The organism is Pseudocitrobacter vendiensis, from assembly GCF_943590815.1.
GTDB lineage: Bacteria > Pseudomonadota > Gammaproteobacteria > Enterobacterales > Enterobacteriaceae > Pseudocitrobacter > Pseudocitrobacter vendiensis.
In genome coordinates, this window is sequence record NZ_CALSBS010000012.1 from 56,638 (window position 1) to 112,716 (window position 56,079).

The 56,079-nt window shown below is 55.3% G+C and carries 58 protein-coding genes (1 of these 58 only partly in view); 37 read left to right on the plus strand and 21 right to left on the minus strand.

What is annotated here, in order from left to right; genetic code table 11:
* Positions 1–18: 18 nt before the first annotated feature.
* A complete protein-coding gene (yjfY, locus tag NMC31_RS13910) occupies positions 19–294 on the minus strand; it encodes a DUF1471 family protein YjfY (protein WP_253898296.1) in 276 nt (91 codons plus the stop codon).
* A 340-nt stretch (positions 295–634) separates the two neighbouring features.
* Here yjfY and rpsF point away from each other — a divergent pair, with 340 nt between their 5' ends.
* The 5 genes from rpsF to NMC31_RS13935 all read left to right on the plus strand — a co-directional run bounded on the left by rpsF (position 635) and on the right by NMC31_RS13935 (position 3,150).
* Entirely contained in the window at positions 635–1,030 is a 396-nt protein-coding gene (gene rpsF, locus NMC31_RS13915; protein ID WP_015966190.1) for a 30S ribosomal protein S6, read from the plus strand.
* Positions 1,031–1,036: 6 nt separating this feature from the next.
* Positions 1,037–1,351, plus strand: a complete 315-nt coding sequence (gene priB / locus NMC31_RS13920) for a primosomal replication protein N (RefSeq protein WP_088220569.1) — start codon at positions 1,037–1,039, stop codon at positions 1,349–1,351.
* 4 nt (positions 1,352–1,355) lie between these two features.
* Positions 1,356–1,583, plus strand: coding sequence for a 30S ribosomal protein S18 (rpsR, locus tag NMC31_RS13925; protein WP_000135199.1), 228 nt, complete (start codon positions 1,356–1,358; stop codon positions 1,581–1,583).
* A 41-nt stretch (positions 1,584–1,624) separates the two neighbouring features.
* Positions 1,625–2,074 carry a 50S ribosomal protein L9 gene (gene rplI / locus NMC31_RS13930; protein ID WP_015368607.1) on the plus strand — a complete coding sequence of 150 codons (450 nt, stop codon included), beginning with the start codon at positions 1,625–1,627 and terminating at the stop codon, positions 2,072–2,074.
* A gap of 143 nt (positions 2,075–2,217) precedes the next feature.
* Entirely contained in the window at positions 2,218–3,150 is a 933-nt protein-coding gene (locus NMC31_RS13935) for a DMT family transporter (protein WP_253898297.1), read from the plus strand.
* Between the two features lie 35 nt (positions 3,151–3,185).
* On the opposite strand, the gene NMC31_RS13940 is transcribed toward NMC31_RS13935, so the two are convergent.
* Entirely contained in the window at positions 3,186–3,833 is a 648-nt protein-coding gene (locus NMC31_RS13940; protein ID WP_149464960.1) for a LysM-like peptidoglycan-binding domain-containing protein, read from the minus strand.
* The gene (locus NMC31_RS13945) at positions 3,812–4,072 is read right to left on the minus strand and encodes a hypothetical protein (protein WP_188016909.1); all 261 of its coding nucleotides are present in this window, start codon (positions 4,070–4,072) and stop codon (positions 3,812–3,814) included. The genes NMC31_RS13940 and NMC31_RS13945 overlap by 22 nt, the downstream gene beginning before the upstream one ends.
* On the opposite strand from NMC31_RS13945, the gene bamJ reads away from it, so the two are divergent.
* The 3 genes from bamJ (at position 4,065) to NMC31_RS13960 (ending at position 6,826) form a co-directional block, all read left to right on the plus strand.
* Entirely contained in the window at positions 4,065–4,685 is a 621-nt protein-coding gene (gene bamJ / locus NMC31_RS13950) for a BamJ family beta-barrel-assembly machinery protein (RefSeq protein WP_015966186.1), read from the plus strand. The genes NMC31_RS13945 and bamJ overlap by 8 nt on opposite strands.
* A 311-nt stretch (positions 4,686–4,996) precedes the next feature.
* Positions 4,997–6,403, plus strand: coding sequence for a D-serine/D-alanine/glycine transporter (gene cycA, locus NMC31_RS13955; RefSeq protein ID WP_253898298.1), 1,407 nt, complete (start codon positions 4,997–4,999; stop codon positions 6,401–6,403).
* 270 nt (positions 6,404–6,673) lie between these two features.
* Positions 6,674–6,826, plus strand: a complete 153-nt coding sequence (locus NMC31_RS13960; protein ID WP_188016907.1) for a Hok/Gef family protein — start codon at positions 6,674–6,676, stop codon at positions 6,824–6,826.
* A 69-nt stretch (positions 6,827–6,895) separates the two neighbouring features.
* On the opposite strand, the gene ytfE is transcribed toward NMC31_RS13960, so the two are convergent.
* The 4 genes from ytfE to NMC31_RS13980 form a co-directional block, all read right to left on the minus strand.
* Entirely contained in the window at positions 6,896–7,558 is a 663-nt protein-coding gene (ytfE, locus tag NMC31_RS13965) for an iron-sulfur cluster repair protein YtfE (RefSeq protein ID WP_253898299.1), read from the minus strand.
* 218 nt (positions 7,559–7,776) lie between these two features.
* A complete protein-coding gene (locus NMC31_RS13970; protein WP_253898341.1) occupies positions 7,777–8,754 on the minus strand; it encodes a DMT family transporter in 978 nt (325 codons plus the stop codon).
* A 75-nt stretch (positions 8,755–8,829) separates the two neighbouring features.
* Positions 8,830–9,654, minus strand: a complete 825-nt coding sequence (locus tag NMC31_RS13975) for an AraC family transcriptional regulator (RefSeq protein WP_253898300.1) — start codon at positions 9,652–9,654, stop codon at positions 8,830–8,832.
* 81 nt (positions 9,655–9,735) lie between these two features.
* Entirely contained in the window at positions 9,736–10,584 is an 849-nt protein-coding gene (locus NMC31_RS13980; protein WP_253898301.1) for an SDR family oxidoreductase, read from the minus strand.
* A gap of 88 nt (positions 10,585–10,672) precedes the next feature.
* Between NMC31_RS13980 and NMC31_RS13985 the strand changes: the two genes are divergently transcribed.
* Positions 10,673–11,053 carry a winged helix-turn-helix transcriptional regulator gene (locus NMC31_RS13985; RefSeq protein WP_149462879.1) on the plus strand — a complete coding sequence of 127 codons (381 nt, stop codon included), beginning with the start codon at positions 10,673–10,675 and terminating at the stop codon, positions 11,051–11,053.
* A gap of 111 nt (positions 11,054–11,164) precedes the next feature.
* On the opposite strand, the gene NMC31_RS13990 is transcribed toward NMC31_RS13985, so the two are convergent.
* Complete coding sequence (locus NMC31_RS13990) at positions 11,165–13,108, minus strand: bifunctional 2',3'-cyclic-nucleotide 2'-phosphodiesterase/3'-nucleotidase (protein WP_253898302.1); 1,944 nt, start codon at positions 13,106–13,108, stop codon at positions 11,165–11,167.
* A gap of 218 nt (positions 13,109–13,326) precedes the next feature.
* Here NMC31_RS13990 and cysQ point away from each other — a divergent pair, with 218 nt between their 5' ends.
* Entirely contained in the window at positions 13,327–14,070 is a 744-nt protein-coding gene (gene cysQ, locus NMC31_RS13995) for a 3'(2'),5'-bisphosphate nucleotidase CysQ (protein ID WP_253898303.1), read from the plus strand.
* Here cysQ and NMC31_RS14000 read toward each other — a convergent pair.
* Positions 14,060–14,617: a YtfJ family protein gene (locus tag NMC31_RS14000; protein WP_253898304.1), complete on the minus strand. Its 558-nt coding sequence runs from the start codon at positions 14,615–14,617 to the stop codon at positions 14,060–14,062. The genes cysQ and NMC31_RS14000 overlap by 11 nt on opposite strands.
* A gap of 324 nt (positions 14,618–14,941) precedes the next feature.
* On the opposite strand from NMC31_RS14000, the gene NMC31_RS14005 reads away from it, so the two are divergent.
* Positions 14,942–15,148, plus strand: a complete 207-nt coding sequence (locus NMC31_RS14005; protein WP_015966176.1) for a DUF1107 domain-containing protein — start codon at positions 14,942–14,944, stop codon at positions 15,146–15,148.
* A gap of 66 nt (positions 15,149–15,214) precedes the next feature.
* On the opposite strand, the gene paeA is transcribed toward NMC31_RS14005, so the two are convergent.
* The 4 genes from paeA to NMC31_RS14025 all read right to left on the minus strand — a co-directional run bounded on the left by paeA (position 15,215) and on the right by NMC31_RS14025 (position 20,077).
* Entirely contained in the window at positions 15,215–16,555 is a 1,341-nt protein-coding gene (gene paeA / locus NMC31_RS14010; protein ID WP_149462883.1) for a polyamine export protein PaeA, read from the minus strand.
* A 149-nt stretch (positions 16,556–16,704) separates the two neighbouring features.
* A complete protein-coding gene (locus tag NMC31_RS14015) occupies positions 16,705–17,727 on the minus strand; it encodes a Gfo/Idh/MocA family protein (RefSeq protein WP_253898305.1) in 1,023 nt (340 codons plus the stop codon).
* Positions 17,728–17,737: 10 nt separating this feature from the next.
* Positions 17,738–18,805 carry a Gfo/Idh/MocA family protein gene (locus NMC31_RS14020; protein ID WP_253898306.1) on the minus strand — a complete coding sequence of 356 codons (1,068 nt, stop codon included), beginning with the start codon at positions 18,803–18,805 and terminating at the stop codon, positions 17,738–17,740.
* Between the two features lie 117 nt (positions 18,806–18,922).
* Positions 18,923–20,077, minus strand: a complete 1,155-nt coding sequence (locus tag NMC31_RS14025; RefSeq protein WP_149462886.1) for a Gfo/Idh/MocA family protein — start codon at positions 20,075–20,077, stop codon at positions 18,923–18,925.
* 190 nt (positions 20,078–20,267) lie between these two features.
* Here NMC31_RS14025 and NMC31_RS14030 point away from each other — a divergent pair, with 190 nt between their 5' ends.
* On the plus strand, positions 20,268–21,317 hold the full coding sequence (locus NMC31_RS14030) for a LacI family DNA-binding transcriptional regulator (RefSeq protein WP_253898342.1): 1,050 nt from the start codon (positions 20,268–20,270) through the stop codon (positions 21,315–21,317).
* A 2-nt stretch (positions 21,318–21,319) separates the two neighbouring features.
* Here NMC31_RS14030 and msrA read toward each other — a convergent pair whose 3' ends face one another.
* Positions 21,320–21,961, minus strand: a complete 642-nt coding sequence (msrA, locus tag NMC31_RS14035) for a peptide-methionine (S)-S-oxide reductase MsrA (protein ID WP_015966170.1) — start codon at positions 21,959–21,961, stop codon at positions 21,320–21,322.
* A gap of 267 nt (positions 21,962–22,228) precedes the next feature.
* On the opposite strand from msrA, the gene tamA reads away from it, so the two are divergent.
* The 5 genes from tamA to NMC31_RS14060 all read left to right on the plus strand — a co-directional run bounded on the left by tamA (position 22,229) and on the right by NMC31_RS14060 (position 28,887).
* On the plus strand, positions 22,229–23,962 hold the full coding sequence (tamA, locus tag NMC31_RS14040) for an autotransporter assembly complex protein TamA (protein WP_253898307.1): 1,734 nt from the start codon (positions 22,229–22,231) through the stop codon (positions 23,960–23,962).
* Positions 23,959–27,738, plus strand: coding sequence for an autotransporter assembly complex protein TamB (gene tamB, locus NMC31_RS14045; RefSeq protein ID WP_253898308.1), 3,780 nt, complete (start codon positions 23,959–23,961; stop codon positions 27,736–27,738). The genes tamA and tamB overlap by 4 nt, the downstream gene beginning before the upstream one ends.
* 2 nt (positions 27,739–27,740) lie before the next feature.
* Complete coding sequence (locus tag NMC31_RS14050) at positions 27,741–28,085, plus strand: gamma-glutamylcyclotransferase family protein (protein WP_015966166.1); 345 nt, start codon at positions 27,741–27,743, stop codon at positions 28,083–28,085.
* 206 nt (positions 28,086–28,291) lie between these two features.
* Positions 28,292–28,543 carry an AbrB/MazE/SpoVT family DNA-binding domain-containing protein gene (locus tag NMC31_RS14055; RefSeq protein WP_149462890.1) on the plus strand — a complete coding sequence of 84 codons (252 nt, stop codon included), beginning with the start codon at positions 28,292–28,294 and terminating at the stop codon, positions 28,541–28,543.
* Positions 28,537–28,887, plus strand: a complete 351-nt coding sequence (locus NMC31_RS14060; protein WP_253898309.1) for a type II toxin-antitoxin system ChpB family toxin — start codon at positions 28,537–28,539, stop codon at positions 28,885–28,887. The genes NMC31_RS14055 and NMC31_RS14060 overlap by 7 nt, the downstream gene beginning before the upstream one ends.
* A gap of 261 nt (positions 28,888–29,148) precedes the next feature.
* Here the strand turns inward: NMC31_RS14060 and ppa are convergent, their stop codons facing one another.
* Positions 29,149–29,676, minus strand: coding sequence for an inorganic diphosphatase (gene ppa / locus NMC31_RS14065; RefSeq protein ID WP_004857176.1), 528 nt, complete (start codon positions 29,674–29,676; stop codon positions 29,149–29,151).
* 392 nt (positions 29,677–30,068) lie between these two features.
* On the opposite strand from ppa, the gene ytfQ reads away from it, so the two are divergent.
* The 4 genes from ytfQ (at position 30,069) to yjfF (ending at position 34,664) form a co-directional block, all read left to right on the plus strand.
* The gene (gene ytfQ / locus NMC31_RS14070) at positions 30,069–31,025 is read left to right on the plus strand and encodes a galactofuranose ABC transporter, galactofuranose-binding protein YtfQ (protein WP_253898310.1); all 957 of its coding nucleotides are present in this window, start codon (positions 30,069–30,071) and stop codon (positions 31,023–31,025) included.
* A 121-nt stretch (positions 31,026–31,146) separates the two neighbouring features.
* The gene (gene ytfR / locus NMC31_RS14075) at positions 31,147–32,649 is read left to right on the plus strand and encodes a galactofuranose ABC transporter, ATP-binding protein YtfR (protein WP_253898311.1); all 1,503 of its coding nucleotides are present in this window, start codon (positions 31,147–31,149) and stop codon (positions 32,647–32,649) included.
* Positions 32,650–32,659: 10 nt separating this feature from the next.
* Positions 32,660–33,685, plus strand: coding sequence for a galactofuranose ABC transporter, ATP-binding protein YtfT (gene ytfT / locus NMC31_RS14080; RefSeq protein ID WP_253898312.1), 1,026 nt, complete (start codon positions 32,660–32,662; stop codon positions 33,683–33,685).
* A complete protein-coding gene (gene yjfF / locus NMC31_RS14085) occupies positions 33,672–34,664 on the plus strand; it encodes a galactofuranose ABC transporter, permease protein YjfF (protein ID WP_253898313.1) in 993 nt (330 codons plus the stop codon). The genes ytfT and yjfF overlap by 14 nt, the downstream gene beginning before the upstream one ends.
* Positions 34,665–34,702: 38 nt before the next feature.
* On the opposite strand, the gene fbp is transcribed toward yjfF, so the two are convergent.
* Complete coding sequence (gene fbp, locus NMC31_RS14090) at positions 34,703–35,701, minus strand: class 1 fructose-bisphosphatase (protein ID WP_149462895.1); 999 nt, start codon at positions 35,699–35,701, stop codon at positions 34,703–34,705.
* 175 nt (positions 35,702–35,876) lie between these two features.
* On the opposite strand from fbp, the gene mpl reads away from it, so the two are divergent.
* Together mpl and NMC31_RS14100 are read left to right on the plus strand one after the other, a co-directional pair.
* Positions 35,877–37,253, plus strand: coding sequence for a UDP-N-acetylmuramate:L-alanyl-gamma-D-glutamyl-meso-diaminopimelate ligase (gene mpl, locus NMC31_RS14095; protein WP_253898314.1), 1,377 nt, complete (start codon positions 35,877–35,879; stop codon positions 37,251–37,253).
* A gap of 81 nt (positions 37,254–37,334) precedes the next feature.
* Positions 37,335–37,874: a GNAT family N-acetyltransferase gene (locus tag NMC31_RS14100; RefSeq protein WP_253898315.1), complete on the plus strand. Its 540-nt coding sequence runs from the start codon at positions 37,335–37,337 to the stop codon at positions 37,872–37,874.
* A 95-nt stretch (positions 37,875–37,969) separates the two neighbouring features.
* On the opposite strand, the gene yjgA is transcribed toward NMC31_RS14100, so the two are convergent.
* Positions 37,970–38,521: a ribosome biogenesis factor YjgA gene (yjgA, locus tag NMC31_RS14105; protein ID WP_253898316.1), complete on the minus strand. Its 552-nt coding sequence runs from the start codon at positions 38,519–38,521 to the stop codon at positions 37,970–37,972.
* 94 nt (positions 38,522–38,615) lie between these two features.
* Between yjgA and pmbA the strand changes: the two genes are divergently transcribed.
* The 14 genes from pmbA (at position 38,616) to NMC31_RS14175 (ending at position 50,154) form a co-directional block, all read left to right on the plus strand.
* A complete protein-coding gene (gene pmbA, locus NMC31_RS14110; protein WP_149462899.1) occupies positions 38,616–39,968 on the plus strand; it encodes a metalloprotease PmbA in 1,353 nt (450 codons plus the stop codon).
* Positions 39,969–40,033: 65 nt separating this feature from the next.
* Positions 40,034–40,423 (plus strand): cytochrome b562, encoded by a 390-nt coding sequence (gene cybC / locus NMC31_RS14115; RefSeq protein WP_253898317.1) that lies wholly within the window; start codon positions 40,034–40,036, stop codon positions 40,421–40,423.
* Positions 40,424–40,758: 335 nt separating this feature from the next.
* Complete coding sequence (locus tag NMC31_RS14120; protein WP_149462901.1) at positions 40,759–41,097, plus strand: PRD domain-containing protein; 339 nt, start codon at positions 40,759–40,761, stop codon at positions 41,095–41,097.
* A 10-nt stretch (positions 41,098–41,107) separates the two neighbouring features.
* Positions 41,108–41,470, plus strand: coding sequence for an SFCGS family glycine-rich protein (locus NMC31_RS14125; protein ID WP_008786042.1), 363 nt, complete (start codon positions 41,108–41,110; stop codon positions 41,468–41,470).
* A gap of 2 nt (positions 41,471–41,472) precedes the next feature.
* A complete protein-coding gene (locus tag NMC31_RS14130; RefSeq protein ID WP_015966150.1) occupies positions 41,473–41,772 on the plus strand; it encodes a DUF4312 family protein in 300 nt (99 codons plus the stop codon).
* Between the two features lie 21 nt (positions 41,773–41,793).
* Positions 41,794–42,570: a DUF4311 domain-containing protein gene (locus NMC31_RS14135; RefSeq protein ID WP_015966149.1), complete on the plus strand. Its 777-nt coding sequence runs from the start codon at positions 41,794–41,796 to the stop codon at positions 42,568–42,570.
* A gap of 13 nt (positions 42,571–42,583) precedes the next feature.
* The gene (locus NMC31_RS14140; RefSeq protein ID WP_015966148.1) at positions 42,584–43,228 is read left to right on the plus strand and encodes a DUF4310 family protein; all 645 of its coding nucleotides are present in this window, start codon (positions 42,584–42,586) and stop codon (positions 43,226–43,228) included.
* Positions 43,229–43,347: 119 nt separating this feature from the next.
* Positions 43,348–44,481: an amidohydrolase/deacetylase family metallohydrolase gene (locus NMC31_RS14145; protein ID WP_253898318.1), complete on the plus strand. Its 1,134-nt coding sequence runs from the start codon at positions 43,348–43,350 to the stop codon at positions 44,479–44,481.
* Entirely contained in the window at positions 44,465–45,583 is a 1,119-nt protein-coding gene (locus NMC31_RS14150) for a DgaE family pyridoxal phosphate-dependent ammonia lyase (RefSeq protein WP_253898319.1), read from the plus strand. Before NMC31_RS14145 ends, NMC31_RS14150 begins: the two co-directional genes overlap by 17 nt.
* A complete protein-coding gene (gene dagF, locus NMC31_RS14155; RefSeq protein ID WP_015966145.1) occupies positions 45,580–46,320 on the plus strand; it encodes a 2-dehydro-3-deoxy-phosphogluconate aldolase in 741 nt (246 codons plus the stop codon). The genes NMC31_RS14150 and dagF overlap by 4 nt, the downstream gene beginning before the upstream one ends.
* 148 nt (positions 46,321–46,468) lie before the next feature.
* Positions 46,469–47,620 (plus strand): lactonase family protein, encoded by a 1,152-nt coding sequence (locus tag NMC31_RS14160; RefSeq protein ID WP_253898320.1) that lies wholly within the window; start codon positions 46,469–46,471, stop codon positions 47,618–47,620.
* A 20-nt stretch (positions 47,621–47,640) separates the two neighbouring features.
* Positions 47,641–49,554, plus strand: coding sequence for a BglG family transcription antiterminator (locus tag NMC31_RS14165; protein WP_253898321.1), 1,914 nt, complete (start codon positions 47,641–47,643; stop codon positions 49,552–49,554).
* Positions 49,555–49,631: 77 nt separating this feature from the next.
* Positions 49,632–49,874 (plus strand): type II toxin-antitoxin system RelB/DinJ family antitoxin, encoded by a 243-nt coding sequence (locus NMC31_RS14170; RefSeq protein ID WP_253898322.1) that lies wholly within the window; start codon positions 49,632–49,634, stop codon positions 49,872–49,874.
* Positions 49,864–50,154, plus strand: a complete 291-nt coding sequence (locus tag NMC31_RS14175; protein ID WP_253898323.1) for a type II toxin-antitoxin system RelE family toxin — start codon at positions 49,864–49,866, stop codon at positions 50,152–50,154. The genes NMC31_RS14170 and NMC31_RS14175 overlap by 11 nt, the downstream gene beginning before the upstream one ends.
* Here the strand turns inward: NMC31_RS14175 and nrdG are convergent.
* The 4 genes from nrdG to treB all read right to left on the minus strand — a co-directional run.
* The gene (gene nrdG, locus NMC31_RS14180) at positions 50,151–50,615 is read right to left on the minus strand and encodes an anaerobic ribonucleoside-triphosphate reductase-activating protein (protein WP_253898324.1); all 465 of its coding nucleotides are present in this window, start codon (positions 50,613–50,615) and stop codon (positions 50,151–50,153) included. The genes NMC31_RS14175 and nrdG overlap by 4 nt on opposite strands.
* A 147-nt stretch (positions 50,616–50,762) precedes the next feature.
* Positions 50,763–52,901, minus strand: a complete 2,139-nt coding sequence (gene nrdD, locus NMC31_RS14185) for an anaerobic ribonucleoside-triphosphate reductase (protein WP_149462909.1) — start codon at positions 52,899–52,901, stop codon at positions 50,763–50,765.
* Positions 52,902–53,283: 382 nt separating this feature from the next.
* Positions 53,284–54,939, minus strand: a complete 1,656-nt coding sequence (treC, locus tag NMC31_RS14190; RefSeq protein WP_253898325.1) for an alpha,alpha-phosphotrehalase — start codon at positions 54,937–54,939, stop codon at positions 53,284–53,286.
* Positions 54,940–54,990: 51 nt separating this feature from the next.
* Positions 54,991–56,079: the 3' portion of a PTS trehalose transporter subunit IIBC gene (gene treB / locus NMC31_RS14195; RefSeq protein ID WP_253898326.1), read on the minus strand. The gene runs 330 nt beyond the window's last position; the window shows 1,089 of its 1,419 coding nt (coding positions 331–1,419); its start codon lies beyond the right edge, outside the window; it ends in the stop codon at positions 54,991–54,993.

Genomic DNA, 56,079 nt, shown 5'->3' on the forward strand with positions numbered 1-56,079 from the left:
ACTGCATCGTTATGATGCTTAACGATAAATATCGGCACTTGCATGTATCACGCCATTACTCCCCGGCTCATGCATTAATATCGGGCGGAAGTATTTCGCGCCCTGAGCGTCGCTCTCTTCATTCAGCGCCAGCTCAGCCTCGCTGACCGTCGCGAGATTATGGTTAATGTAAATGACACCTAAGCTCTGCACATCGTCCATATTGCGAACCTGACGGGCGTCGATTTTGATGGCGGCGGAGACGTTTGCACTTAGAAACAGCGCCGCGAGAATGGCAATGGTAATGTTTTTCATCCTGTACGCTCCACTTCAGCACTGACGTTACGGTAACTTCGCTCCTCTCAATACGGTTGTTCTCTGAGTAAAGTGTAATCATTTCTTTTAGGGCAAATCGTGACCATTTTTGATGGGGTTGTTCAAAAAAGCAGCGTATCTCATGCTGTTTGATTCTAAATCATCGCCTTAGACCCGCTTTACGCTTTGTGCGAATTATTTGTGCAATCACCTTGAGTTTCACGGGGCATACCAGTATTATGACGCGTCAATTTTTCAGCCGCCCTTTAACACGTTCCTTGCCTCCATGGGCCGCGGCTGACCCAGACAGGAGGCTGAATAATCCGTAAGGAGCAATTCGATGCGTCATTACGAAATCGTTTTTATGGTCCATCCTGACCAGAGCGAACAGGTTCCGGGCATGATCGAGCGCTACACTGGTGCAATCACTGCAGCAGAAGGTACGATCCACCGTCTGGAAGACTGGGGCCGCCGTCAGCTGGCTTATCCGATCAACAAACTGCACAAAGCTCACTACGTTCTGCTGAACGTTGAAGCTCCGCAGGAAGCGATCGATGAGCTGGAAACTAACTTCCGCTTCAACGATGCCGTTATCCGCAGCATGGTTATGCGTACTAAACACGCTGTTACCGAAGCATCTCCGATGGTTAAAGCGAAAGACGAGCGTCGTGAACGTCGCGATGATTTCGCAAACGAAACCGCAGATGATGCTGAAGCTGGGGATTCTGAAGAGTAATTTCTGATGACCAACCGTCTGGTGTTGTCCGGCACCGTGTGCAGGATGCCCCTTCGAAAGGTCAGTCCATCAGGAATTCCTCATTGCCAGTTCGTGCTTGAGCATCGTTCTGTGCAAGAGGAAGCCGGCTTTCACCGGCAGGCGTGGTGCCAAATGCCCGTTATTATTAGCGGACACGAAAACCAGGCCATTACTCACAGTATAACGGTCGGTAGCGCAGTCACCGTTCAGGGTTTTATCTCTTGCCACAAAGCAAAGAATGGCCTGACAAAAATGGTTCTGCATGCCGAGCAGATTGAATTGATAGATTCTGGAGACTAGCCATATGGCACGTTATTTCCGTCGTCGCAAGTTCTGCCGTTTCACCGCGGAAGGCGTTCAAGAGATCGACTATAAAGATATCGCTACGCTGAAAAACTACATCACCGAAAGCGGTAAGATTGTCCCAAGCCGTATCACCGGTACCCGTGCAAAATACCAGCGTCAGCTGGCTCGCGCTATCAAACGCGCTCGCTACCTGTCCCTGCTGCCGTACACTGATCGTCATCAGTAATCGGTCACGGTCCATTAATACGACTTTGAGAGGATAAGGTAATGCAAGTTATTCTGCTTGATAAAGTAGCAAACCTGGGTAGCCTGGGTGATCAGGTTAACGTTAAAGCGGGCTATGCTCGTAACTTCCTGGTACCACAGGGTAAAGCTGTTCCTGCTACCAAGAAAAACGTTGAGTTCTTCGAAGCACGTCGCGCTGAACTGGAAGCTAAACTGGCTGACGTTCTGGCTGCTGCTAACGCACGCGCTGAAGCAATCAACGCACTGGGCACCGTTACTATCGCGTCTAAATCTGGCGACGAAGGTAAACTGTTCGGTTCCATCGGTACTCGCGACATCGCTGATGCAGTTTCTGCTGCTGGCGTTGCTGTTGCTAAGAGCGAAGTTCGTCTGCCGAACGGCGTTCTGCGTACCACTGGTGAGCACGAAGTTGACTTCCAGGTTCACAGCGAAGTGTTCGCTAAACTGGTTGTAAACGTTGTTGCTGAGTAATTAATTACTCATCACCACGACAAGACGCCGGCCCTGTGCCGGCGTTTTGCTTTTCTACTCCATGCTTTCTCGCAGCGATAGTCGCTATTTCTTATACAATCCATGATAATAAATGAAACGTCATTTTAACTCTGGTGTATGGAATGGAAACTGCCTGCCCGGCTCCTGTCTTCGCGCGTAAACACGTTGCTTACGCCTGTGCCACGCTCTGTTGTCTGTTATGGGGAAGTTCCTATCCCGCTATTAAAAACGGTTATGAACTCTTTCACATCGCGACCGACGATATTCCGTCGAAGATAGTCTTTGCGGGTTACCGGTTCCTGTTTGCCGGGCTGGTGCTGCTGCTTTTTGCGCTGGCGCAGCGTAAACCTATCGCACGTCTGAGCGGTCGCCAGTTCGGTCAGCTCACGCTGCTGGGGCTCACGCAAACCTCTATCCAGTACGCCTTCTTCTACATCGGCCTGGCGTTCACGACGGGCGTGAAGGGGTCCATCATGAATGCGACAGGCACCTTCTTTAGCGTGCTGCTGGCGCACTTTATCTATCAGAATGACCGCCTGAGCTATAACAAAACCATCGGCTGCGTGCTGGGTTTTATCGGCGTGATGCTGGTGAACTTCAACCACTCGCTGGCGGATTTCAGCTTTGTCTGGCAGGGGGATGGTTTTGTCGTACTGGCCGCCTTTATCCTGTCGGCAGCCACGTTGTATGGCAAACGTATATCCCAAACGGTTGACCCGACGGTCATGACGGGCTGGCAACTGGCGATCGGCGGTGGCGCGCTGGTGGTGGGCGGCTATCTTACGGGCGGGCATCTGGCCATCGAGAGCCCGACGGCGCTGGCGATCCTCGCCTACCTCATTTTCCTCTCATCCGTGGCTTTTGCCCTGTGGAGCGTTATTCTCAAATACAACCGCGTCAGTATGATTGCGCCGTTTAACTTCGTTATTCCGGTCGCGGGAACGGTGCTCTCCGCTATCTTCCTCGGTGAAAATATTCTCGAAGTGAAATACGCGGTGGCGCTGGTACTGGTGTGTTCGGGGATTTGGTGGGTAAATAAGGTCAGCAAAAAGTAAGGTTAGCCCGATGATGTCATCATCGGGCTAAAGCATTACCGCGCGCGAATAAAACTGCCGTTCGGCTGGCGGGTAAACAGCACCTGCCCATTTCCGGTATCAATGGTTAGCCCAGTGACGACACCACTGGCATTCTGGCGAATTTGCACCATTTGGCCGTTTTGCAGGTTGCTCAATGGCTTGCCCGCGCCTTCAACCTGTGCCATCGCATACACATCGGTTGCCGGCAGATTGTGGTCGCGGAACAGCTGTGCCAGCGTCTTACCGGGTTCTACGCGGTAGGAGCGCCACTGCTGGTCGATGCCCTGATTTTCCTGGAACGGTTGCGTTTGCGGCTGGCTTTGTGCCTGCTCTTGCTCCTGCGGCTGTTCTTCCGGAATTGGCTCTGGTTCAACAGGCGCCACCAGCCCGGGGTCATTGCTCGGCGTCACCAGTTGCGTTTGCATTGGCGCGTTATCGGGCTGTGGGCGTGATTGTGACTGCACATCGAGCTGCGCAGTGCGGCTTACCGGGTCGGACGTTGTGTCGTCGTTTGACGGCAGCAGGAAGCCGATGACCACCGCCAGTGCAGCAATAATAATGCCGCGACGGTGCATGGTTGGTAGCGGGTCCATGATGCGAAGATTATCCGGCGCATGCCAAATCTTCACCAGCGTAGGTTTTAACTCAAATCGCCCGGGCATGGTTTTCCTCCTGCTCCGCGTCTTTTATTATCCTTGTCACGAGTATAGCTGGCTAACTGCCTGAACGGCGTGGCAAAGCGCGCTTTCGCAACATAAGCATCGGTAAGGTTATTCTCACAACCCATTGTTTCTTTTTCCCCGCGATTTGTCATCTTTCCTGACACAAAGTTTACCGTAAAGAGCATGACTGTTATGCTGCCCGCTACTTTATACCCGAAGAAAGGAAAGACAATGGCCACCCCGACTTTTGACACCATCGAAGCACAGGCAAGCTACGGTATCGGCCTGCAGGTAGGACAGCAACTGAGCGAGTCCGGTTTGCAGGGCCTGCTGCCGGAAGCGCTGGTAGCTGGCATCGCCGACGCACTGGAAGGCAAACAGCCTGCTGTGCCGGTTGAAGCTGTTCACCGTGCGCTGCGTGAAATTCACGAACGTGCTGATGCTGTGCGTAAAGAACGTTTTGCGGCGATGGCGGCAGACGGTGTGAAATACCTGGAAGAAAACCGTGAAAAAGAGGGCGTTAACAGCACCGAATCCGGTCTGCAATTCCGCGTTCTGACTCAGGGTGAAGGCGCTATTCCGGCGCGCACCGACCATGTTCGCGTGCACTACACCGGTAAACTGATCGACGGCACCGTATTCGACAGCTCCGTTGCGCGCGGCGAACCGGCTGAATTCCCGGTTAACGGCGTTATCGCAGGCTGGATCGAAGCGCTGACCCTGATGCCGGTAGGCTCCAAATGGGAACTGACTATCCCTCATAACCTGGCCTATGGCGAGCGCGGCGCAGGTGCGTCCATTCCGCCGTTCAGCACCCTGGTCTTTGAAGTCGAGCTGCTGGAAATTCTGTAAGCACGCGTCATCCCCTCTCCTTATGGTGAGGGGATTATCAAATCAGTGGTTAATCCTTAAGTTAGACATTTGCTGGAACTTTATCTTGCAAATACATCTATTGCGTGTATTTTTGTGACGTGTTTCCCATAGTTGAAGTGATATAACACTCACTTTCAACATATAATTAACATTATATTCAAATCATAGTATTCATCCCGCCGATTCTTACCTAATATCGAGTCATCCTATTTATGGGATCGTCTCATTAGATGAAATAAAGGCCACAAGAGCCTGCACAACACAGACAGAACCAACAGGAAGAAAATTACATGGTAGATCAGATAAAAGTCGCAGCCGACGAAGAACAGGCTCCGGCTGAACAATCGCTGCGGCGAAACCTCACGAACCGGCATATTCAGCTTATTGCTATTGGTGGCGCAATTGGTACCGGGCTGTTTATGGGGTCCGGGAAAACCATTAGCCTTGCCGGCCCGTCGATTATTTTTGTCTATATGATAATCGGCTTTATGCTCTTCTTCGTGATGCGTGCGATGGGTGAGCTGCTGTTATCCAACCTCGAATATAAATCTTTCAGCGACTTCGCCGCCGACCTGCTTGGCCCGTGGGCGGGATATTTCACCGGCTGGACCTACTGGTTCTGTTGGGTGGTCACCGGCATGGCCGACGTTGTGGCGATAACCGCCTATGCGCAGTTCTGGTTCCCCGGGCTGTCGGACTGGGTGGCTTCGCTCGCCGTTGTCGTGCTGCTGCTGAGCCTGAACCTCGCGACCGTGAAGATGTTCGGCGAGATGGAGTTCTGGTTTGCGATGATCAAAATCGTCGCCATTGTGGGGCTGATTGTCGTTGGTCTGGTGATGATCCTGATGCACTTCCAGGCACCAAACGGCACCGAGGCCTCATTTGCGCACCTGTGGAATGACGGCGGCTGGTTCCCGAAAGGCATTAGCGGCTTCTTTGCAGGTTTCCAGATAGCGGTCTTCGCCTTCGTGGGTATCGAACTGGTGGGCACGACGGCTGCGGAAACGAAAGACCCGGAGAAATCCCTGCCGCGTGCAATCAACTCGATTCCTGTTCGTATCATCATGTTCTACGTCTTCGCGCTGATCATTATCATGTCGGTCACCCCGTGGAGTTCTGTGGTGCCTGAGAAGAGTCCGTTCGTCGAACTGTTTGTGCTGGTAGGTCTTCCTGCGGCAGCAAGCATTATCAACTTTGTGGTGCTGACGTCAGCGGCGTCTTCCGCGAACAGCGGCGTATTCTCAACCAGCCGTATGCTGTTCGGCCTGGCGCAGGACGGCGTGGCGCCGAAAGCGTTCGCTAAGCTCTCTAAACGCGCGGTACCGGCGAAAGGGCTGACCTTCTCCTGCATCTGCCTGCTGGGCGGCGTGGTGCTGCTGTATGTGAACCCAAGCGTGATCGCGGCGTTTACCATGATCACCACCGTCTCCGCGATTCTGTTTATGTTCGTGTGGACGATTATCCTGTGTTCTTACCTGGTGTACCGCAAACAGCGTCCGCATCTGCATGAGAAATCAATCTACAAGATGCCGCTGGGTAAAGTGATGTGCTGGGTCTGCATGGCGTTCTTTGCGTTCGTTATCGTTCTGTTGACGCTGGAAACCGATACCCGTCAGGCGCTGATCGTCACCCCGCTGTGGTTCGTGATTCTGGGGCTGGGCTGGATGTTCCTGAGAAAAAAAGCCATCGCCAAATAAGCGGATGAAAAATGTCAAAAAGGTGCTTAACGGCACCTTTTTTTATGCCTGTCTAAACGTATTCCGAAAAATGAAACTGACTGTATAAATAAACAGTGTTTTGCGCGGTGAAGGGTATGATTGCTGGCGGGTGCCTGAGGCTTTCTGACTTCAGGCTACTGCGGAGGTCGGAGAGAGGAGGCCCCAGGAAGATGTTAACTATCAACCTGAGGCTGACTACCCGACCCAAACAATCGGATAGTAGCCTCTTCTTCGCATGGAGGCAACGCGATGCTGACAAAATACGCCCTTGTGGCAATCATAGTGCTCTGTTTTACGGTGCTGGGATTGGCGTTAATGATGGGAGATTCGCTCTGCGAATTGAGCGTCAAGGAGCGCGGTATTGAGTTTAAGGCTGTTCTCGCTTGCGAAACGAAGAAATAGCCGTTATGCGGGGAGCAATCCCCGCATAGTCGGATCCGATTCCTGGGAAAGGAACCTAAGGCACCTTTTTTATTCCCCCGCCAGCGCGCGTGGGAACAGTACGTTGTTTTCGAGGCTGATGTGTTCCATCAGGTCATCGATCATTTCATTGATGCCGTTATACATCGCCTTCCAGGTGGTGCAGGCCTCTGGCGGAATGGTCACGTTTTGGGTGGTGTGTTTAATGACTTCCAGCAGTTCACCTGCTTCGTCGTGCTCACTTTCCATCACGCTGATGGGCCCCATCGCCTGGCTACCCATGCCCTGTTTGATCATCGGGAACAGAATCTGCTCCTCTTTCATCATGTGGCTGGAGAGCTCCTGATGCAGCATGGTGAGGTATTTTGCCAGACCTTTTGGCACGTTCGGTTTGTCGGCGTGTACGCGTTCGACTTTGGTGGCCTGTAAAATCAATTCCGGCAGTTGTTCACGGTGGCGATCGTGGTAGCGCGGAATAATGTAATCGATGATTTCACCCAGCGGGGCGGTACGCCAGTCTTTCTCAACCGGCTGCTCGGCCAGTTTTGCCAGCTCAGCCTCAATGACTTCAACGTCCAGTTCCTTGCGAGCCGCAGCGTGAGCCAGGGTTTGTTTACCGCCGCAGCAGTAGTCCATATCGTATTTACGAAACAGCGCGGATGCGCGTGGGATGGAGAGCGCCAGCTCACCTAAAGGTTGGTCGCGGAAGGCCATAGTCGTTACCTCGTCATCGATAATATAAGATGTATTTTAAATGCATCTTTAATGCGAAGATATACCCCTTTGGGGGTGATCTTCCTCGGAACGGGTGGCGTGACAGGCAAAGTGCGCTTTGTTCTTGCCGGATGAGGCGTAAACTCCTTATTCGGCCTACAAAGTAGTGATAATTCAATATGTTGAAAAACTCTGTAGGCCTGATAAGCGCAGCGCCATCAGGCTTTTTTTGTCTCCTGACTCAACTCCCGCAGCGCAGGCTCAACGGGCTTTGCGCGTACCGCAATCACCACGCCCAGCACCAGCAGGGCAATTCCGCTCAGCGTCAGCAGCGGCGGTACACTCTGGCGAAGTATGAAGGTATAAAGCAGCCCGGCCAGCGTCTCGAACACGATCAACGGCCCAAGGATGACTGTAGGTAAACGCTGGCTGGCGATATTCCAGCACAGTGCGCCCACCCAGGAGCAGAGCACGGCAATAGCGATCATCAGCGTAATAAACACCATCGGACGCGGGCCAAACGGCAGCGGAAATCCATCAGGCTGGGTGCTCAGCCAGCCACAGGCGGCAAAATAACCCAGCAGCGACACCGGCAGCGTCACCAGCGCCTGCGCGGTGGCCCACATCATTGGGTGCTTATCCGGGTTTTCGCGTAGCCAGCGGGCGTTGCGCAGGGCATACCACGCCCAACACACCACCGAGACTAACGCCAGCGCAATACCGGTTGCGTAGCGTGTCCAGTTAAAGTCCTGCAAGCCGTGGCTTAACTCGGCGATATTCACGCACGCCAGGCCAATACCAATGCAGATAAGCGCCGGAGCCAGTTTCGACCAGGCGAGTTTGCCGTCGCGCTGGCTGTAGAGCAGATTAGCAAAAACCGGAATAACCACGGGCAGTGTGCCGATGATCATGGTTGAGACGGGCGCGCCGGTGCGCTGAATCGCGCTCGCCAGACACACGTAATAAATCAGGTTGCCCATCATGGTCAGCGCCAGGGCGGTAAACCAGTCGCGCCGGTTGAGCTGTTTTAGCCTTGTGCGCCCCAACCATGCCAGCGGTAGGGCAATAAGCCCCAGCGCCAGATAACGCCCGGTTGATTGCAGCACCGCAGGATATTCCGGCACGATCAACGGCCCGACAAAAATCAAACCCCACATCAGCCCCGCCAGCAGAGCGTAAAGCACACCACTAATCATTTTCATATCCATATTGCTCACTGTTCACCACAGTGTAGGCGGGCGCAGGGTGAGAATATTGTACCGGATTGCGCATTAGCGCCGGGCAACCTGCTTCTGGTAGCGCACCGGGGTAATCCCATACCGACGGGTAAATGCGCGGGTGAGGTGAGACTGGTCGGTTAATCCGGTTGCTGCAGCAACTTCCGCAGCAGGCATGCCGTGGGTGAGAAACGCTTTCGCGCGCCACAGGCGGATCGCCATCAGCATTTGATGCGGGGTGACGTGGAAATGCGCTTTAAACTGGCGTTGAAAATGATACGGGCTTAGCGCTACGACCTGCGCCAGTTCATCGAGCGTCACGGGCTGCATGTAGTTATCGTGCAGATAGTCGCGCACCTGGTCGAAGCGATGGCTGGCTTCCGCGTTTTGCGGCGCATGGTGGGCAAAGGGGCGGAAGGTATCAATAAGATCGAGCAGAACACCTTGTTGCGCCAGCGGATCGCGGGTATTCCACAACTGATAAATCTGCTGGCCGATAAGCTGCGAGCGCAGCGGGTCATGGCGCAACACATCGCTAAACCACCAGTGACGGACACCGGTGATCTCTTCAAGCTGTGTCGGGTCGAGGTAAATCATGCGATAACGCCAGCCGTCGGCGGTTTCCGCTTCACCGGTATGGAGTTCGTCGGGGTTCATGGTGACAATCGAATTCACCGATGCTACATACTGGCTGCCGCGATAGCGAAAACGCTCCGCGCCCAGCTCAATGGTGCCGATGCCGAAGGCTTCATGCGTATGCGGTTCGAAGGCGTAGCGCGAGATATGCGCGTGATACAGCTCCACGCCCGGCACCTGCGCCAGGTGCCGAAAGTTGGCGCTGTCTTTTTCGTCTGTGAAGTGGTCAGGTACGCCCTGCACGGATAGGCTCCTCCGGTATCATCTTTTCATTATCGAAGATGACCCGGAGGGACGCTACAAAAATTAACCAATCAGTAACCTTCAGAGGATACCGTTCACGCTCTCAGCAAGTGTCGTGGTCGGTCGGCCAATCAATTTGCTTAACGTTTTGCTGTCATCAAATAGACCGCCTTTTGACGCGCCAGTATCCGAATCCGCCAGCATATCCGCCAGACCCGCAGGCAGGCCAACCCCTTTCAGCGCGGCAGCGAAATCGGCTTCGCTCAGGTTCTGATAGGTAACCGGTTTCCCACTCTGTTTGGTCAGTTCCGCTGCCAGCTGCGTCAGCGTCCAGGCACTGTCGCCCGCCAGTTCATAGACCTTGCCTTCGTGACCTGCTTCGCTAATTACACGCGCCGCAGCGGCCGCATAATCGGCACGCGTTGCGGAGGCTATTTTGCCGTCGCCCGCCGCGCCGATGAATACGCCGTGTTCCAGCGCTGCCGGGGCGCTGGCAAGATAGTTCTCGGTGTACCAGCCATTGCGCAGCAGGGTGTAAGCGATGCCAGAATCAGCCAGCATTTTCTCGGTTTCGATATGTTCATCTGCCAGACCGAGTGGAGAGGTATCCGCATGCAGCAGGCTGGTGTATGCGATAAATTTCACATCCGCCGCCTTCGCCGCGTTAATCACGTTGCGATGCTGCGGGGCACGCTGGCCCACTTCGCTGGAAGAGATCAGCAGCAGTTTTTCCACCCTCTGAAGGGCTAGTTTCAGCGCAGCTTCATCATTGTAGTCGCCCTGGCGTACGTGAATGCCCTGCGCAGTCAGTGCCTGTGCTTTTGCCGGGTTGCGCACGATAGCCACAATATTGTCCGCGGGAACGGTTTTCAGTAAGGATTCGATAACATGCTGGCCCAGTTGGCCGGTTGCGCCGGTAATTGCGATCATGGGAAGTCTCCGTCCGTTTGTCTTGTGTTTGATTACGCTAACACCTAAACTTACTTTTAGTAAGTACATACAAAAAGGTAAGTATGAAATGAGTCAGGTGAGCCTGTCGCAACAACTGAAAGAGGGTAATCTTTTCGCCGAACAGTGCCCGTCGCGTGATGTGTTAAAACATGTCACCAGCCGCTGGGGCGTATTGATTCTGGTCGCGCTGCGCGAAGGTACGCACCGTTTTAGCGATCTACGCCGTAAGATGGGCGGGGTGAGTGAGAAGATGCTTGCCCAGTCGTTACAGGCGCTGGAGCAGGATGGCTTTCTCAACCGAGTTTCTTATCCGGTGGTACCGCCACATGTGGAGTATAGCCTCACGCCGCTGGGTGAGCAGGTGAGTGAGAAAGTCGCCGCGTTAGCCGACTGGATTGAACTGAATCTGCCCGAGGTGCTGGCAGTGCGGGATGAACGTGCGGCGTAAATGCCCCTCACCCCGGCCCTCTCCCACAGGGAGAGGGAGAAAACCGGCGCAAAGCTTTTATACCGCACTATCGGTTCCCTCTCCCTGTGGGAGAGGGTTAGGGTGAGGGTATTACTTCCTTAAATCCACCTGATAAATCGCAAACCCGATATCATCCGTTGCGACCTGCTTCATCGGGTACTGCGCCTTCTCTTTAATAAACGCCGCCGCTTTCTCAGAAGGTGAGGTTTCAAAGCGAATATCCAGCGCGGTTTTGCTGGCAATCGGCGCTAAGCGCCAGTTGTTATCCGCCGCCGGATGAATGGCGCCTGCGCGTTTTGATTCGGCACTTATCCAGTTGGCCAGCACGGAACGGTTCTCGTCCGGTGAGGCAAATGCGATATGCCCGTCGCCCGTACCCGCAAACTTGCCTCCGTAGGCGCGATAGTTATTGGTTGCCACCAGGAACGTTGCGTTCGGGTCGATCGGTTTTCCGTTAAATTTCAGAACCTTCACGCGTTCTGCTTTGGCATTCACCGTCTGGCATTCACCGTCGTAGCGTGCCGGTTGGCTGACATCAATTTGATATGTCACGCCGTCGATCACGTCAAAGTTATAGGTGCGGAAGCCATCCCAGTTGATGAGCGACTGCGGTTTGGTACTGGTCGGGTCAATCTGGTTGAACTGTCCAGCGGAACACTCCAGCCACTCTTTCACCTCTTTACCGCTGGCCTTCACCACGACTAATGTGTTCGGATAGAGATACAGATCGGCGGCGTTGCGGAACGTCAGTTGTCCTTTCTCGACCTCAACATAGCTTGCCGGGTCGTTTTTACGTCCACCGGCTTTAAACGGCGCGGCGGCGGAAAGCACCGGCAGTTTTGCCAGATCCGGATCGCCCTGAATATAGTGCTCGACGTAGGCTTTCTGCGCCATATTCACGACCTGCACGGTCGGATCGTCCTGCACCAGCGACAGGAAACTGTACATATTGTCGGACGATTTTCCGATAGGCTTACTGACAAACTCGCGCGTGGCATCGTGATCAGCTTTTAAGATTTCAATCAGCTTGCTGTCTTCTGCCGCCAGCGATTTCTTCGCTGCTGTATCGTAGATTGGCCGGGCTTCCGCTTTCGACGAGGTGACCAGCCATTTGCCGCTGTCGTTATTCAGCACCAGATCGACCACGCCCAGATGGTCGCCCCACATCCCTGGCATCACCGCAGGCACACCGTTCAGCGTACCTTTATCAAGGTCTACGCCTTTGATATCCGCGAAATCTTTCCCCGGAAAAACGGCGTGCGCGTGGCCAAACATAATCGCATCGACGCCCGGCACTTCACTCAGGTAGTAAACGGAGTTCTCCGCCATCGCCTGATACGGGTCGGCGGAGAGCCCGGAGTGGGCAATAACGACCACCACATCTGCACCGTTTTTACGCATCTCTGGCACATAGTGGCGGGCGGTTTCGGTGATGTCGTTGACTGTCACTTTGCCGTCAAGATTAGCTTTATCCCACGTCATGATTTGCGGCGGCACAAAACCGATATAGCCGATACGCAAGGTATGCGTTGCGCCGTCTTTATCTTTCACCGTAGTTTCTTTAATCAGATAGGGTGTAAAAAGCGGTTTCTTGCTCTTAACGTCGATGATATTGGCGTTAATATACGGGAATTTTGCGCCGGCAATAGCCGTATGCAGGAAGTCCAGTCCATAGTTAAACTCATGGTTGCCCAGGTTTCCCACCACGTAATCGAGCGTGTTCATCGCCTTATAAACCGGATGCGTCTCCCCGGCTTTTAAGCCTTTGGCTGCCGCGTAGTCGCCCATCGGGCTGCCCTGAATCACATCACCGTTATCCACCAGCACGCTGTTGGCGGCCTCCGCGCGGGCGGCGTTAATCAGGCTGGCCGTGCGGACCAGTCCGAATTTTTCGGTAGCAGAATCTTTGTAATAGTCGAAATCCATCATATTGCTGTGCAAATCAGTGGTTTCCAGAATACGGAGATCGACCGTGGCGGCATTGACGCTGGCGGCAATCAGCGTGGCCAGGAGCGTTGCGCTAAACTTAATCATCAGGGGGCGTCCTTTTCAGATCCAGGGCACATAAGAAAATGTATGTACATTCTGTTGCTTACGAGAATGTGAATCATGCCAGAAAAGGGTGACCGGAAGCCGGCAGCGCTTCACAGATATCCAGACCCGGCGTCGCCGATGGGAATGGCGCAATGCGTGACGATGCGATATAAATAAAACAACGAGTTAACACCACTGCAATCTCAACGAGGTGGAGAATGTTAGAACAAGTATGTCAGCTTGCACGGAACGCGGGCGATGCCATTATGCAGGTTTATGATGGAGCGCTACCGATGGACGTTGCCAGCAAGAAAGACGATTCTCCCGTCACGGCAGCGGATATTGCGGCGCACCATGTGATTGTTAACGGACTCAAGGCGCTGGCGCCTGATATTCCGATTCTATCGGAAGAGGACCCGCCGGGCTGGGATGTGCGGCAGCACTGGCAGCGCTACTGGTTGGTGGACCCGCTGGATGGCACCAAAGAATTTATTAAGCGCAACGGCGAATTCACCGTCAATATCGCCTTAATTGAGCACGGTAAACCGGTGCTTGGCGTGGTGTACGCGCCGGTCACGAAGGTGATGTACAGCGCAGCGGAAGGCAAAGCGTGGAAAGAAGAGTGCGGCGTGCGTAAGCAAATTCACGCCCGCGATGCGCGTCCGCCGCTGGTAGTGATCAGCCGCTCGCACAGCAGCGATCCGGAACTCGCTGAATATTTACAGCAACTGGGTGAGCATCAGACCACGTCTATTGGTTCATCGCTCAAGTTCTGCCTGGTGGCGGAAGGGCAGGCGCAGCTTTATCCACGCTTCGGGCCGACCTGCGTCTGGGATACTGCAGCAGGCCATGCGGTGGCTGTTGCCGCCGGGGCGCGGGTTCACGACTGGCAGGGGAAAACCCTCGACTACACGCCGCGTGAATCCTTCCTCAACCCCGGCTTCCGCGTCGCTATTTTTTAAGTAATGTGTGCAGCAGGGTAACCACCTGCTGCACTTCATCCTGCGTCAGCGCGCCGTCTTTCGCCCACTTCACGCGTCCGTCTTTATCCAGCACCGCAATCGCGGAGCTCTCTTCCTCCAGTTGCCAGGCTTTTCTCACCACGCCGTTGCTGTCGACCACAATTTGTGACCACGGGAAGAGCTTTTTATTGCTCTCCAGACTGTTACGCACAAACATCCCGGTGCCGGGAATGGCGTCGTCGGTGTTGACGATAGTAGTGGTTTGATAGCGGTCGTGCGGTAACTTCGCCGCTTTAATGGCTTCAATCAGCCCGGCATTCTTCTCTTTGGCGGAGGTGCGTCCGGCAATATGTTGCACCACTCGCACTTTTCCAGGAAGCTGCGCGCTATTCCAGCTTTTGTAGCTAAACTTATCATTGTCGAGTATCAATTCACCGCGATCGGCAACGCCTACCGCAGGTACGCGTTCCCCCTCCTTCAGCGCGTGGGCGGACGCCATCAACGGCATTAACAGGCATGAAATGGCCAACAGAGAACGTAAGGTCATGGTGTGTCCTTCTTTTTATGCAGGTGATCCGACCACTTGGCCGATGCTTTTAAGCATAAGTGCTATTGATATGTTTTTCCCGCAAGGTTAGTGCCACTTTGTGGCGGAACGCACATAACCGCAGTAAATCGAAGGCTTATACTGTATTCATCGTATAGCTGAAAAGAAAATTCTCAATTATTGTAATAAAAAGGTAAATAAAGCTCCCTATACTAGGGTAGCTCTGTGGTTATGGACTATAGTTAACGGGTATTTAACATTGCGCCCCGGAGCGTTGAACCAAATTTGGAATCAACAAGGGCGTTATACTCGCAGGAGATAAGAATGAAAATTTTCCAACGCTACAACCCGCTTCAGGTGGCAAAGTACGTAAAAATCCTGTTCCGTGGACGGTTGTACATCAAGGACGTTGGTGCTTTTGAGTTTGATAAGGGGAAAATTTTGCTCCCCAAGATTAAGGACAAGCAGCACTATTCTGTGATGTCCGAGGTCAACCGCCACGTTATGCGTCTGCAAACCGAGATGGCATAACGGCAGCTAGCGGCAGAAAAGCAAACGGCTCCCAATGGGAGCCGTTGATGTTTTCAGGGAAGCGATTTATGCCGCTGTACCTTTTTCTTCGATTTCAGCCTGTTTTGGCACTAATACCGTCGGCTTGTTATCAATGCGCGTGACCAGCAGTTGGTCGATGCGGTAGTTATCAATATCCACCACCTCGAACTTATAGCCGGAGAACTTCACCGCATCGGTGCGTTTCGGGATTTTACGCAGCATAAACATCATGAAGCCGCCGATGGTTTCATAGTTGCCAGACTGCGGGAAGTCATCGATATCCAGCACGCGCATCACGTCATCAATCGGCGTTCCGCCATCAATGAGCCATGAGTTTTCATCGCGCGCCACGATCTGCTCTTCCAGGCCCTGGCCAACCAGGTCGCCCATCAGGGTGGTCATCACGTCGTTCAGGGTGATGATGCCCACCACTAGCGCGTATTCGTTCATGATAACCGCGAAGTCTTCACCCGCCGTTTTGAAGCTTTCCAGCGCTTCAGAAAGGGTCAGCGTGTCCGGCACAATCAGGGTATTGCGGATCTGCACGCCGCTGTTGAGTGCCATGCTCTGGTTTGCCAGCACGCGGTTCAGCAGATCTTTCGAATCGACATAACCAATGATGTGGTCGATATCTTCATTACACACCAGGAACTTAGAGTGAGGATGCTCAGCCACTTTGTTTTTCAGGCTCTGCTCATCTTCATGCAGATCGAACCAAATTACGTTTTCGCGCGACGTCATGGAAGACGGCACGGTACGTGATTCCAGCTCAAACACGTTTTCAATCAGTTCGTGTTCTTGTTTACGCAGCACACCCGCCAATGCGCCCGCTTCCACCACTGCATAAATGTCGTCAGACGTAATATCGTCTTTACGCACCATCGGCAGTTTGAAAATACGGAAGATGTTGTTGGCGAGGCCATTGAAGAACCAGACCAGCGGACGGAAGACCAGAAGACAGAAGCGCATCGGGTTGATGATGCGCAAAGCCACGGCTTCCGGCGAAATCATACCGATGCGCTTCGGCGTCAGGTCGGCGAACAGAATAAACAGGCCGGTCACCAGCGAGAAGGAGAGAATAAAGCTCAGCTGCTCGGCGAGCTCAGGGGACATGTAATTCAAAAACAGGCTGTGGAACGCCGGTGAGAATGCTGCATCGCCCACGATACCGCCGAGAATGGCGACCGCGTTAAGGCCAATTTGCACCACGGTGAAGAACATACCGGGGTTTTCCTGCATCTTCAGGATGCGTTGCGCATTCACATTGCCTTCATCGGCCAGCAGCTTGAGTTTGATTTTACGGGAGGCAGCCAGCGAGATCTCGGATATCGAGAAAAAGGCGCTGACGGCAATCAGGCAAAGTATTACTAAAATACTGTTTAACATATCTTATCCGACCTTTAAGGCCAGATCCTCGGAAGGGAAGTTGAACGTCGTGTGGAATACACTAAAAACCGGCCCGAAGGCACTGGACCGGCGAATTCGCAGCTAGTATAGCGTAAAAGAGTGTAAATTCGCCAGTGGGCGCATTTTGCTTAACGGGGAAGGTCAATCCAGCGACGCTGCGCCGAGGATTGATAAAGGGCGTTGACCATTCTCAGCGATACCGCCGCATCGTGAATATCGGCCCCGCCGTATTGTGTCGGGTCGAGGATTGCCGTATAGAAATCGTTGATGGCCTGGCGGTGGCTGTCGCCCCAGTAGCGTTTGACGTTGCCGTGCGGCAGCTCGTCATTAACGAGCGCTGCGCGTTGCTCATCGACCACCTGCCAGAGCGTGCTGCGTTCGAGCTGTAAAAAGCCGCGCTCGAAGTGGATCTCCAGCGCCAGTGGGGAATCAGTGGTGTAGCCGTTGGTGGCGTAGAAAATGCCGCGCGCGCCGTTGTTGAACGCCATCGTTGCCATCGCCGAATCTTCGGTTTCGATAAGCGATTCAAGCAGGCTGGTTTCCACCACCCCCTTAATGCGCCGCACGCCGCCGGCAAACCACTGCATCAAATCCAGCGTATGAATCGCCTGATTTATCAACAGGCTGCCGCCCTCTGTTGCCCAGCGGCCACGCCACGGGCTTTCGTTATAATACGCGCCGTGGCGGTGCCAGGTCAGGCTGGCTTTGATGCTTAACATGTTGCCAAGCGCACCGTCCTGAATAATCTGGCGGATGCGCTGGCTGGTGGGATTAAGGCGATTCTGGTAGCAGACCGCAAGCTGCGTATCGGCACGCTCGACCGCGGCCTGGATCTGCGCCAGTTCACTCCCATTCATGGCGACTGGCTTTTCACTAAAAACGTGTTTGCCCGCCGCCAGTGCGGCGATAATCATCTCCCGGTGCAGATGATGGGGTGTACAGATGTGCACCACATCGACGTCTGCATCGGCCAGCAGGTCGCGGTAGTCGGCGTAAAAGCGGCAATTATACTTTTCTGCCAACGCCCGGCCCTTATCGACATCCGTATCAACAAGTGCGTACAACCGGGCTTGCGGGTGCTGGAGTATCGGCTCTGCATGGCAACCATGAATGGCGCCTGCGCCGATAATCGCTGCATGAATGGGTTCCATCGTGCCTCCGTTAGGCCTGTGCGTTAGCCAGCATTTGCGCCTTCACGCACAGCTCGGCGGCTTTAAACGTGTGTTCCTGCGTCATGGCATTTTCGGTGCGGTTCAGACAATCAAGAATCAACTGGCCGAAGTAGGGGAAGCCCACTTTGCCCGCCACCGGATAGCGGAATTCGCCCTCTTTGTTGACCAGATAAACCACATCCTGCTCCTGACGGGTGATATCGACATACTTGCGAATTTCGATATAGCCCTCGGTCCCGAGCAGCGTCAGGCGACCGTCGCCCCAGCTTGAAAGGCCGTCCGGCGTGAACCAGTCGCAGCGGAAATAGCCGGTTGCGCCGTTGTCGCCCGCCAGCATCGCGTCGCCGAAATCTTCAAACAGCGGATACTGCGGATGATTGACGTTGCGCACCTGGCTTGCCACCACGCGTGCGTTGCGGTTGCCGGTATAAAAGAGGAATTGCTCAATCTGATGGCTGCCGATATCGCACAGAATGCCGCCGAACAGGGCTTTATCGTAGAACCATTCCGGGCGGCCTTCGCCTTCACGGTGCGGGCCAACGCCGAGGGTTTGCATTACGCGGCCAATCGCCCCTTGTTCCACCAGTTGCCCGGCGAAGACGGCGCTTTCAACGTGCAGGCGTTCGCTGTAATACACCGCGTATTTACGCCCGGTTTCCTGCACTTTGCGTTTTGCCTGCTCCAGTTGCGCCAGGGTGGTCAGCGGCGCTTTATCGGTGAAATAATCTTTGCCTGCATCCATCACTTTCAGGCCCAGCGGGCAGCGCTCAGAAGGCACGGCGGCGCCAGCAACCAACTGTACGCTGGTGTCGGTCAGGATGGTTTCCAGAGAATCAGCCACCTTCACCTGCGGATACTGCTCGACGAATTTTGCCACTTTAGCCGGGTCGGGATCGTACACCCACTTCAGCGTTGCGCCCGCTTCAATCAGGCCGTTACACATGCCATAGATATGGCCGTGGTCCAGTGCGGCGGCGGCAATGATAAATTCACCCGGCGCAACCACCGGCTGCGGTTTGCCCACCGGGGCGTAGTTCATTCCGTCTTTGATGCTCATTGTTGTGTTCCTTTATGGCTGCGGTGCAGGGTTTTCCCCTCACCCTAGCCCTCTCCCTCAAGGGAGAGGGGACCGGTTTTCTCCCTCTCCCTGTGGGAGAGGGCCGGGGTGAGGGCATTACCAGGTTCCGGACGCGTCCAGGGTTTTACTCTCGACGTTTTTATCAACTGACGTTGCAATCCGCTCATCCAGCAGTTGTTTAAACAGCGCTTCATCCAGCGGCAGATCGACCCAGTTGTCCGTCCAGGTGGAAAGGTGCATGGCGTTAGAGAGCGTCAGGCCGTGAATACCTTCCTGGCCCGGTGCCAGCAGCGGCGTGCCGTGCAACACGGCGGCAGCGAAGTTGGCAGTAATCACATGATGATCGCTGCACTCCGGCGCTACCGGAATAGTCACTTCCCAGCACTCCGGTTCGCCAAAGCCGTTTTGCCAGCGGGCGTTGAATTCGGTTTCCGATTCACGCAGTCGCCAGAAGCGCAGCTTGCCCTCTTCAACGACCACTTTGCCGCGATCGCCAGCGATTTCCAGACGGTTGGTGCCGGGGGCTTCTGCGGTGGTGGTGATGAATACGCCCGTCGCGCCGTTGGCGTACTCCGCGTAGGCAGTCACCTCGTTCTCGACTTCAATCTGACGATGTTTGCCGAACTGGCAGAACGCGCGCACGCGTACCGGCATGCCGACCAGCCATTGCCAGAGGTCAAGCTGGTGCGGGTCCTGGTTGAGCAGCACGCCGCCGCCTTCGCCTTTCCAGGTGGCGCGCCAGCCGCCCGAGTTGTAGTAGCTTTGCGAGCGATACCAGTTGGTGATTATCCAGTTAGAGCGACGAATTTCGCCCAGTTCGCCGCTGTCGATCAGGTCTTTCACTTTCTGATACAGCGGGTTAGGGCGCTGGTTGAACATCATGCCAAACACCACATTGCAGCCGCGCGCGAATTCGTTCATCTCGCGTACCTGTGCGGTGTAGACGCCAGCCGGTTTTTCACACAGCGTATGAATACCCAGGCGCATTGCCATCATCGACAAACGCGGATGCTCGTAGTGCGGCGTAGAGACAATCACTGCGTCAATGAGTCCGCTTTGCAGCATCTCCTGCGCATCGCTAAACAGCGCGACTTCTTCGCCCACTAACGCGCGAATGGTCGCGTGTTTTTCAGGATTGTTGTCGCACACCGCCGTCAGGCAGGCCTCTTTGACCGTTCCCGCCAGCAGATAGCGGGCGTGAACTGTGCCGATATTCCCCACACCAATAATGCCAAACCGTACCTTCTTCATGCTGCACCTTGCGTCGTAAAAAGGGTTGATGTCTGCAACATAGAAAAGGCGAAACGGGGCGACAAACGGATTTTGTGAGAATGCTCGCAGGGAAAGCAGGAATATGGGCGAAAGGGTAAAAAAAGGTTTTAAAATCAGCTTACTGGTTCTGCAAATATTTGCAGAATTTGATTGCGAGCGAGATCACATCATGTCCGGCAAGCTGAAAATGAAGCAGATCGCCACCCTTACGGGCTACTCCATCAGCACCGTTTCGCGCGTGCTGAGCGGGAAATCGTACACCAGTGAAAAAGCGCGGGCGGCGATAGTGAAATGCGCGCGCCGTTTAGGCGTGCTGGAAGAGATGGCGAGCGGGCGTTTGCTGATTAACGGCATCGCCGTGTTTGCGCCGGCGCGAACGTTTACCGCTAACGGCGACACCTTTTATCAGGAAGTGACTAAAGGCATTGCTGACGCCGTGGCCCCGCACGACGTGTATCTCTCCTGGTGCGGGCTGGAGGAGCGGCAGGCGGACATTCGCCTGTTTCTCGATAAGACCGGCAGTAAGCACATCAATGCGATCATTATTATCGGCACCGACGACCCGACTATTTTCAAGCTTGCTGCCAGCCTGAATAAACCCTGCGTGCTGATTAATTCTCATGACAAAGAGATGGCGCTCGATGCGGTGTCGCCGGATCACCACGCCATTGGTTACAGCGCGCTGCGTCATCTGTTTGAGAACGGCCATCGGCGCGTGTTATCACTTACCTGTTTGCGGCGCGAAACGCTCTATACGCGTCTGGAAGGGATAAAACAGGCTTATCGCGACTACCACGTGCCGTTTGATCCGGAGCAGTCTTTGATTGTCACGGAAGGATTTTCAGCGCATGAAGCGGAACAGGCGTTGGACGCCTGGCTGAGTTGTCACCCGCGCGACCTCTGGCCCGAGGCGATTTTCCCCGGAAGTTCAGGGATGACGGTGGGCGTGCAGCGTGTGCTGACGCGTCATGGACTGCGCGTGCCGCAGGATATTTCTCTATTGACCACTGATTTTGGCTGGCACCTGAAAAATGCCCAGGTGACGGGCGTTGAAGTGCCGTGTCGGGAACTCGGTATCGAAGCCGTGCATCTGTTGCAAACCCGGCTGAATCGCCCGCAGGCACCCATTTTCAATTTGCTGTTGCAGGGTAAAACGCGCGAAGCGGGCAGCGTGGTCAGCGCCACGCGGCATACGGCCCGCGCGGCGATTTCTCCGTAGCGTTATGCCAGTTGAGGCGGCAGGCAGACGCCAATTCCACCGATACCGCAGTAGCCATACGGATTTTTGTGCAGATACTGCTGGTGGTCATCTTCCGCATAGTAGAACGGTTTGGCGGTGGCGATTTCCGTGGTAATGCGGCGATTGTCGCCCGCGCTTTTCATTGCGGCCTGGAAGCGTTCGGCGCTGGCGTGCGCTTCGCGTTCCTGCTCCGGCGTCAGCACATATATCGCAGAGCGATACTGCGTTCCGTGGTCGTTTCCCTGCTGCATGCCCTGCGCCGGGTCGTGATTTTCCCAGAATACCTGCAACAGTTGCGCATAGCTGATAACGGATGGATCATACACCACGCGTACTGCCTCGGCGTGCCCGGTCTGTCCGGAGCAGACTTCGCGGTAGGTCGGATTCGGCGTGTAACCGCCGCTGTAGCCAGCCGCCGTACTGTATACGCCAGGAAGCTGCCAGAACAGGCGCTCAACGCCCCAGAAGCATCCCATCGCGAAAATCGCCACTTCCATTCCATCCGGAATATTCGTCATTGAGTGACCGTTAACGGCGTGTAACGTATCTACAGGCATCGGCGTATTGCGTCCTGGGAGCGCATCCGATTGAGACACAAGGTGATTTTTCTCAAATAAGCTCATAGGACGGTCTCCAGATTACGGTATGAACAGTTAAGGTTGTAACCAGGCGTGAGTTTTAACACAATAAACACGCCGAATACGTCTAGATTTAAACATAAGAATAATTTGGGGTGTTGTCTCTTTTTCAACCCGAGAATGTTTAGGGTTATTAAAAACAGAGCGCCATACGTATGAGCAGGGAATTGGTTGATACGTATCCGACGCCGTTATTGCCGTGGAAAGGCTTTCGTTTCCATTGGGGTGGAAACAGGATATTCAGGAGAAAATGTGCGACAAATCCGCCAGTTATGTGTGGTCGGTTTACTGCTGACCAGCGGTGTTGCCAGTGCAGCGAATATACGTTTGCAGGTTGAAGGACTTTCAGGGCAACTGGAAAAAAACGTTCGAGCGCAGCTCTCGACAATTCAGGGTGATGAGGTCACGCCAGATCGCCGTTTTCGCGCGCGCGTCGATGACGCCATCCGTGAAGGCTTAAAAGCGCTTGGTTATTACGAACCGACTATCGATTTTGAACTGAAACCGCCACCGGCAAAAGGACGTCAGGTGCTACTGGCGAAAGTCACGCCGGGTGAACCGGTGCGCATTGGCGGCACCGACGTGATTCTGCGCGGTGGTGCGCGCACTGACAAAGATTATCTCGCGCTACTTAAAACGCGCCCGGCGATTGGCACGGTGCTCGATCACAGCGATTACGACGATTTCAAAAAAGGCTTAACCAGCGTTGCGCTGCGTCGCGGCTATTTTGATAGCGAATTTAAAAAGAGCCAGCTCGGCATCGCACTCGATCGCCATCAGGCGTTCTGGGATATCGATTATGACAGCGGTGAGCGTTATCGTTTCGGCGCGGTCACCTTTGAAGGCTCGCAGATTCGTGAAGAGTATCTGCAAAACCTCGTGCCGTTTAAGCAGGGCGATTATTACCAGTCCAGCGATCTGGCTGAACTGAATCGCCGCCTGTCGGCCACTGGCTGGTTTAAATCGGTGGTGGTCGCACCTGAATTCGAAAAATCACGAAAAACCAAAATATTACCGCTACATGGCGTCGTGTCGCCGCGCAGTGAAAACACCATCGAAACCGGTGTCGGTTATTCAACGGACGTCGGTCCGCGCGTGAAGGCAACGTGGAAAAAACCGTGGATCAACTCCTATGGGCATAGTCTGACGACCAGCGCCAGCATCTCATCGCCTGAGCAGATCCTCGATTTCAGCTACAAGATGCCGCTCTTAAAGAACCCGCTTGAACAGTACTATCTGGTGCAAGGGGGCTTTAAGCGTACCGACCTGAACGATACGGAAGCCGACTCCACCACGCTTGCGCTGTCGCGCTACTGGGACCTCTCCAGTGGCTGGCAGCGGGCGATTAACCTGCGCTGGAGCTTCGACCACTTTACCCAGGGTAATGTCACCAACACCACGATGTTGCTTTATCCGGGCGTGATGATTAGCCGTACCCGCTCCCGCGGCGGCCTGATGCCGACCTGGGGGGATTCCCAACGTTACTCTATCGATTACTCCAATACTGCCTGGGGATCTGATGTCGACTTCAGCGTCTGGCAGGCGCAAAACGTCTGGATTCGGACTTTATACGACAAACACCGCTTCGTGATGCGCGGCAACCTCGGCTGGATTGAAACGGGCGATTTCGACAAAGTGCCGCCGGATCTCCGCTTTTTCGCCGGGGGCGACCGCAGTATTCGTGGCTATAAATACAAATCGATCTCGCCGGAATACGATGATGGCAAACTGAAAGGGGCCTCGAAGCTGGCGACAGGCTCGGTTGAGTATCAATACAACGTTACCGGTAAGTGGTGGGGCGCGGTGTTCATGGACGGCGGTGAAGCGGTGAGCGATATTCGCCGTAGCGACTGGAAAACCGGCGCGGGCGTCGGCGTTCGCTGGCAGTCTCCTGTGGGGCCGGTCAAGCTCGATGTTGCCGCACCGCTGGGCGATAAAGACGAGCATGGATTACAGTTCTACATCGGTCTGGGGCCTGAATTATGAGTTTATGGAAGAAGATAAGCCTCGGCGTACTGATTTTTGTCGTGCTGCTTATTGGGGCCGTCGCGTTTCTGGTTAGCACCACCACAGGTTTGCATCTGCTGTTTAATGCGGCGAACCGCTGGGTACCGGGGCTGGAAATCGGCCAGGTGACCGGCGGCTGGCGCAATTTGACGCTGAAAAACGTGCGCTATACCCAGCCTGGTGTGGCGGTGAACGCGGGTGAGTTTCATCTGGCGGTAAAAACCGAATGCCTGTGGAGCAGCAGCCTGTGCGTGGACGACATCGGCCTGCGTGACGTCAACGTCGCCATCGACAGCAGCAAAATGCCGCCATCAGCGACGCCTGCGGAAGAGGAAGAGAGCGGCCCGCTGAATCTCTCTACGCCGTATCCAATCACTCTCAGCCGCGTGTCGCTCAACAATGTGAATATCAAAATCGACGACACCACCGTGTCGGTGATGGATTTCATGACCGGGCTGAACTGGCAGGAGAAAAACCTGACGCTGACGCCAACCACGCTGCAAGGGCTGCTGATCGCCCTGCCGAAAGTGGCGGATGTGGCGCAGAAAGAGGTGGTAGAGCCGAAGATTGACAACCCGCAGCCGCAGGAAAAACCGCTCGGCGAGACGATGAAAGATCTCTTCTCGAAACCGGTGCTGCCGGAGATGACCGATGTGCATCTGCCGCTTAATCTGAACATTGAATCTTTCAGCGGCGAACAACTGCGCATCACCGGCGATACGGATCTGACGGTGTATAAAATGCTGCTGAAGGTGAGCAGCATCGACGGCAACATGAAGCTGGATACGCTCGATATCGACTCCAGCCAGGGAACGGTAAATGCCACCGGTACCGCGCAGCTGACCAACGACTGGCCGGTGGATATCACCCTCAACAGCACCCTGAACATTGAGCCGCTGAAGGGCGAGAAAATCAAACTTAAGCTGGGCGGTGATGTTCGCAAGCAACTGGAACTGGGCGTGAATCTCTCCGGCCCGGTGGATATGTCACTGCGCGCGCAAACGCAACTGGCCGAAGCCGGGTTGCCGCTGAATCTGGACGTGACCAGCAAGCAGCTTTACTGGCCATTTACCGGCGAGAAGCAGTTCCAGGCCGACGATCTGAAACTGAAACTCAGCGGCAAAATGACCGACTACACCCTGTCGTTCGCGACGGCAGTGAAAGGTCAGGGCGTGCCGCCCGCCAACATCAAACTGGATGCGAAAGGCAACGAACTTCAGGTTAATCTCGATAAACTCACCGTGGCGGCACTGGAAGGCACCACCGAGCTGAAAGCCCTGCTCGACTGGCAGCAGGCGATCAGCTGGCGTGGTGAGCTGGCATTACACGGCATCAACACGGCAAAAGAAGTGCCGGACTGGCCGTCGAAGCTGGATGGCCTGATCAAAACTCAGGGCAGCCTGTACGGCGGTACCTGGCAGATGGATGTCCCGTCGCTGAAAATCACCGGCAACGTGAAGCAGAACAAAGTGAACGTTGACGGCTCCCTGAAGGGCAACAGCTACATGCAGTGGACCATTCCAGGTCTGCATCTGGAGCTGGGGCGCAACAGTGCGGACGTGAAAGGTGAGTTGGGCGTTAAAGATCTCAATCTCGACGCCACCATCGATGCGCCGAATCTGGATAACGCCTTACCGGGGCTGGGCGGCACGGCGAAAGGGCTGGTGAAAGTGCGCGGTACGGTGGAAGCGCCGCAGTTGCTGGCGGACATCACCGCGCGCGGCCTGCGCTGGCAGGAGCTGACCGTCGGTCAGGTACGCGTGGAAGGCGATGTGAAATCCACCGACCAGATCGCGGGCAATCTTGATGTGCGCGTCGAGCGCATTGCACAGCCGGGGGTAGATATCAGCCTGGTGGATCTCAGTGCCAAAGGTAGCGAGAAGCAGCACACGCTGAATCTGCGCATTAACGGTGAACCAGTCTCCGGGCAACTGGCGCTGGCGGGCAGTTTTGACCGCAAAGAAGAGCGCTGGAAAGGTTCGCTGAGCGATACCCGTTTCCAGACGCCGGTCGGCCCGTGGTCGCTGTCTCGCGCCATCGCACTCGATTTCCGTAACAAAGAGCAGAAAATCAGCGTTGGCCCGCACTGCTGGACTAACCCGAACGCTGAACTCTGCGTGCCACAAACCATCGACGCCGGGGCGACGGGGCGTGCGCAGGTGAACCTTAACCGTTTCGACCTGGCGATGCTCAAACCGTTTATGCCAGAAGAGACGCAGGCCAGCGGCGTGTTCAGCGGTAACGCCGATGTGATCTGGGATACCACCAAAGAAGGCCTGCCGCAGGGGAAAGTGACGCTCAGCGGGCGTAACGTGAAGGTCACCCAGATCGTCAACGACGCGCCGTTACCGGTGGCCTTCGACACGCTGAATCTCAATGCGGATCTGCACAACAACCGCGCCGAGCTGGGCTGGATGATTCGCCTGACCAATAACGGGCAACTTGATGGGCAAGTTCAGGTGACCGATCCGCAGGGTCGGCGCAACCTGGGCGGCAACGTCAACATCCGCAACTTCTCGCTGGCGATGATTAACCCTATCTTCGCAAAAGGCGAGAAAGCGGCGGGCACACTGAATGCCAACCTGCGTTTAGGGGGCGACGTTCAGGGGCCACAGCTGTTTGGCCAAATGCAGCTCAACGGTGTCGATCTCGACGCTAACTTCATGCCGTTCGATATGCAGCCGAGTCAGATTGCAATGAACTTCAACGGCACGCGCTCCACTCTGCAAGGTGAAGTGGTCACACAGCAGGGGAGCATTAGCCTCAGCGGCAACGCCGACTGGACGCAGATCGACAACTGGCGCGCCAGCGTGGCGGCGAAAGGCAGCCGGGTACGAATTACCGTGCCGCCGATGGTACGCCTCGACGTTTCGCCGGATGTGGTGTTTAACGCCACGCCAAGCCTGTTTACCCTCGACGGCAGCGTTGATGTGCCGTGGGCGCGCATTGTGGTGCATGACGTACCGGAAAGTGCGGTGGGCGTCTCCAGCGATGAAGTGATGCTCAACGATAAACTACAGCCGGAAAACCCGAAAACTGCGTCGATCCCGATCAACAGTAACCTGACCATTCACGTCGGTAACAACGTGCGTCTGGATGCGTTTGGGCTGAAAGCGCGACTGACCGGTGACCTGAAAGTGGCGCAGGATAAACAGGGGCTCGGCCTGAATGGGCAAATCAACATTCCGGAAGGGCGCTTCCACGCCTACGGCCAGGATTTAATTGTGCGTAAAGGCGAGCTGCTCTTCTCCGGCCCGCCGGACCAGCCGCTGCTGAACATCGAAGCGATCCGTAACCCGGACGCCACCGAAGATGATGTGACCGCCGGTATTCGCGTCACCGGTCCGGCAGACCAGCCGAAGGCCGAAGTCTTCTCTGACCCGGCGATGTCGCAACAGATGGCCCTCTCTTACCTGGTTCGTGGACAGGGGCTGGACAGCGATCAGAGCGACAGTGCCGCGATGACATCCATGCTTATTGGCCTGGGGGTTGCACAAAGTGGCCAGGTTGTGGGTAAAATCGGCGAGACATTTGGCGTAAGCAATCTGGCGCTGGACACGCAAGGGGTGGGTGACTCATCTCAGGTGGTGGTCAGCGGCTACGTACTGCCAGGTCTACAGGTGAAATATGGTGTCGGGATCTTTGACTCCTTAGCGACTCTCACGTTACGCTACCGCCTGATGCCTAAGCTATATCTGGAAGCGGTGTCTGGTATCGACCAGGCGCTTGATTTGCTCTATCAGTTTGAGTTTTAGCAATGCGAATATTTGTATACGGCAGTTTGCGGCGTAAACAAGGCAACAGCCACTGGATGACCAACGCCCAGTTGCTGGGCCAGCACAGCGTAGCCGACTATCAACTGTACAGCCTGGGCCACTATCCAGGCGCAGTGCCGGGAAAGGGCACAGTACACGGTGAGGTTTACCGGGTTGATGCGGCGACGATGGCTGAACTTGACGAGCTACGCACCAAAGCGGGTGAATATGCTCGTCACCTTATCCAAACGCCATACGGTAGTGCCTGGATGTACGTCTATCAGCGCCCGGTTGATGGGCTGCCGCTGATAGAAAGCGGAGACTGGTTAGACAAAGACCAGTATTAATCCTCATAACGCCACCTTCGGGTGGCGTTGTTTTTTGTGCGCCGCAACGTGCTTAATCTGCAACGCATTTTCGTGTTCTCTTCATTTCACATTGCGCTTTCCAGACTTAATAAAATCCTAAAAACCGTGCTGGTGCGTTTTATACAGAAAAGGCAAACTCGTCATGAACCTTCTGAGTTATACTTTGTATAACTTCAGGAGGCGATATGCACGTAACCATTAAGAAATGGGGAAACAGTATGGGGATGGTCATTCCAGGCACCGTCGTCAAAGAGCTGAATCTGTCCGTCGGACAGAACATGGAGGTCAATGTGAAAGAACACCAAATCATTCTGACGCCGCTGAAGCGGCACTATTCGCTGGATGCGCTGCTGGCCCAGTGCGACATCAATGCGCCCGCGTTAAGCGAAGAAGAGCTTTGGGGGCAAAGCGGTCCGCAGGGTGACGAAGTATGGTAAAAAGCACCTTGTTTGCGCGCGGTGATATTGTGCTGGTGGGGTTTGACCCCGCGAGTGGGCACGAACAAAAGGGCGAAGGGCGTCCTGCATTAGTGCTCTCTGTCGGCGCTTTTAATCGCTTAGGAATGGTGCTTGTCGCGCCTGTTACCCGTGGTGGAAACCACGCACGCTATGCCGGTTTTGCGGTTCCGCTGAGCTGCAAAACGGGCGACGTTAGCGGTGTTGTGTTGGTTAATCAGTTCCGCATGATGGATCTTAACGCGCGTGGCGCAAAGAAGCTGGGTGAGGCGAGCGCGGAAGTGATGGAAGATGTGTTACTTCGGGCGCAGGCGATTCTTGATTAGGTGGGAAGAGTTGGTAGGCCGGATAAGGCGTAAGCCGCCGTATTCAGGCATAAAAAACACCGTCGAAGCGGTGTGAGACTGATGACGAACGCAAACATTGCCTGATGCGCTACGCTTATCAGGCTTACAAGGTTTCTGCAATGTATTGAATTTGCACTATTTTGTAGGCCGGATAAGGCGTTAGCCGCATCCGGCAATGCTGATACTCAGGCATAAAAAAACACCGCCGAAGCGGTGTCTTTTATCACGCAGAAAGAAAGTTTATTTCTTCGCACGTTCGAAGGAAGCAATGATTTCCGCTTTAGCCGCTTCAGCATTGTCCCAACCGTCAACTTTAACCCATTTGCCTTTTTCGAGGTCTTTGTAGTGCTCGAAGAAGTGGGTGATCTGCGCTTTCAGCAGTTCCGGCAGGTCGTTCACATCTTTGATGTGATCGTATTCTTTGCTCAGTTTAGTGTGCGGTACTGCAACCAGTTTGGCATCTTCACCAGACTCGTCGGTCATTTTCAGCACGCCAACCGGACGGCAGCGAATCACAGAACCCGGTTCCAGCGGATACGGCGTCGGGACCAGTACGTCAACCGGGTCACCGTCCAGAGACAGGGTGTGGTTGATGTAACCGTAGTTGCACGGATAGAACATCGCAGTGGACATGAAGCGGTCAACGAACAGTGCGCCGCTCTCTTTGTCGACTTCGTATTTGATAGGATCCGCATTCGCCGGGATCTCGATAACGACGTAGATATCTTCCGGCAGATCTTTACCCGCTGGGACGTTGAGTAAGCTCATGTCTGTTTCCTTTAAAATGTATGGCAAACAAGTGGCGGGTATTATAGCCAACTCGCAGTGAAAGTCTTGACCTGTTTTATCTCTTCTCTAACCGGCAGAGCCTTTTTCAGCACCTTCTGATGACTCTAAAATCCATAAAGTTAGCCGCATCCTGAATAAAATTGTGAAACCGTTTACATTAATGCCTTTACGCACTCCGTATCGTACGAAAATTCTGCAATATCAAGCATCGCCCGATCCCTTGCTCCTCCTCAGCTCCTGCCAATACTGATAATTAACATTACATTCACTTTCCCGAATTGTGATGTAACGCATTCTGTTACATTTACCATTGTCTATAGTTTGTCCGCAGGCGTGTTTTTCACCAACAATAACCCTACGAGGATAACTTTATGTGGAAGCGCTTACTTCTTGTCACAGCAGTTTCCGCAGCCATGTCGTCTATGGTCATGGCTGCCCCATTAACAGTGGGATTTTCGCAGGTAGGTTCTGAATCCGGCTGGCGCGCGGCGGAAACCAACGTTGCGAAGAGTGAAGCGCAGAAGCGCGGTATCACCCTGAAAATCGCCGATGGTCAGCAGAAACAAGAGAACCAAATCAAAGCGGTACGCTCGTTCATCGCCCAGGGCGTGGACGCCATCTTCATTGCGCCCGTGGTGGCGACAGGTTGGGAACCGGTACTGAAAGAAGCGAAAGAGTCGCAGATTCCGGTATTCCTGCTCGACCGCTCAATTGATGTTAAAGACAAATCGCTCTACATGACCACCGTTACGGCAAATAACGTGCTCGAAGGGCAGTTGATTGGCGAATGGCTTGCTAAAACCGTCGATGGCAAACCGTGTAACGTCGTCGAACTGCAAGGCACTGTCGGTGCGAGCGTGGCGATTGATCGTAAGAAAGGGTTCGCCGAAGCCATTGCTAAAGCGCCAAATATCAAAATTATCCGTTCTCAATCCGGCGACTTTACCCGCAGTAAGGGGAAAGAAGTGATGGAAAGCTTCATCAAGGCCGAGAACAACGGCAAGAACATCTGCATGGTTTACGCCCATAACGACGACATGGTAATCGGCGCGATTCAGGCGATTAAAGAAGCCGGGCTCAAGCCGGGCAAAGATATCCTCACCGGCTCTATCGACGGCGTGCCAGATATCTATAAAGCGATGATTGCCGGTGAAGCAAACGCCAGCGTGGAGCTGACGCCAAACATGGCTGGACCGGCGTTTGATGCGCTGGAGAAATTCAAAAAAGACGGCACCTTGCCGGAAAAAGTGACCGTCACCAAATCGACGCTTTACCTGCCGGACACGGCGAAAGAAGAGTTAGAGAAGAAGAAAAATATGGGGTATTGAGTTTGGCCCCTCACCCCGGCCCTCTCCCGCAGGGAGAGGGAGAAAACCGGAGCAGGACCCAACCATTATGCACATTCTATCCCCTCTCCCTGCGGGAGAGGGTTAGGGTGAGGGGGAAACCATGAGCACCAACCAACACCAGGAAATCCTCCGCACTGAAGGATTAAGCAAATTCTTCCCCGGCGTCAAAGCGCTGGATAACGTCGATTTCAGCCTGCGGCGCGGCGAAATCATGGCGCTGCTGGGCGAAAATGGCGCGGGGAAATCGACGCTTATCAAAGCCTTAACCGGCGTATATCACGCCGATCGCGGCACAATCTGGCTGGATGGCAATACCATCTCGCCCAAAAACACCGCTCACGCCCAACAGCTGGGTATCGGCACCGTGTATCAGGAAGTGAACCTGCTGCCCAATATGTCGGTAGCGGATAACCTTTTCATTGGTCGCGAGCCGAAACGCTTCGGTTTTCTGCGCCGCAAAGAGATGGAAAAGCGCGCCACCGTGCTGATGGAATCCTACGGCTTTTCGCTGGATGTCCGCGAGCCGCTCAACCGCTTTTCCGTGGCGATGCAGCAAATCGTGGCGATTTGCCGCGCTATCGATCTCTCCGCCAAAGTGCTGATCCTCGATGAACCGACCGCCAGCCTCGACACCAAAGAGGCGGAGATGCTGTTCACGCTGATGCGCCAGCTGCGCGATCAGGGTGTCAGCCTGATCTTTGTGACCCACTTCCTCGATCAGGTGTACGCGGTGAGCGATCGTATCACTGTGCTGCGTAACGGCGCGTTTGTGGGCTGCCGGGAAACCCGCGAATTGCCGCAAATCGATCTGGTGAAAATGATGCTCGGCCGCGAACTGGATACCCACGCCTTACAACGCGCAGGCCGCACGTTGTTAAGCGACAAACCGGTTGCCGCATTTGAAGGTTTCGGCAAAAAGGGCACTATTGAACCGTTCGATCTCCAGGTACGCCCCGGTGAGATCGTCGGCCTGGCCGGATTGCTCGGTTCCGGGCGAACCGAAACGGCGGAAGTGATCTTCGGTATCAAACCCGCCGATAGCGGCAGCGCGACGATCAAAGGCAAACGCCAAACGCTACGATCGCCGCATCAGGCGTCCTGCCTGGGGATCGGCTTCTGCCCGGAGGATCGCAAAACTGACGGGATCATTGCCGCCGCGTCGGTGCGCGAAAATATCATTCTGGCGCTTCAGGCGCAGCGCGGCTGGCTGAGACCCATTCCACGTAAAGAACAAAACGAGATTGCCGAACGCTTTATTCGTCAGCTCGGCATTCGTACGCCGAGTGCTGAACAGCCGATTGAATTTCTCTCCGGCGGCAATCAGCAAAAAGTATTGCTCTCACGCTGGCTGCTGACGCGCCCACAGTTCCTGATCCTCGACGAACCCACGCGCGGGATCGACGTCGGTGCGCATGCGGAGATCATCCGTCTGATCGAAACCCTGTGCGCCGATGGGCTGGCACTGCTGGTTATCTCATCTGAGCTGGAAGAACTGGTGGGCTATGCCGACCGGGTCATCATCATGCGCGATCGCCGACAGGTGGCGGAGATCCCGCTCGAGAAGCTCTCCGTCCCGGCCATTATGAATGCTATTGCGGCATAAGGAGTAAACCGTGATGCCACAATCCTTACCCCAGCCAGGCCAGCCCAAACGGCGCTTCAAATGGCCGACGGGGATGCCGCAAATTATTGCGCTTATCCTGGTATTGCTGGTTGATAGCCTCGTCTCGCCGCACTTCTTACAGGTGGTGTTGCAGGAAGGCCGTCTGTTCGGCAGCCCGATTGATATTCTTAACCGCGCGGCACCCGTTGCGCTACTCGCTATCGGCATGACGCTGGTTATTGCGACTGGTGGGATCGACCTCTCTGTGGGCGCGGTAATGGCGATTGCCGGTGCGACGGCGGCCTCGATGACCGTCGCTGGGCATAGCCTGCCTGTAGTCCTGCTGGCGGCGCTTGGCTCTGGCGTACTGGCGGGTTTATGGAACGGCGTTCTGGTGGCGATCCTGAAAATTCAGCCCTTTGTGGCGACGTTGATTCTGATGGTCGCCGGGCGTGGGGTCGCGCAACTGATCACCACCGGGCAAATCGTCACCTTTGATTCGCCGCCTCTGGCGTGGCTGGGCAGCGGTTCGTTGCTGCTGTTCCCGACGCCGGTGATTATCGCCCTGGCTACGCTGCTGATTTTCTGGCTGTTCACCCGTAAAACGGCGCTGGGGATGTTTATCGAAGCGGTGGGCATCAACATCCGTGCGGCGAAAAATGCCGGGGTCAACACGCGCATTGTGGTGATGCTGACCTATGTCCTGAGTGGCGTGTGCGCGGCCATCGCCGGAGTGATTGTCGCGGCGGACATTCGCGGCGCGGATGCCAATAACGCCGGGCTCTGGCTGGAACTGGACGCCATTCTGGCGGTGGTGATTGGCGGTGGTTCGCTGATGGGCGGGCGCTTTAACCTGCTGCTGTCGGTGGTGGGGGCGCTGATTATTCAGGGGATGAACACCGGGATTTTGCTCTCGGGTTTCCCGCCGGAGCTCAATCAGGTCGTGAAAGCGGTGGTGGTGCTGTGCGTGCTGATTGTCCAGTCGCCACGCTTTATAAGCATACTGAAGGGGATGCGCAGCCATGATAAAACGTAATTTACCGCTGATGATCACGCTCGGCGTCTTCATCCTCGGCTATCTCTACTGCCTGACCCAGTTTCCCGGCTTCGCCTCGACGCGGGTGATTTGCAATATTCTCACTGACAACGCCTTTCTGGGGATCATTGCGGTCGGCATGACGTTTGTGATCCTTTCAGGTGGGATCGATCTCTCGGTCGGGTCAGTGATCGCCTTTACCGGCGTGTTCCTCGCCAAAGCGATCGGTTTCTGGGGGATCTCACCGCTGCTGGCTTTCCCGCTGGTGCTGGTGATGGGTTGTGCGTTCGGCGCATTTATGGGGCTGCTGATTGATGCGCTGAAAATCCCGGCATTCATCATTACGCTTGCGGGGATGTTCTTCCTGCGCGGCGTCAGCTATCTGGTCTCTGAAGAGTCGATTCCGATTAACCATCCGGTTTATGACACGCTCTCCAGCCTTGCGTGGATGATCCCCGGCGGCGGGCGCTTAAGCGCGATGGGGCTGTTGATGCTGATGGTGGTGGTGGTGGGGATTTTCCTTGCCCATCGCACGCGATTTGGTAATCAGGTTTATGCCATCGGCGGCAGCGCGACGTCGGCGAACCTGATGGGCATTTCCACTCGCAGCACGACGATTCGCATTTATATGCTTTCAACCGGGCTGGCGACGCTGGCGGGCATTGTCTTCTCGATTTACACCCAGGCGGGCTATGCGCTGGCGGGCGTAGGTGTGGAACTGGACGCGATTGCGTCGGTTGTCATCGGCGGCACGCTGTTAAGCGGAGGGGTTGGAACGGTGCTCGGTACGCTGTTTGGCGTGGGGATTCAGGGTTTGATTCAGACCTACATCAACTTCGACGGCACGCTCAGTTCATGGTGGACGAAGATCGCCATCGGCATTCTGTTGTTTGTCTTTATCGCCCTGCAACGTGCGCTGACCGTGTTGTGGGAAAATCGGCAGAATGCGCCTGTGACAAGGGTTGCGACAAAGCAATAAAAAAGGGAGCGAGGCTCCCTTTTCATTTTTTGGCGAATTTACGCGTCCGGGAACTCACGGATAAAACGTTCAACATCGTCAACCATATGGTCATTCCCGACGAAGAACGAACGACGCTGGTGCAGGGTTTCCGGGATGATATCCAGAATACGATTCTCACCGTCGCTGGCTTTACCGCCCGCTTGTTCCGCGAGGAAGGCCATCGGGTTGCATTCGTACAGCAGGCGCAGTTTCCCTTCCGGGTGGCTGGCGGTGCTTGGGTAGAGGTAGATACCGCCTTTCAGCAGGTTGCGGTGGAAGTCCGCCACCAGTGAACCGATATAGCGCGAAGTGTATGGGCGCTGTGTAGACTTGTCTTCTTCCTGGCAGAACTTAATGTATTTCTTCACGCCAGTCGGGAAACGAATGTAGTTACCTTCGTTAATGGAGTAGGTGTTACCTTTTTGCGGGAAGCGCATGCGCTCCTGGCTCAGGCAGAACACGCCAAGAGACGGGTCGTATGTGAAGGCGTGGACGCCGCAACCGGTGGTGTAAACCAGCATGGTTGAGGAGCCATAAACCACGTAACCGGCAGCGACCTGCTTGTTACCCGGTTGCAGGAAATCTTCTTCAGTAACCGGCGTGCCGACAGGCGTCACGCGGCGATAGATAGAGAAAATCGTCCCGACAGAGACGTTCACATCGATGTTGGAGGAGCCGTCCAGTGGATCCATCAACACCACATATTTCGCGTGTTCACACCCTTCAAAGACCACAATCTCGTCTTCTTCTTCGGATGCAATGCCAGCGACGATATCGCGGGCGCGCAGTGCGGCTTTCAGTTTTTCGTTGGCGAACAGATCGAGTTTTTGCTGCACCTCGCCCTGAACATTTTCAGCACCGCTGGCACCCAGGATATCAACCAGACCTGCTTTGTTGATATCGCGGTGGATGATTTTGGCACCTAACTTTATTGCCGACAGTAGAGCGGTAAGCTCACCGGTCGCATGAGAAAATTCATGCTGTTTCTCGACAATAAATTCACCTAACGTTTTCATAACACTTTCCCTGCAGTTAATGTGGAGTAAAGCGACTGCAACAATCTTAACAAAGAATAAAAAGAATGCGCACAGGTGAATCGCGCCAGCAAAGTACGGAATATCCTGAAATGCATTTCTCTGCTGGCGAACATGTGGGTAAAATGTGCGGCAGATAAAAGAAGGATAGTGACGTATGCGCATTCATATTTTGGGAATTTGTGGCACTTTCATGGGCGGCCTGGCAATGCTGGCCCGCTCCCTCGGCCATGAAGTAACGGGCTCGGATGCGAATGTGTATCCGCCAATGAGCACGCTGCTTGAGAACCAGGGCATTGATTTAATTCAGGGTTACGACGCCAGCCAGCTCGACCCGCAGCCGGATCTGGTGATCATCGGTAACGCCATGACGCGCGGGAATCCGTGTGTTGAAGCGGTGCTGGAAAAGAACATTCCGTTCATGTCCGGCCCTCAGTGGCTGCATGATTTCGTCCTGCGCGACCGCTGGGTGCTGGCCGTTGCCGGTACGCACGGGAAAACCACCACTGCCGGTATGGCGACCTGGATCCTCGAAGCGTGTGGCTACAAGCCGGGCTTTGTGATCGGCGGCGTGCCGGGGAACTTTGAGGTTTCTGCGCGTCTGGGCGACAGCCCGTTCTTCGTTATTGAAGCGGATGAATACGACTGCGCCTTCTTCGATAAGCGTTCTAAATTCGTGCATTACTGCCCGCGCACGCTGATCCTCAACAACCTTGAGTTCGATCACGCGGACATCTTTGACGACCTGAAAGCGATTCAGAAACAGTTCCACCACCTGGTACGCATCGTTCCGGGGCAGGGGCGCATTATCTGGCCGGAAAACGACATCAACCTGAAGCAGACGATGGCGATGGGGTGCTGGAGCGAGCAGGAGCTGGTAGGTGAACAGGGCCACTGGCAGGCGAAAAAACTGAATGCCGATGCCTCCGAGTGGGAAGTGCTGCTCGATGGCGAGGTGGTCGGTCAGGTGAAATGGGGCCTGGTGGGCGAGCACAACATGCACAATGGCCTGATGGCAATTGCTGCTGCGCGTCACGTCGGCGTTACGCCTGCAGATGCGGCAAACGCGCTGGGGACGTTCATCAACGCCCGTCGCCGCCTTGAACTGCGCGGCGAAGCCAACGGCGTGAGCGTCTACGATGACTTCGCACATCACCCGACGGCTATCCTCGCCACGCTTCAGGCGCTGCGCGGCAAAGTCGGCGGCACAGCACGCATTCTGGCGGTGCTGGAACCGCGCTCTAACACCATGAAAATGGGCGTCTGCAAAGACGATCTCGCTCCGTCACTGGGGCGCGCGGATGAAGTCTTCCTGCTTCAGCCGCAGCACATCCCGTGGCAGGTGGCCGAAGTGGCAGAAGCCTGCGTGCAGCCTGCCCACTGGAGCGCCGACGTTGACACGCTGGTGGACATGGTGCTGAAAACCGCGCATCCAGGCGATCACATTCTGGTGATGAGCAACGGCGGCTTCGGCGGTATTCATCAGAAACTGCTGGACGGCCTGGCGAAAAAAGCGGAACAGCAACAACAGTAACCTCCCTCAGGTCAGGTTTCTGCGCAGCCAACCGGGAAACCGGTTGGCTTTTTTTATGGCTATTTTTGGAGGAGATCGCGGATGCTTTCGCCACATAAAATCACTTCAACAGACTCGCCACTTTTTGCGCGCGTCGATGCGCTGTACGCGCAGGCTTTTCCGTGGCATGAACAGCGCGAAGCGGCGGCCAAAACAGAGGCGCTTAATGATCCACGTTATGCGCTGGAAGCGTGGTTCGACGGTGAGCAATTTGTGGGGATGAGCGGTAGCTGGCGACTGGGAGAGATGCTTTACATTGAGCATCTGGCGGTCGATGGCACATTGCGCTCAAAAGGTTACGGCAAGATTTTGCTGGCTGAACTCCTGACCCGCGCCCCGTTAACGGTGCTGGAAATTGATCCGCTTACCACGGAAATTGCCCACAGGCGGCTACGGTTTTATGAATTAATGGGGTTTATCGCGAATCCGTGGGCGCACGTGCACCCGACGTATCATCAGGGGATTGCCGACCATGAACTGGTGGTGCTGAGTTACCCGCAGGGGATCGATGCGGCGGGGTATCAGCGGTTTAATGAGGGGTTGTGCGGGATAGTGATGGGGCTGAAACAACCCTCACCCTAACCCTCTCCCTGAAGGAGAGGGAACCGTCCGCACCTGTTTTCTCCCTCTCCCTGTGGGAGAGGGCCGGGGTGAGGGGGAACAAACCTGCTCCCAACTTACCCTTCGTTCTCCGCCAGTTCGCGCAGATACTGGAAAATCAGACGCGAAGACTTCGGCGGCTTATTCCCTTCTTTCTCTTTCTTCGCGTTGCGGATCAGTGAACGCAGTTGCTGACGGTCAGCTGTCGGCCACAGATTCAGCACTTCATCCATCGCTTCATCACCGTTATCAATCAGACGATCGCGCATCTGTTCCAGCTTATGGAACAGGGCAACCTGCTGGTTGTGGCGGTTCTTCAGCTTATCCAGCGCCTGGCGAATCGGCTCGACGTCACGGCTACGCAACATTTTGCCAATCAGCTGCATCTGGCGGCGGCGACCTTCTTTCTTGATGCGCTGCGCCAGCTCAATGGCGGCACGCAGGTCATCATCGAGCGGGATTTTATCCAGCGCGTTTTTACCCAGGTCGACGATCTCACCGCCAAGCTGCTTCAGCTCTTCGGCGTCACGTTTAATTTCACTCTTGCTGACCCAGATAATTTCATCATCTTCGTCTTCGATATCATCACCGGGGACGTCGTCGAGCCAGTCTTCGGGCTGCTTTGTCATTTCAGGCTCCTTAAAAAAGAGGCTAATACTAACAGCTTGGGCGCACACTGAGAAAGGGTTCTCTGTTAGACTTCAGGTAACTTTACCTAACATTATGGCATTGGCGATGAAAGTAATCACACAAGTTGCAGAACAGCGTATTGCGCTGGAAAAAGCTGTCTCCACCGCACTGGAACTGGCATCAGGCAAATCAGATGGTGCTGAAGTCGCGGTGAGTAAGACCACGGGCATTGGCGTCAGCACCCGTTATGGTGAAGTGGAAAACGTTGAATTTAATAGCGATGGTGCGCTTGGCATCACCGTGTATCACCAGAATCGTAAAGGCAGCGCGTCCTCAACCGATCTCAGCCCGGACGCCATCGCGCGTACCGTTCAGGCTGCACTGGATATCGCCCGTTATACCTCGCCAGACCCGTGTGCAGGTGTCGCAGAAAAAGATTTGCTGGCCTTTGATGCGCCGGATCTCGACCTGTTCCACCCGGCTGAAGTGACGCCGGATGAGGCGATTGAATACGCCGCGCGCGCAGAACAGGCGTCGCTGAAGGCCGATAAACGCATCACCAATACCGAAGGCGGCAGTTTTAATAGCCACTACGGCATCAAAGTGTTCGGTAACAGCCACGGCATGCTGCAAAGCTACTGCTCGACGCGCCACTCGCTCTCCAGCTGTGTGATCGCCGAAGCCGATGGCGATATGGAACGCGACTACGCCTACACCATTGGCCGCGCGCTGGGCGACCTGCAAACCCCGGAGTTTGTCGGCGAAGAGTGCGCCCGCCGCACGCTGGCGCGTCTGTCGCCGCGTAAGCTTTCTACCATGAAAGCGCCGGTGATTTTTGCTAATGAAGTGGCGACCGGTCTGTTTGGCCACCTGGTTGGTGCGATTGCCGGTGGCTCGGTGTATCGCAAATCGACCTTCCTGCTCGATTCCCTCGGTAAGCAGATCCTGCCGGAGTGGCTGACCATTGAAGAGCACCCGCACCTGCTGAAAGGGCTCGCCTCTACGCCATTTGACAGTGAAGGCGTGCGCACCGAGCGTCGCGACATCATCAAAGACGGCGTGCTGATGCAGTGGCTGCTGACGAATTACTCTGCGCGTAAGCTGGGCCTTAAGAGTACCGGTCACGCGGGCGGCATTCACAACTGGCGTATCGCCGGGCGCGGCCTGAGTTTTGAAAAGTTGCTTAAAGAGATGGGCACGGGTCTTGTCGTCACCGAACTGATGGGACAAGGTGTCAGCGGAATCACCGGCGACTATTCTCGCGGTGCATCCGGTTTCTGGGTCGAAAATGGCGAGATCCAGTATCCGGTCAGTGAGATTACGATCGCAGGAAATCTGAAAGATATGTGGCGTAATATCGTCACGATTGCTGACGATATCGAAACGCGCAGCAATATCCAGTGTGGCTCCGTGCTTCTGCCGGAGATGAAAATCGCCGGGCAATAATGCCCGGTTTTTACGGACGCGCCCTGCGGCGTCTGATTGCTTAATAATAAAAAAGGAAGTGAGCAATGCGTAAAAAACTCTTAGCAATGTTAGCCGTATCCTCTCTTGCGTTGGGCGCGGCAGCACCTGCGTTCGCCGATCTCGAGGATGATATGGATACGCTGGCGAAAAACCTCAAAGTGGTGGAAAGCACCTCGGATGCGACCGAGCTGAAAGCGGCGCTCACCGAAATGCGCACCGCCGCGCTGGACGCCCAGAAAGAAACCCCGCCGAAGCTGGAAAGTAAAGCGGCTGACAGCGCCGAGATGAAAGATTATCGTCACGGCTTTGACGTGCTGGTCGGGCAAATCGATGGCGCACTGAAGCTGGCCAACGAAGGCAAAGTGCAGGAAGCCAAGGCGGCGGCGGAAGAGTTTAAAGCCACGCGCAACGAGAACCACAAGAAGTTTCGTTGATTATTAGTGAGCGCCGGATGGTGGCTGAGCCTTATCCCGTAGGCCGGATAAGCGCCAGCGCCATCCGGCACTTTCACCGCACATAAGTAAACCTTATCCACCTCACATTTTCGTACAAATCCTCAATACGTATTCCGCCGCTGAACTTCCGTTTCAGGATATATTCGCGTGATGAATATCACGCTTTTCCGCCGATAACTCGTTAAAACCGCTAATTTTGTGGCACAGATCACTGGCCTCCTTCACCTTTCCACTTCGAAGTGGAAAACAACTCGCTACAAACCTGCAACCCGCGCCGTTACTTTAATTCCAGAGCCATTAACGGGGTAAGACGAGTGATGAATGCAGCGGTATTGAACAATGATGTGGAACCGGCAGCGCAAACAGAACAGCTTGCCGACACCATGCTGAAGCAGGTTTTTGACCTGTTACGCAGCCACAACATTATCCCCAACGACGTACAGGAGCAGATGCTGACTTCTCATTTGCGCGCAATGGCGCATCGGTCTGTGACCGGTGAACCGCTGCCAGAAGTAGATGCCAGCCTGTTCGACGAAATTTCACCTGAATCAATGCAACTTGCCCGCGAAGTGGTCGCGCAGTTTGGCAATCTTCCTGATGAAGAGTCCTGGCTGCTTTCCGTTCACTTCGAAGTCGCAAAAGAAAACCTTTAAGGAGCAAAACATGGAACAGATTACCGTTGTGATTGGCGATCGTTTAGGCAAAGGCCAGAAAGTGGCAGCAGGCGTTGAGAAAGCGGGTGGTCGTGCCGTGGTCGTACCGGGCGTGGCAGCAGATATGAAACTGGGCGATGTGATGAAAGCGGAAAACGCCACATTCGGCATCTCCTTCTGCGGCAGCGGCGGTGCAGGTGCGATTACTGCGCAGACCAAATATGGCTACAAAGCCAAATATGGTATGCGCTCCGTTGATGAGGGCGTGACGGCCATCAACGAAGGCTGCAACGTACTGGGCTTCGGTTTTATGGATAAAGAAGAGCTGGGCGAGCGTCTGGTACAGGCGTGGCAGAAGAAGTACGGCGCGTGAGTATGAAACAACAATTCACCAAAACGGTGAGAGTCAAAGGGAAAGGCGACGCCAAAGCGCGCGCCTTTGCCGACGCGCTAAACCATGTTCAGGCCGCGGTGATGAAAGATACACCGCATATCTTACTGCGTATTGAGCCACAGGATGTGCAGGTTGTTCATGCGTATGAAGCGGTGCGAAAAGAAGCGTTCTTATTCTTCTTTCTGCGCCGGGAAAGACGCACCTACAGCGTGGAGCTGGATGTGACCGTCAACGTGACCGCCATCAATCTCGACAACGTGGATTTCGTCACGCAGAGCTAAATCACACAGAAGGGCAGACTGATGTTCTTAATTATATTAATAAAATCGCTCATTATCGGCGGCCTGGTCGGCGTCGGTGTAGGGGCCGGTGCTGCACGCATGTTCCATGCGCCAACCACACAAGGGATGGGCGCGTTTCGTACGTTGGGGGAGCTGAACTCCTGTGAAGGCGACCCGGCGTCACACTTCTCCTTTGGTCTTGGCTTCTTCTTTAACGCCTGGGCCTCTTCCGTTGCAGCAGGTTCATTTACCCAGGACGTTGACCACCGCATCATCCCGAACTGGGGCGCGGCGGCACTGATGATTAAAAATCGCAATGTCGGCGAGACGCTGCACGATCCGAAGAAAATGGCGATTGCCTGCGGCGTGATCGGCATGCTGGTCGTTACCTTCCTCAACTTAACCGCCTCCTCAGTACCGGAATCACTCCAGGTGACCGCCGTTAAGGTACTGGTTCCGGCAGCGAACCTGCTGGTGAACACGGTGATGCCGGTAATCTTCTGGCTGGCGGCGATTGACGCGGGCAAGAAATCGGGCTTCTGGGCGACCGTCTTTGGTGGTGCAGCGCAGATGATCATGGGGAATGCTGTACCGGGTCTGGTGCTGGGTATCCTGATTGGTAAGGGCGTTGAAGAGAGCGGCTGGAACCGCATCACCAAAGTGATGATGAGCGCCATCGTGGTGCTGTTTGTCCTGAGCGCCTTCTTCCGCGGCTTCGACATGAAGATGATCGAATCCTTCCACCTGACCGTGCCGAACTGGCTCGATCTGATCCACAGCTCGCTCAGCGGCAAATAACGGGAGCCTCGAAATGGAACAGAATAAAGGTTTTTGGTATGCCGACTGGTCGTTCCCGATCTTTGTTGGCCTGCTCTCTTCCGGCGTGTTCGCCGGGACGCACATGTACTACCTCTACGGCATCGGCGCATTTAACGAAGTGGCGTTTGTCTCGATGCTGCGTGCCGGGATTGATACCGGCGCTTACGGCGCGGTGGCGGCGTTTGGCGCAAGCTTCCTGTTTGCCCGCATCATCGAAGGTTCGCTGGTGGGGATTCTGGATATCGGCGGCGCGATTCAAACCGGCGTCGGCCTCGGTGTTCCGGCGCTGCTGCTCGGCGCGGGCATCATGTTCCCGGTGACCAACTTTATCGCTTCACTGATTACCGGTCTGGTGATTGGCCTGGCGATCGGTTACGTCATTATTCTGGCGCGTAAGTTCACCATCAATCAGAGCGACTCGACCTACGGGGCGGACGTGATGATGGGGGCGGGTAACGCCTCTGGCCGCTTCCTCGGGCCGTTGATTATTCTCAGTGCGATGACCGCATCCATTCCTATCGGTATCGGTTCCCTGCTTGGCGCGCTGCTTTTCTACCTCTGGCAGAAGCCGATTACCGGCGGTGCGATTCTGGGCGCGATGCTGTTTGGTGCGCTGTTCCCAATCGCGATTAGCTAACTGCCTGATGGCGCTTCGCTTATCAGGCCTACGAGCGGTAGGCCGAATAAGACGAAAATGCCGTCATCCGGCAATGACCCAGGCGGGCGTGAAAACGCCCGCTCTCTCAGGAGAACGAGATGTTTGATTTACTCCTGCGCGGTGCGCGCCTCGTCGACGATACCCTGACCGATATCGCCATTCAGGATGGCTTAATCCACGCGCTGGGCGACCTGACGTCACCCGCTAAGAAAACGATCGACCTGCACGGCAACTACTACGTCAGCGCGGGCTGGATTGACTCCCACGTTCACTGCTACCCGAAATCACCGATTTACCACGACGAACCCGATAGCGTAGGGATCGCCACCGGCGTGACCACCGTTATCGATGCCGGTAGCACCGGGGCAGATGACGTGGATGAATTCTATGAACTCACTCGCCAGGCGGCGACCGACGTTTATGCGCTGCTGAATATCTCCCGCGTCGGGCTGATTGCCCAGAACGAGCTGGCCAATATGGCCAATATCGACGCCGACGCGGTGCAACAGGCGGTGAGACGTCACCCTGATTTTATCGTCGGCCTGAAGGCGCGGATGAGCAGCAGTGTGGTAGGCGAAAACGGCATCACTCCGCTGGAACATGCGAAAGCCATGCAGCAAGCCAACGGCGATTTGCCGCTGATGGTGCATATCGGCAACAACCCGCCGAACCTGGATGAGATTGCCGACCTGCTGAGTTCCGGCGACATCATTACCCACTGCTATAACGGCAAACCGAACCGCATTCTTACGCCGGAAGGTGAACTGCGCGCCTCGATTACGCGCGCGCTGAAGCGTGGCGTGCGTCTCGATGTCGGCCACGGTACCGCCAGCTTTAGCTTTGAGGTAGCGAAACGCGCCATCGCAATGGGCATTCTGCCACACACCATCAGTTCCGATATCTACTGCCGCAACCGCATCGACGGCCCGGTACGCTCGCTGGCGCTGGTGATGTCCAAATTCCTCGCCATCGGTCTGTCGCTGCCGCAGGTCATTGCCTGTGTCACCTCGCATGCCGCAGAAGGCTTACGTCTGGCCCACAAAGGTCGCCTGGCGCCGGGGATGGACGCGGATCTGACGATTTTTACCGTGAAAGATCAACCGATGAGCCTGACCGATGCGGAAAACGTTTCGCTTCAGGCTGACAAAATTCTGGTGCCACTGGCTGCCGTTCGCGCAGGCAAAGGCTATATGACCGAACAAGGGAGTGCAGAAAATGCCTTCGATTTTTGAGAAATACCATCTAAAACAAGTCATCAACACCTCTGGCCGCATGACCGCGCTGGGTGTTTCAACCCCACGCCCGGAAGTGGTCCAGGCGGCGATGGACGGCATGAACCAGTATTTCGAGATGAAAGACCTGGTCAATAAAACCGGCGAGTACATTGCTAATTTGCTGGATGTCGAAGGGGCGACGGTGGTCTCGTGCGCGTCGGCAGGTATTGCGCAGTCCGTGGCGGCGGTGCTGGTAAAAGACAGCGACTGGCTGCTGGAAAACCTGCATGTCACGCCGGTTGAAAACAACGAAATCGTTCTACCGAAAGGTCACAACGTCAACTTCGGCGCACCAGTGGGCACCATGGTTGCGCTCGGCGGCGGCAAGCTGGTGGAAGCGGGTTACGCTAACGAATGTTCCGCAGCACAATTGGCGGCGGCAATTACCCCGCGCACGGCGGCTATCCTGTATATCAAATCGCACCACTGCGTGCAGAAAAGCATGCTCAGCGTTGAGCAGGCGGTGGTTGTCGCACGTAAACATAACCTGCCGCTGATTGTTGATGCGGCGGCGGAAGAAGATCTCCAGTGTTACTACCGTTCTGGGGCGGACCTGGTCATTTACAGCGGCGCGAAAGCCATTGAAGGGCCGACCAGCGGTCTGGTGATTGGCAAAACCCAGTACGTTGAGTGGGTGAAGCGCCAGTCGGCGGGTATTGGCCGCGCGATGAAAGTGGGCAAAGAGGGCATTCTTGGCCTGACCTGCGCCATTGAACATTACCTTACCGCAACGAAAGAGAGCGGCGCGGAGATGGTGGCGAAGATGACGCCGTTTATCGATGCACTGAATACGCTCAACGGCGTGTCCGCCCGTGTGGTCTGGGATAGCGCCGGGCGTGACATTGCGCGTACCGAAATTAAATTCGACGAAGCCGTCACCGGCATTGGCACCGGCGAGCTGGTCGATGCGCTCAAGCAGGGGCAATACGCCATCTACTTCCGTGGATATAAAGCCAATGAAGGCATTATCGAAGCTGATGTACGCAGCGTCGACCAGGCGCAGCTGGACATTGTTGCCCGCCGTATTGCAGAAGTGATCAAACAGGAGATTAACGCATGAAACTGACCCCAAACTTTTACCGTGACCGCGTCTGCCTGAACGTTCTGGCGGGCAGCAAAGAAAACGCCAGCGAGATCTATGAAGCGGCGGAAGGTCATGTGCTGGTGGGCGTGCTCTCCAAAAATTACCCGGATGTGGCGAGTGCCGTGGCCGATATGCGTGATTACGCGGCGCGGATTGATAATGCACTCTCCGTAGGTCTGGGCGCGGGCGACCCGAATCAGTCGGCGATGGTCAGCGCGATTTCCGCTGAAGTGCAGCCGCAGCACGTCAACCAGGTCTTTACCGGTGTGGCGACCAGCCGTGCGTTGCTGGGCCAGAACGACACCGTGGTGAACGGTCTGGTCTCACCAACCGGCACGCCGGGTATGGTGAAAATCTCCACCGGGCCGCTGAGCAGCACCGCGCCGGATGGCATCGTGCCGGTTGAAACGGCGATCGCCCTGCTGAAAGATATGGGCGGCAGCTCAATCAAATATTTCCCGATGGGTGGCCTGAAGTGTCGTGAGGAATACAAAGCGGTGGCGGAAGCCTGCGCACGTCACGACTTCTGGTTGGAGCCAACGGGGGGGATCGATCTGGAAAACTTCAGCGAGATCCTGAAAATTGCCCTCGATGCCGGTGTAAGCAAAATCATCCCGCACATCTACAGTTCTATTATTGATAAAGCCAGCGGCAACACGCGCCCGGACGACGTGCGCGCGCTACTGGAGATGACGAAGGCGTTAGTGAAGTAATAAGAGTGCCCCCTCATCCTAACCCTCTCCCGCAGGGAGAGGGGACCGACAGTGCAAATGTGAAATACCTGCGCTGGTTTTCACCCTCTCCCTGTGGGAGAGGGCCGGGGTGAGGGGGAACCAACCACACTATTCCCAAGGAGCCATCATGCACCCATCCCACCACCTGCTTGTCGCTTCACTTTCTCTGCTTGCCACCACCGCTATCGCGCAGACGCAATACGCGTGGGTGGGCACCTACAACCCCAACGGCGAAGGCGTGTACCGCTTTACCCTCGACAGCCAAACCGGGGCGTTAAGCGACAAAACGTTGGTCAGCACGTTGCCCAATGCCGCGCAGCTTACCGTCTCTGCCGATGGCAAAACCCTGTACGTGGCGAGCGAAGAAGAGAAGGGCATGGTGCAGGCGTTGCGGGTGGATGAGAAGGGCGCACTTCATGAGCTCAATCAGGTTTCATCCGGCGGCGCGGGCCCGGTGTATCTCTCGTTGACGCCCGGCGGAAAACATCTGCTGGTGGCGAATTACGTCAGCGGCTCCGTGGCGATGTTGCCGGTGAAAGCCGATGGCAGCCTGGCGGAGGCCAGCGATTTTCATCAGGATGCGGGTGATCCCGGCGCCGCGAAACCTGCGGCTGCGGTCAAAGGCAGCTTTGCCGCCAGCGATCATAACGGCCCACATGCGCATATGATCGCCGCCGATCCCAGCGGGAAATATGTTTTTTCTACCGATCTGGGGCTCGATCGGATCTACCAGTATCGTCTGGATGAAAAGAACGGCAAGTTGATCCCGAATACGCCGCCATTCATCAATGCTTCATCGCCGGGCGCGGGGCCGCGTCATTTTGTGTTTACAGCAAAAGGCGATGGGCTTTGGTTGATCAACGAAGAGTCTTCCACGCTGACGCATTACCGACTTGATGCAACAACCGGGCAACTTCAGGAAGGGAAAACGGTGTCGTCGCTGCCGAAAGCGTATCAGGGAACCAGCTTCGCCGCCGGGCTGGCAATCAGTGCGGACGGAAAACAGCTCTATGTTGCCAATCGCTTGCACAACAGTATTGCCCACTTCACGGTTATGAATGACGGTTCATTGATTCAAAATGATAATATATGGACGCGAGGCGACTACCCGCGCAGCCTGACGCTGGATAGCGCGGGCCGCTGGCTGTACGTGATGAATCAGCGCAGCGATAACATCACCCGTTTTCGCGTCGCGCCTGACGATGGCACGCTGACGTTTGTCCCCGAATACACATCGGTCGGCAGCCCATCGCAGATGGTGATTTCGTTTAACCCCTGAGGCGTAATAAGGAAACTGACGTGCGATTCCCCAACCAACGTTTAGCCCAACTGTTCAATTTACTGCAAAACGAAGTTTTGCCGCAGGATGAGCTGGCTGCACGGTTGTCCGTTTCCACCCGTACCGTTCGCGCCGATATCACGGCGCTTAATGCCTTGCTGGCGAGCTACGGCGCGCAGTTTACGCTCACGCGCGGCAGCGGCTATCAGCTCAATATCAGCGACCCGAATCGCTATCAAAAACTGGAAGAAAGTGCGCCGGGCACGCTACGAATTCCGCGTACGGCAAGCGACCGCGAACATTCTCTGGCGGTGCGCTTTCTGACATCCGCGTTTTCACTCAAGCTGGAAGACCTGGCGGATGAGTGGTTTGTCAGCCGTGCCACGCTGCAAAACGACATGATCGCTGTGCGTGAACGTTTTCAGCGGTATCAGTTGACGCTGGAGACGCGCCCGCGCCACGGCATGAAGCTGTTTGGCAGCGAAGTCTCTGTTCGCGCCTGCCTGACGGATATCCTTTGGGAACTGCCGCAGCAGGAAGGGTTTAATGCCCAACTGATGGCGGAAGCGCTTAACGCGGGGGCCGTCACCTCGCTTACCGCAACGTTGCAGGAAACGTTCACCCGCTATGCGATTCGCCTGACTGACGAAGGAGAGCGCTTTATTCGTCTTTATTGCGCGGTGGCGGTACGGCGTATCAGCGAGGGCTTCCCGCTGGCAGAATTCGCGGCGGAAGAAGAGGTATCGCAGAATGTGCGCGAAGCGGCGCGCGATATCGCGGCGGCCATGCAGAAACTGGCGGGCAAACCGCTGGCCGACTCGGAGAAAGCCTGGTTGTGCGTGCATATCTCCGCGCGCCAGACCCAGCAGGTTTCGCCAAGCGCTATCAGTGCCGACGATGCCGAAGCGCTGGTGAACTACATCCTCAGCTACATCAATAGTCACTATAACTACAACCTGCAAAACGACGATCAGCTGCACGCGGATCTGCTCACCCATATCAAAACGATGATCACCCGCGTGCGCTACCAAATCATGATCCCCAATCCGCTGCTGGACAACATTAAACAGCACTACCCGATGGCGTGGGATATGACCCTGGCGGCGGTGTCGAGTTGGGGGAAGTACACGCCGTACACCATCAGCGAAAACGAGGTTGGTTTCCTGGTGCTGCACATCGGCGTCGGGCTGGAGCGGCACTACAATATCGGCTATCAGCGTCAGCCGCGTGTCTTACTGGTGTGCGACACCAGCACGGCGATGGTGCGCATGATTGAAGCGGTGTTGCAGCGCAAATATCCACAGATTGACGTGACCGATGTGCTTTCGCTACGTGATTACGAACAGCGGGAGAGCATCAGCGAAGACTTTGTTATTTCGACCGCCCGCATCAACGAAAAAGATAAACCGGTGGTGACCATCGCCCCGTTCCCAACCGAGTTCCAGCTTGAACAAATCGGCAAACTGGTTCTGGTGGACCGCACCCGTCCGTGGATGCTGAACAAATATTTCGATGCGGCGCATTTTCGCATTATCGACGGCGATATCGACCAACAGACGTTATTTAGCGAACTTTGCGCTCAGCTTCATGAAGAAGGCTTTGTTGACGCCGAGTTCCACTCTTCAGTTGTGGAGCGTGAAGCCATCGTCAGCACCATGCTCGGCGACGGCATCGCGCTGCCTCACGCCCTGGGATTGCTGGCACAAAAAACGGTGGTCTACACGGTGCTGGCGCCGCAGGGGATTGCGTGGGGCGAGGAAACCGCGCATGTCATCTTCCTGCTCGCCATCAGCAAACGTGAGTATGAAGAAGCGATGGCGATCTACGATATTTTCGTCACCTTCCTGCGCGAACGCGCAATGGCGCGGCTGTGCACCTGTCGGGACTTTGCGGAGTTTAAAACCGTGGCGATGGAGTGTGTGAGTCGGTTTTGAGAGGCGTTTTCCAGAATCGAATGTAATGCGGGTGTAATGCTATAATGCATTACACTTTTTCTTTTTCTGGAGGCACAATGGCGACCATCAACGTCAGGCTTGACGATCAACTCAAGAAAGAGGCGTACGCCGTGCTGGAAAAACTCAACATCACTCCCACGGAAGCCGTGCGATTACTGTTTCAGTATGTGGCAGATAACGGGCGGATGCCGGTAAAAAACGTCACCATCAGCGACAGTGAAGAGGCGCTGCTACAAACTGTCAGGGAAAGACTGGCCAATCCGCGAGAGGCCGTTAAGGTCAGGCTGGATGATCTATGAACTGGCTTTTGACCCGAGGGCGTTAAAAGAGTGGCAAAAGTTAGGTGCGACCGTCCGGGAGCAGTTTAAAAAGAAACTGAAATCAGTTTTGCTTCATCCGCGCAATGAAGCTGACAGGTTACGGACGTTCCCCGATTGCTACAAAATCAAGCTAAAGGCTTCTGGGTTCAGGCTGGTTTACCAGGTGCAAGAGGCTAAGGTTACGGTGCTGGTGATAGCGATAGGCAAACGGGAGAAATCTGCCGTCTATCAGGATGCTGACAAACGGCTTGAAGTTTAACGCAGGTGATGCACCACCTGATTGCTGCTGCCGCGCCAGATAAGCGCCGGGTCTTTTAAATCCTGCACAAACTTACCGTCGACCAGCACGTTGATGAGATTGACCACGTCCATTTGCGCGGCGTTCAGCTCGTCCAGCTTGTAGCCGGTCCACACCCAGATATCCTTCCCCTGGCATTCCGCGTGGATGCGTTTGACCAGCTTGAGGATCTCGGGCACGTTTTGCGGATGGAGTGGATCGCCGCCGGAGAGTGAAATCCCCTGGCGTTTCACGCGCGTGTCGTTGAGATCGGCAATGATGCGGTCGGCCATTTCGGTGGTGAATGGCTGACCTGAATTCACACGCCAGGTGCTTTTGTTATAGCAGCCGGGGCATTCGTGAACGCAACCTGCCACAAACAGCGTGCAGCGTGTGCCGGGGCCATTGACGATATCGACGGGGTAGTACTGATGGTAATTCATGGTTGTTCTTATTGAGTATAGTGCGGGTTGTGGCCCCTCACCCTAACCCTCTCCCGAAGGGAGAGGGGACCGACCGAGCGGATCGTACAGGACGGCGTGGTTTTCTCCCTCTCCCTTAGGGAGAGGGCCGGGGTGAGGGGGAGCCGTTTAACCGATCTGCCCGTTGCCGAGGTGTTTCACGCGGCGTTTCACTTCTTCCTGCTTACCGGCGTTAAACGGACGCGCATCCGGGCTGCCTAAGTAACCGCATACGCGGCGGGTGACCGATACGCGGGACGCGTCGTGGTTGCCGCATTTCGGGCAGGTGAAGCCTTTGCTGGTGCACTCGAATTCACCGGTAAAGCCGCACTCGTAGCACTCATCAATTGGCGTGTTGGTGCCGTAATACGGCACGTGCTTGTAGCTGTAATCCCAGACATCTTCCAGCGCTTTCAGGTTGTGCTGAATGTTCGGGTACTCGCCGTAGCAAATGAAACCGCCGTTCGCCAGCGGCGGATACGGGGCTTCAAAATCGATTTTGTCGTACGGGTTAACCTTTTTCTCAACGTCCAGGTGGAAGCTGTTAGTGTAGTAACCTTTATCGGTGACGCCAGGTACCACGCCGAATTCAGCGGTATCAAGGCGGCAGAAGCGGTCACACAGGTTTTCACTTGGCGTGCTGTAGAGGCTGAAGCCGTAGCCGGTTTCATCTTTCCACTGGTCAACGGCCTGGCGCAGACGTTCAACGATGGCAGTGCCTTTGGCGCGCAGCGCTTCATTGTCATAAACGTGCTGATTACCAAACAGCGCATTGATGGTTTCGTGAATGCCGATGTAACCCAGCGAGATAGACGCACGACCGTTTTTGAAGATTTCAGAAACGTCATCGTCAGCCTGCAAACGCACGCCGCACGCGCCTTCCATATACAGGATAGGAGCCACGCGCGCTTTTACGCCTTCCAGACGTGCGATACGGGTCATCAGCGCTTTACGCGCCAGCACCAGACGCTCATCCAGCAGTTTCCAGAACGCGTCTTCGTTGCCTTTGGCCTCCAGCGCGATGCGCGGCAGGTTCAGGCTGATGACGCCGAGGTTGTTGCGGCCATCGTGGATCTGCTCGCCGTTTTCGTTTTCCCACACGCCGAGGAAGCTGCGGCAGCCCATCGGGGTTTTGAACGAACCGGTGACTTTCACAACCTGGTCGTAGTTCAGGATGTCCGGATACATGCGCTTGCTCGCGCATTCCAGCGCCAGTTGTTTGATGTCGTAGTTGGCATCGCCCGGTTTGTGATTCAGGCCGTCGCGGATAGCGAACACCAGTTTCGGGAACACGGCGGTTTTACGGTTTTTGCCGAGGCCCGCAATACGATTACGCAGAATGGACTGCTGAATCAGGCGTGATTCCCAGGTCGTACCAAGACCAAAACCGAAAGTCACGAACGGTGTCTGGCCGTTGGCGGTATGCAACGTGTTCACTTCATATTCCAGCGACTGGAAAGCGTCATAGCACTCTTTTTCCGTACGGGAATGGGCGTAGCCTTCTGCGTCCGGAATCTGCCACTCTTCAGCGGTCTGGCGATGTTTATTGAAGCTGGCGGTCACGAACGGGGCCAGAACTTCGTCAATACGGTTAATGGTGGTGCCGCCATAAATGTGGCTGGCAACCTGTGCGATGATCTGCGCGGTAACGGCCGTCGCGGTAGAGATGGATTTCGGCGGCTCGATTTCCGCGTTACCCATTTTAAATCCCTGCGTCAGCATCCCTTTCAGGTCGATCAACATGCAGTTGAACATCGGGAAGAACGGGGAGTAATCAAGGTCGTGATAGTGGATAACGCCACGTTCGTGCGCCATGACTACATCATGCGGCAGCAGGTGCTGACGTGCGTAGTGTTTTGCTACGATACCCGCCAGCAGGTCACGCTGGGTTGGGATCACTTTACTGTCTTTGTTGGCGTTTTCGTTCAGCAATGCCGAGTTGGTTTGTTCAACCAGACCACGAATTTCCTGATTCAGACGGCCACGCTTTTCACGCTGGCTGTCGCGGTCATGGCGATATTCGATATAGGCGCGCGCCAGCTGTTTGTACGGGCCAGACATCAGCTGGTTTTCAACCGCGGTCTGGATCTCGTTGATATCAACCTGGCTGCGGCCCTGCATCTGCTCGCTTACGATTGCCGCGACGGTGGCGCAATAGTCTGCGTCATCGACTCCCGCTGCTTTAGCGGCACGCAGGATAGCTTCCTGGATGCGCTCTGATTTGAACGGCACTTTACAGCCATCGCGTTTCATCACATGCGGTGTCATGATCACTCCATTATAAAAACAGGTTATCCACAGAACTGAAGTCGGGGCGGGGGCCAGATTTACAAAGCCTGCCCGCGTGTTAGCGCTTCTCCAGTCAAATTTATCCACATATCACCCCCTTTCTTCATTGGAAGGGTATGGTGATATTGTAGACGATAAACCCAATATGTTGGGTCGGCGAGCATTCTAAGGTCTATATATAGTGATTTGCATCAAACAAGTTTGCGATTTTATTGATGTAGGACAAAGTAAAAATTGAAGCGTACAGATGACGGGCGCTACGGCTAATGTAAATTTTGCACTACTGAAAGTCGCTTAAAAATTCAACAAAAACAGTAAGATTTGCAGGGAGCCGGCGACCGTAAGCCGCCGGCTGAGAGGGTTAATTTTGCAGCCACCAGACCGCTTCAAAAGGCCGTAGCGTCATTTCAGACGGGGCGCTTGCCACTTCGTCATAGTTGCTGATTAAGGCCGCCCAGTCGCCGTGAGGGGCATCTGGCTGCCAGTGCTGGAGCTCGGCGCTAAGGTTAGCGACCACCAACAGTGTTTGCCCCTTCCACTGACGGCGATAGCACCACAGGGACGGGTGATCGGGCAGAAGATCCTGATAATCGCCCCACGTCAGAATCGGCGTGGTTTTACGCAGCGCAATTAACTGCTGATAGGTGCAGAACACCGAATTCGGATCGTTCAGCGCCGTATCGACGTTGATCGCTTCATAGTTGTCGCACAGGGCGATCCACGGCGTGCCGGTGGTGAATCCGCCGTGCGCTTCGCCATTCCATTGCATCGGCGTGCGGCTGTTATCGCGCGATTTGCTGGCGAGGATCGCCAGTAAAGTTTGCGCGTCCTGGCCCTGCGCTAACTGCTCGGCGAACATATTGTGGCTTTCGACATCGCGGTAGTCGGTTATTTGCGTGAAATGCGGGTTGGTCATGCCAATCTCTTCGCCCTGATAGACATAAGGCGTGCCCTGCATGCCGTGCAGCACCATGGCCAGCATTTTGGCGGCAGGCAAGCGATACTCGCCTTCATCGCCAAAGCGCGAAACAATGCGCGGCTGATCGTGATTACACCAGAACAGCGCATTCCACGCGCGATTATGCATGCCCTGCTGCCAGTGGCTGAACAGCGCTTTCAGGGCGACGTAGTCCGGCTTCGCCAGCGTCCACTTCTCGCCGCCGGGATAATCGACCTTCAGGTGGTGGAAGTTAAAGGTCATCGACAGTTCTCGACCATCCAGCGCGGCGTACTGCTGGCAGTTCTCCAGCGAGGTTGACGACATTTCGCCCACGGTCATCAGCTCGCGTGGGGTAAAGACATCGCGGCTCATCTCCTGTAAGAACTCATGAGCGCGCGGGCCATCGGTATAGAAGCGACGTCCGTCACCGTCAGGGTCAGAAGGGAATGCCTGATCTTTGGAAATCAGGTTCACGACATCAAGACGCAGACCGTCGACGCCGCGATCGGCCCAGAACTCGCACACTTTTTTCAGCTCGGCGCGCACCGCCGGGTTTTCCCAGTTGAGGTCCGCCTGTTCCGGCGCAAACAGGTGCAGGTAATATTGTTCGCTCTCAGCGTGCCACTGCCAGGCGTTGCCGCCAAATTTCGATCGCCAGTTATTCGGCGGAGTGCCCGGCTCGCCATCACGCCAGATATAGAACTCGCGGTACGGGCTCTCTTTGTTCAGCGATTCACGGAACCAGGCGTGCTGCGTGGAGGAGTGGTTGAGCACCATATCCAGTACGATACGAATACCGCGTGCTTTCGCCTCGGCCACCAGTTCATCGAAATCGTCCAGCGTACCGTAAGCCGGGTCGATGGCGGTGTAATTCGCCACGTCGTAGCCGTTATCCACCTGCGGCGAGACATAAAAAGGGGTCAGCCAGATGGCGTCTACGCCCAGCGTCTTCAGATAGTCGAGGCGATAGGTCACGCCGCGTAAATCACCGGTACCACTGCCGGTCGTGTCCTGAAAACTCTTCGGATAAATTTGATAAATAACGCCGTTCTGCCACCAGTGGGGAAGAATATTCATAGTGCTGTCCTGAAATGCGAAGGGGCGCAAGGGCGCCCCAAAGTGAAAACATTAAACAATCTGCAAGGTGCCCTGACGGTGTTTACGCTGGTAAACCACCGAGGTGAGGATGATAGGAATCACGATGGCAATCAGCATTGCCAGGCTAAAGACCTGCCAGTAGGTCGGCTGGATGGAAAGAATGCCCGGCAGGCCACCGACGCCAATGCCGTTTGCCATTACGCCGCTCAGGCCGCACAGCAGGCCAGCGAGGCCAGAGCCTACCATCGCGCACAGCATCGGGAAGCGATACTTCAGATTGATGCCGTACATGGCCGGTTCGGTTACGCCGAGGAAGGCGGAGATGGCGGCAGGCACGGAAATTTCACGCTCGTTCTGCTTGCGGCTGCAAATAATAATGCCCACTACCGCAGAAGCCTGCGCAATGTTAGAGAGCGCAATCAGTGGCCAAACCGGCGTGCCGCCCATGCTTTGAATCATCTGCATGTCGATAGCAAGCGTGGTCTGGTGTACGCCGGTGATCACCAGCGGCGCGTACAGGAAGCCGAACAGCGCAGCGCCAACCGGCGCGAAGCTACCGGTCATCAGGTGACGCACGGCAAAGGCAACGCCATCACCAATCATACGGCCAAACGGGCCGATAAAGGCATGAGCAAGGAAAACCGCCAGAATCAGCGAGCAGACCGGCACAATCACCAGATAGAGGTAATCCGGTACGATGCGCTTCATGCGCGTTTCAATATAGCCGAGCGCCAGGCCCGCCAGCAGCGCCGGAATTACCTGCGCCTGATAGCCGACTTTGGCAATGGTAAACAGGCCGAAGTTCCACACTTCCGGCACCTGTTGGCCCAGCATGTAGGCGTTCATCAGTTGCGGGGAGACCAGCGTAACGCCGAGCACGATTCCCAGAATCGGCGTACCGCCCATTTTGCGCACCGCCGACCAGCAGATACCCACCGGTAAATAGAAGAAGATCGCCTCGCCAATCAGCCATAAGAAATCGTAGATGCTTTGCAGCGACGGATACATTTGCGCCAGCGTCTGGCCGTTGCTCATCGGCAGGTCGCCGATCACGTTGCGGAAACCGAGGATCAAACCCCCGCTAATCAGCGCCGGCAGCAGTGGGAAGAAGATCTCCGC

Excerpts from the sequence above, each read along its gene's own strand:
- NMC31_RS14025 (WP_149462886.1), bottom strand. The coding sequence starts at position 20,077 with ATGAAGAAGGTACGGTTTGGCATTATTGGTGTGGGGAATATCGGCACA.
- NMC31_RS13940 (WP_149464960.1), bottom strand. The coding sequence starts at position 3,833 with ATGCCCGGGCGATTTGAGTTAAAACCTACGCTGGTGAAGATTTGGCAT.
- NMC31_RS14130 (WP_015966150.1), top strand. The coding sequence starts at position 41,473 with ATGAAACAACAATTCACCAAAACGGTGAGAGTCAAAGGGAAAGGCGAC.
- NMC31_RS14160 (WP_253898320.1), top strand. The coding sequence starts at position 46,469 with ATGCACCCATCCCACCACCTGCTTGTCGCTTCACTTTCTCTGCTTGCC.
- NMC31_RS13980 (WP_253898301.1), bottom strand. The coding sequence starts at position 10,584 with ATGATCGCAATTACCGGCGCAACCGGCCAACTGGGCCAGCATGTTATC.
- NMC31_RS13970 (WP_253898341.1), bottom strand. The coding sequence starts at position 8,754 with ATGATTAGTGGTGTGCTTTACGCTCTGCTGGCGGGGCTGATGTGGGGT.
- NMC31_RS14170 (WP_253898322.1), top strand. The coding sequence starts at position 49,632 with ATGGCGACCATCAACGTCAGGCTTGACGATCAACTCAAGAAAGAGGCG.
- NMC31_RS14125 (WP_008786042.1), top strand. The coding sequence starts at position 41,108 with ATGGAACAGATTACCGTTGTGATTGGCGATCGTTTAGGCAAAGGCCAG.
- NMC31_RS13960 (WP_188016907.1), top strand. The coding sequence starts at position 6,674 with ATGCTGACAAAATACGCCCTTGTGGCAATCATAGTGCTCTGTTTTACG.
- cybC (WP_253898317.1), top strand. The coding sequence starts at position 40,034 with ATGCGTAAAAAACTCTTAGCAATGTTAGCCGTATCCTCTCTTGCGTTG.
- paeA (WP_149462883.1), bottom strand. The coding sequence starts at position 16,555 with ATGTTAAACAGTATTTTAGTAATACTTTGCCTGATTGCCGTCAGCGCC.
- cysQ (WP_253898303.1), top strand. The coding sequence starts at position 13,327 with ATGTTAGAACAAGTATGTCAGCTTGCACGGAACGCGGGCGATGCCATT.
- NMC31_RS14150 (WP_253898319.1), top strand. The coding sequence starts at position 44,465 with ATGCCTTCGATTTTTGAGAAATACCATCTAAAACAAGTCATCAACACC.
- ytfQ (WP_253898310.1), top strand. The coding sequence starts at position 30,069 with ATGTGGAAGCGCTTACTTCTTGTCACAGCAGTTTCCGCAGCCATGTCG.
- nrdG (WP_253898324.1), bottom strand. The coding sequence starts at position 50,615 with ATGAATTACCATCAGTACTACCCCGTCGATATCGTCAATGGCCCCGGC.
- NMC31_RS14015 (WP_253898305.1), bottom strand. The coding sequence starts at position 17,727 with ATGGAACCCATTCATGCAGCGATTATCGGCGCAGGCGCCATTCATGGT.
- NMC31_RS13935 (WP_253898297.1), top strand. The coding sequence starts at position 2,218 with ATGGAAACTGCCTGCCCGGCTCCTGTCTTCGCGCGTAAACACGTTGCT.
- rpsF (WP_015966190.1), top strand. The coding sequence starts at position 635 with ATGCGTCATTACGAAATCGTTTTTATGGTCCATCCTGACCAGAGCGAA.
- NMC31_RS14050 (WP_015966166.1), top strand. The coding sequence starts at position 27,741 with ATGCGAATATTTGTATACGGCAGTTTGCGGCGTAAACAAGGCAACAGC.
- bamJ (WP_015966186.1), top strand. The coding sequence starts at position 4,065 with ATGGCCACCCCGACTTTTGACACCATCGAAGCACAGGCAAGCTACGGT.
- priB (WP_088220569.1), top strand. The coding sequence starts at position 1,037 with ATGACCAACCGTCTGGTGTTGTCCGGCACCGTGTGCAGGATGCCCCTT.
- treC (WP_253898325.1), bottom strand. The coding sequence starts at position 54,939 with ATGAATATTCTTCCCCACTGGTGGCAGAACGGCGTTATTTATCAAATT.
- NMC31_RS14005 (WP_015966176.1), top strand. The coding sequence starts at position 14,942 with ATGAAAATTTTCCAACGCTACAACCCGCTTCAGGTGGCAAAGTACGTA.
- NMC31_RS14145 (WP_253898318.1), top strand. The coding sequence starts at position 43,348 with ATGTTTGATTTACTCCTGCGCGGTGCGCGCCTCGTCGACGATACCCTG.
- tamB (WP_253898308.1), top strand. The coding sequence starts at position 23,959 with ATGAGTTTATGGAAGAAGATAAGCCTCGGCGTACTGATTTTTGTCGTG.
- NMC31_RS14055 (WP_149462890.1), top strand. The coding sequence starts at position 28,292 with ATGCACGTAACCATTAAGAAATGGGGAAACAGTATGGGGATGGTCATT.
- NMC31_RS14135 (WP_015966149.1), top strand. The coding sequence starts at position 41,794 with ATGTTCTTAATTATATTAATAAAATCGCTCATTATCGGCGGCCTGGTC.
- dagF (WP_015966145.1), top strand. The coding sequence starts at position 45,580 with ATGAAACTGACCCCAAACTTTTACCGTGACCGCGTCTGCCTGAACGTT.
- yjfF (WP_253898313.1), top strand. The coding sequence starts at position 33,672 with ATGATAAAACGTAATTTACCGCTGATGATCACGCTCGGCGTCTTCATC.
- rpsR (WP_000135199.1), top strand. The coding sequence starts at position 1,356 with ATGGCACGTTATTTCCGTCGTCGCAAGTTCTGCCGTTTCACCGCGGAA.
- nrdD (WP_149462909.1), bottom strand. The coding sequence starts at position 52,901 with ATGACACCGCATGTGATGAAACGCGATGGCTGTAAAGTGCCGTTCAAA.
- NMC31_RS13990 (WP_253898302.1), bottom strand. The coding sequence starts at position 13,108 with ATGATTAAGTTTAGCGCAACGCTCCTGGCCACGCTGATTGCCGCCAGC.
- rplI (WP_015368607.1), top strand. The coding sequence starts at position 1,625 with ATGCAAGTTATTCTGCTTGATAAAGTAGCAAACCTGGGTAGCCTGGGT.
- pmbA (WP_149462899.1), top strand. The coding sequence starts at position 38,616 with ATGGCATTGGCGATGAAAGTAATCACACAAGTTGCAGAACAGCGTATT.
- cycA (WP_253898298.1), top strand. The coding sequence starts at position 4,997 with ATGGTAGATCAGATAAAAGTCGCAGCCGACGAAGAACAGGCTCCGGCT.
- NMC31_RS14020 (WP_253898306.1), bottom strand. The coding sequence starts at position 18,805 with ATGAGCATCAAAGACGGAATGAACTACGCCCCGGTGGGCAAACCGCAG.
- ytfE (WP_253898299.1), bottom strand. The coding sequence starts at position 7,558 with ATGGCCTTCCGCGACCAACCTTTAGGTGAGCTGGCGCTCTCCATCCCA.
- yjgA (WP_253898316.1), bottom strand. The coding sequence starts at position 38,521 with ATGACAAAGCAGCCCGAAGACTGGCTCGACGACGTCCCCGGTGATGAT.
- ytfR (WP_253898311.1), top strand. The coding sequence starts at position 31,147 with ATGAGCACCAACCAACACCAGGAAATCCTCCGCACTGAAGGATTAAGC.
- msrA (WP_015966170.1), bottom strand. The coding sequence starts at position 21,961 with ATGAGCTTATTTGAGAAAAATCACCTTGTGTCTCAATCGGATGCGCTC.
- ppa (WP_004857176.1), bottom strand. The coding sequence starts at position 29,676 with ATGAGCTTACTCAACGTCCCAGCGGGTAAAGATCTGCCGGAAGATATC.
- NMC31_RS14140 (WP_015966148.1), top strand. The coding sequence starts at position 42,584 with ATGGAACAGAATAAAGGTTTTTGGTATGCCGACTGGTCGTTCCCGATC.
- NMC31_RS14030 (WP_253898342.1), top strand. The coding sequence starts at position 20,268 with ATGTCCGGCAAGCTGAAAATGAAGCAGATCGCCACCCTTACGGGCTAC.
- NMC31_RS14000 (WP_253898304.1), bottom strand. The coding sequence starts at position 14,617 with ATGACCTTACGTTCTCTGTTGGCCATTTCATGCCTGTTAATGCCGTTG.
- NMC31_RS13985 (WP_149462879.1), top strand. The coding sequence starts at position 10,673 with ATGAGTCAGGTGAGCCTGTCGCAACAACTGAAAGAGGGTAATCTTTTC.
- NMC31_RS14175 (WP_253898323.1), top strand. The coding sequence starts at position 49,864 with ATGATCTATGAACTGGCTTTTGACCCGAGGGCGTTAAAAGAGTGGCAA.
- yjfY (WP_253898296.1), bottom strand. The coding sequence starts at position 294 with ATGAAAAACATTACCATTGCCATTCTCGCGGCGCTGTTTCTAAGTGCA.
- NMC31_RS14100 (WP_253898315.1), top strand. The coding sequence starts at position 37,335 with ATGCTTTCGCCACATAAAATCACTTCAACAGACTCGCCACTTTTTGCG.
- fbp (WP_149462895.1), bottom strand. The coding sequence starts at position 35,701 with ATGAAAACGTTAGGTGAATTTATTGTCGAGAAACAGCATGAATTTTCT.
- mpl (WP_253898314.1), top strand. The coding sequence starts at position 35,877 with ATGCGCATTCATATTTTGGGAATTTGTGGCACTTTCATGGGCGGCCTG.
- NMC31_RS14060 (WP_253898309.1), top strand. The coding sequence starts at position 28,537 with ATGGTAAAAAGCACCTTGTTTGCGCGCGGTGATATTGTGCTGGTGGGG.